59 protein-coding genes (1 of these 59 running past the window's edge) are annotated in these 54,500 nt (G+C 68.2%); 25 read left to right on the top strand and 34 right to left on the bottom strand.

Translation table 11 applies throughout. The features are described from left to right. Window positions 1–1,236: the 5' portion of an ABC transporter substrate-binding protein gene (locus AVR91_RS40240; RefSeq protein ID WP_063271892.1), read on the bottom strand. It extends 105 nt beyond the left edge of the window; 1,236 of the gene's 1,341 nt are visible here — the first part of the coding sequence; the start codon lies at window positions 1,234–1,236; the stop codon falls past the left edge of the window. After that, window positions 1,229–2,233 carry a zinc-dependent alcohol dehydrogenase family protein gene (locus AVR91_RS40235; protein ID WP_063271893.1) on the bottom strand — a complete coding sequence of 335 codons (1,005 nt, stop codon included), beginning with the start codon at window positions 2,231–2,233 and terminating at the stop codon, window positions 1,229–1,231. Before AVR91_RS40235 ends, AVR91_RS40240 begins: the two co-directional genes overlap by 8 nt. Window positions 2,234–2,362: 129 nt before the next feature. Between AVR91_RS40235 and AVR91_RS40230 the strand changes: the two genes are divergently transcribed. Next, complete coding sequence (locus AVR91_RS40230; RefSeq protein ID WP_063271894.1) at window positions 2,363–3,343, top strand: sugar-binding transcriptional regulator; 981 nt, start codon at window positions 2,363–2,365, stop codon at window positions 3,341–3,343. 82 nt (window positions 3,344–3,425) lie between these two features. On the opposite strand, the gene AVR91_RS40225 is transcribed toward AVR91_RS40230, so the two are convergent. Next, complete coding sequence (locus AVR91_RS40225; RefSeq protein WP_063271895.1) at window positions 3,426–3,785, bottom strand: winged helix-turn-helix transcriptional regulator; 360 nt, start codon at window positions 3,783–3,785, stop codon at window positions 3,426–3,428. Between the two features lie 76 nt (window positions 3,786–3,861). Here AVR91_RS40225 and AVR91_RS40220 point away from each other — a divergent pair, with 76 nt between their 5' ends. Continuing rightward, entirely contained in the window at window positions 3,862–4,452 is a 591-nt protein-coding gene (locus AVR91_RS40220; RefSeq protein ID WP_063271896.1) for an NADPH-dependent F420 reductase, read from the top strand. A gap of 54 nt (window positions 4,453–4,506) precedes the next feature. Continuing rightward, the gene (locus AVR91_RS40215; RefSeq protein WP_063271897.1) at window positions 4,507–5,142 is read left to right on the top strand and encodes a hypothetical protein; all 636 of its coding nucleotides are present in this window, start codon (window positions 4,507–4,509) and stop codon (window positions 5,140–5,142) included. On the opposite strand, the gene AVR91_RS40210 is transcribed toward AVR91_RS40215, so the two are convergent. After that, the gene (locus AVR91_RS40210) at window positions 5,115–5,501 is read right to left on the bottom strand and encodes a nuclear transport factor 2 family protein (protein ID WP_063271898.1); all 387 of its coding nucleotides are present in this window, start codon (window positions 5,499–5,501) and stop codon (window positions 5,115–5,117) included. The two genes, AVR91_RS40215 and AVR91_RS40210, sit on opposite strands and share 28 nt — an antisense overlap. Window positions 5,502–5,544: 43 nt before the next feature. Further along, window positions 5,545–8,049, bottom strand: coding sequence for a DEAD/DEAH box helicase (locus AVR91_RS40205; RefSeq protein WP_063271899.1), 2,505 nt, complete (start codon window positions 8,047–8,049; stop codon window positions 5,545–5,547). 152 nt (window positions 8,050–8,201) lie between these two features. Between AVR91_RS40205 and AVR91_RS40200 the strand changes: the two genes are divergently transcribed. Next, window positions 8,202–9,446, top strand: coding sequence for a hypothetical protein (locus AVR91_RS40200; RefSeq protein ID WP_063271900.1), 1,245 nt, complete (start codon window positions 8,202–8,204; stop codon window positions 9,444–9,446). A 20-nt stretch (window positions 9,447–9,466) separates the two neighbouring features. Here the strand turns inward: AVR91_RS40200 and AVR91_RS40195 are convergent, their stop codons facing one another. Continuing rightward, window positions 9,467–10,672: an MFS transporter gene (locus AVR91_RS40195; RefSeq protein ID WP_063271935.1), complete on the bottom strand. Its 1,206-nt coding sequence runs from the start codon at window positions 10,670–10,672 to the stop codon at window positions 9,467–9,469. Window positions 10,673–10,737: 65 nt separating this feature from the next. Continuing rightward, window positions 10,738–11,838, bottom strand: a complete 1,101-nt coding sequence (locus AVR91_RS40190; RefSeq protein ID WP_063271901.1) for an adenosine deaminase — start codon at window positions 11,836–11,838, stop codon at window positions 10,738–10,740. Window positions 11,839–12,047: 209 nt separating this feature from the next. Between AVR91_RS40190 and AVR91_RS40185 the strand changes: the two genes are divergently transcribed. Continuing rightward, window positions 12,048–13,136: a PA containing protein gene (locus AVR91_RS40185; protein WP_076153457.1), complete on the top strand. Its 1,089-nt coding sequence runs from the start codon at window positions 12,048–12,050 to the stop codon at window positions 13,134–13,136. Window positions 13,137–13,602: 466 nt separating this feature from the next. On the opposite strand, the gene AVR91_RS40180 is transcribed toward AVR91_RS40185, so the two are convergent. From AVR91_RS40180 to AVR91_RS40150, 7 genes are all read right to left on the bottom strand, one after another. Continuing rightward, window positions 13,603–14,883, bottom strand: a complete 1,281-nt coding sequence (locus AVR91_RS40180) for a thymidine phosphorylase (RefSeq protein ID WP_063271903.1) — start codon at window positions 14,881–14,883, stop codon at window positions 13,603–13,605. Beyond that, window positions 14,880–15,269, bottom strand: a complete 390-nt coding sequence (locus AVR91_RS40175) for a cytidine deaminase (protein ID WP_063271904.1) — start codon at window positions 15,267–15,269, stop codon at window positions 14,880–14,882. Before AVR91_RS40175 ends, AVR91_RS40180 begins: the two co-directional genes overlap by 4 nt. Before the next feature lies 1 nt (window position 15,270). Beyond that, window positions 15,271–16,500: an ABC transporter permease gene (locus AVR91_RS40170; protein ID WP_076857543.1), complete on the bottom strand. Its 1,230-nt coding sequence runs from the start codon at window positions 16,498–16,500 to the stop codon at window positions 15,271–15,273. Window positions 16,501–16,538: 38 nt separating this feature from the next. Continuing rightward, entirely contained in the window at window positions 16,539–17,627 is a 1,089-nt protein-coding gene (locus tag AVR91_RS40165) for an ABC transporter permease (RefSeq protein WP_063271906.1), read from the bottom strand. Beyond that, the gene (locus AVR91_RS40160; RefSeq protein WP_063271907.1) at window positions 17,624–19,198 is read right to left on the bottom strand and encodes an ABC transporter ATP-binding protein; all 1,575 of its coding nucleotides are present in this window, start codon (window positions 19,196–19,198) and stop codon (window positions 17,624–17,626) included. Before AVR91_RS40160 ends, AVR91_RS40165 begins: the two co-directional genes overlap by 4 nt. A gap of 80 nt (window positions 19,199–19,278) precedes the next feature. Then, window positions 19,279–20,421: a BMP family lipoprotein gene (locus AVR91_RS40155; protein WP_063271908.1), complete on the bottom strand. Its 1,143-nt coding sequence runs from the start codon at window positions 20,419–20,421 to the stop codon at window positions 19,279–19,281. Between the two features lie 289 nt (window positions 20,422–20,710). Continuing rightward, window positions 20,711–21,016 (bottom strand): hypothetical protein, encoded by a 306-nt coding sequence (locus AVR91_RS40150; protein WP_143254261.1) that lies wholly within the window; start codon window positions 21,014–21,016, stop codon window positions 20,711–20,713. 402 nt (window positions 21,017–21,418) lie between these two features. On the opposite strand from AVR91_RS40150, the gene sdhC reads away from it, so the two are divergent. The 5 genes from sdhC (at window position 21,419) to AVR91_RS40125 (ending at window position 25,957) form a co-directional block, all read left to right on the top strand. Next, window positions 21,419–21,862: a succinate dehydrogenase, cytochrome b556 subunit gene (gene sdhC, locus AVR91_RS40145; RefSeq protein WP_076857541.1), complete on the top strand. Its 444-nt coding sequence runs from the start codon at window positions 21,419–21,421 to the stop codon at window positions 21,860–21,862. A 2-nt stretch (window positions 21,863–21,864) separates the two neighbouring features. Next, a complete protein-coding gene (locus tag AVR91_RS40140; RefSeq protein WP_034304594.1) occupies window positions 21,865–22,284 on the top strand; it encodes a succinate dehydrogenase hydrophobic membrane anchor subunit in 420 nt (139 codons plus the stop codon). Window positions 22,285–22,315: 31 nt separating this feature from the next. After that, entirely contained in the window at window positions 22,316–24,070 is a 1,755-nt protein-coding gene (gene sdhA / locus AVR91_RS40135) for a succinate dehydrogenase flavoprotein subunit (protein WP_016331257.1), read from the top strand. Next, window positions 24,070–24,840 (top strand): succinate dehydrogenase iron-sulfur subunit, encoded by a 771-nt coding sequence (locus AVR91_RS40130; protein WP_063271911.1) that lies wholly within the window; start codon window positions 24,070–24,072, stop codon window positions 24,838–24,840. The genes sdhA and AVR91_RS40130 overlap by 1 nt, the downstream gene beginning before the upstream one ends. Window positions 24,841–24,967: 127 nt before the next feature. Beyond that, window positions 24,968–25,957 (top strand): hypothetical protein, encoded by a 990-nt coding sequence (locus AVR91_RS40125; protein ID WP_228709471.1) that lies wholly within the window; start codon window positions 24,968–24,970, stop codon window positions 25,955–25,957. A 64-nt stretch (window positions 25,958–26,021) separates the two neighbouring features. Here AVR91_RS40125 and AVR91_RS40120 read toward each other — a convergent pair whose 3' ends face one another. The 3 genes from AVR91_RS40120 to AVR91_RS40110 form a co-directional block, all read right to left on the bottom strand. After that, window positions 26,022–27,239 carry a M14 family zinc carboxypeptidase gene (locus AVR91_RS40120; protein WP_228709470.1) on the bottom strand — a complete coding sequence of 406 codons (1,218 nt, stop codon included), beginning with the start codon at window positions 27,237–27,239 and terminating at the stop codon, window positions 26,022–26,024. A gap of 117 nt (window positions 27,240–27,356) precedes the next feature. Further along, complete coding sequence (locus AVR91_RS40115) at window positions 27,357–28,769, bottom strand: S8 family peptidase (RefSeq protein WP_063271913.1); 1,413 nt, start codon at window positions 28,767–28,769, stop codon at window positions 27,357–27,359. Between the two features lie 79 nt (window positions 28,770–28,848). Beyond that, window positions 28,849–29,103: an SCO4848 family membrane protein gene (locus AVR91_RS40110; RefSeq protein WP_026467335.1), complete on the bottom strand. Its 255-nt coding sequence runs from the start codon at window positions 29,101–29,103 to the stop codon at window positions 28,849–28,851. Window positions 29,104–29,146: 43 nt separating this feature from the next. Between AVR91_RS40110 and AVR91_RS40105 the strand changes: the two genes are divergently transcribed. Next, window positions 29,147–30,385: a D-alanyl-D-alanine carboxypeptidase family protein gene (locus tag AVR91_RS40105; RefSeq protein ID WP_063271914.1), complete on the top strand. Its 1,239-nt coding sequence runs from the start codon at window positions 29,147–29,149 to the stop codon at window positions 30,383–30,385. A gap of 2 nt (window positions 30,386–30,387) precedes the next feature. On the opposite strand, the gene AVR91_RS40100 is transcribed toward AVR91_RS40105, so the two are convergent. Beyond that, window positions 30,388–31,416, bottom strand: a complete 1,029-nt coding sequence (locus tag AVR91_RS40100; RefSeq protein ID WP_143254260.1) for a YhjD/YihY/BrkB family envelope integrity protein — start codon at window positions 31,414–31,416, stop codon at window positions 30,388–30,390. Between the two features lie 35 nt (window positions 31,417–31,451). After that, complete coding sequence (trpS, locus tag AVR91_RS40095; protein WP_063271916.1) at window positions 31,452–32,471, bottom strand: tryptophan--tRNA ligase; 1,020 nt, start codon at window positions 32,469–32,471, stop codon at window positions 31,452–31,454. A 163-nt stretch (window positions 32,472–32,634) separates the two neighbouring features. Here trpS and AVR91_RS40090 point away from each other — a divergent pair, with 163 nt between their 5' ends. Beyond that, window positions 32,635–33,381 carry a S1 family peptidase gene (locus AVR91_RS40090; RefSeq protein ID WP_063271917.1) on the top strand — a complete coding sequence of 249 codons (747 nt, stop codon included), beginning with the start codon at window positions 32,635–32,637 and terminating at the stop codon, window positions 33,379–33,381. Window positions 33,382–33,888: 507 nt separating this feature from the next. Here AVR91_RS40090 and AVR91_RS40085 read toward each other — a convergent pair. Then, window positions 33,889–34,218 carry a hypothetical protein gene (locus AVR91_RS40085; protein ID WP_063271918.1) on the bottom strand — a complete coding sequence of 110 codons (330 nt, stop codon included), beginning with the start codon at window positions 34,216–34,218 and terminating at the stop codon, window positions 33,889–33,891. Between the two features lie 399 nt (window positions 34,219–34,617). Between AVR91_RS40085 and AVR91_RS40080 the strand changes: the two genes are divergently transcribed. Next, window positions 34,618–35,505, top strand: a complete 888-nt coding sequence (locus AVR91_RS40080; protein WP_063271919.1) for a glycoside hydrolase family 19 protein — start codon at window positions 34,618–34,620, stop codon at window positions 35,503–35,505. Between the two features lie 56 nt (window positions 35,506–35,561). Here AVR91_RS40080 and AVR91_RS40075 read toward each other — a convergent pair whose 3' ends face one another. Further along, window positions 35,562–36,065, bottom strand: a complete 504-nt coding sequence (locus AVR91_RS40075; RefSeq protein ID WP_063271920.1) for a MarR family winged helix-turn-helix transcriptional regulator — start codon at window positions 36,063–36,065, stop codon at window positions 35,562–35,564. Between the two features lie 65 nt (window positions 36,066–36,130). Between AVR91_RS40075 and AVR91_RS40070 the strand changes: the two genes are divergently transcribed. Beyond that, window positions 36,131–36,631, top strand: a complete 501-nt coding sequence (locus AVR91_RS40070) for a cupin domain-containing protein (RefSeq protein WP_063271921.1) — start codon at window positions 36,131–36,133, stop codon at window positions 36,629–36,631. Here AVR91_RS40070 and AVR91_RS40065 read toward each other — a convergent pair. From AVR91_RS40065 to AVR91_RS40060, 3 genes are all read right to left on the bottom strand, one after another. After that, the gene (locus AVR91_RS40065) at window positions 36,625–37,467 is read right to left on the bottom strand and encodes a hypothetical protein (RefSeq protein ID WP_063271922.1); all 843 of its coding nucleotides are present in this window, start codon (window positions 37,465–37,467) and stop codon (window positions 36,625–36,627) included. The genes AVR91_RS40070 and AVR91_RS40065 overlap by 7 nt on opposite strands. A gap of 29 nt (window positions 37,468–37,496) precedes the next feature. Then, window positions 37,497–37,646, bottom strand: a complete 150-nt coding sequence (locus AVR91_RS43240; RefSeq protein ID WP_158077425.1) for a hypothetical protein — start codon at window positions 37,644–37,646, stop codon at window positions 37,497–37,499. An 89-nt stretch (window positions 37,647–37,735) separates the two neighbouring features. Beyond that, the gene (locus AVR91_RS40060; protein ID WP_037332458.1) at window positions 37,736–38,542 is read right to left on the bottom strand and encodes an exodeoxyribonuclease III; all 807 of its coding nucleotides are present in this window, start codon (window positions 38,540–38,542) and stop codon (window positions 37,736–37,738) included. Window positions 38,543–38,587: 45 nt separating this feature from the next. Between AVR91_RS40060 and AVR91_RS40055 the strand changes: the two genes are divergently transcribed. After that, complete coding sequence (locus AVR91_RS40055) at window positions 38,588–39,331, top strand: MBL fold metallo-hydrolase (RefSeq protein ID WP_063271923.1); 744 nt, start codon at window positions 38,588–38,590, stop codon at window positions 39,329–39,331. A 60-nt stretch (window positions 39,332–39,391) separates the two neighbouring features. Here AVR91_RS40055 and AVR91_RS40050 read toward each other — a convergent pair whose 3' ends face one another. Together AVR91_RS40050 and AVR91_RS40045 are read right to left on the bottom strand one after the other, a co-directional pair. Beyond that, window positions 39,392–39,697 (bottom strand): hypothetical protein, encoded by a 306-nt coding sequence (locus AVR91_RS40050; RefSeq protein ID WP_083650038.1) that lies wholly within the window; start codon window positions 39,695–39,697, stop codon window positions 39,392–39,394. Between the two features lie 179 nt (window positions 39,698–39,876). After that, window positions 39,877–41,100, bottom strand: a complete 1,224-nt coding sequence (locus AVR91_RS40045; RefSeq protein WP_016331238.1) for an NADP-dependent isocitrate dehydrogenase — start codon at window positions 41,098–41,100, stop codon at window positions 39,877–39,879. 248 nt (window positions 41,101–41,348) lie between these two features. Here AVR91_RS40045 and AVR91_RS40040 point away from each other — a divergent pair, with 248 nt between their 5' ends. The 3 genes from AVR91_RS40040 to AVR91_RS40030 all read left to right on the top strand — a co-directional run bounded on the left by AVR91_RS40040 (window position 41,349) and on the right by AVR91_RS40030 (window position 43,530). Continuing rightward, the gene (locus tag AVR91_RS40040; RefSeq protein WP_228708025.1) at window positions 41,349–41,837 is read left to right on the top strand and encodes a hypothetical protein; all 489 of its coding nucleotides are present in this window, start codon (window positions 41,349–41,351) and stop codon (window positions 41,835–41,837) included. An 82-nt stretch (window positions 41,838–41,919) separates the two neighbouring features. Then, a complete protein-coding gene (locus AVR91_RS40035; RefSeq protein WP_063271924.1) occupies window positions 41,920–42,513 on the top strand; it encodes a hypothetical protein in 594 nt (197 codons plus the stop codon). A 21-nt stretch (window positions 42,514–42,534) separates the two neighbouring features. Beyond that, the gene (locus tag AVR91_RS40030) at window positions 42,535–43,530 is read left to right on the top strand and encodes a DUF2203 family protein (protein ID WP_063271925.1); all 996 of its coding nucleotides are present in this window, start codon (window positions 42,535–42,537) and stop codon (window positions 43,528–43,530) included. Between the two features lie 3 nt (window positions 43,531–43,533). Here AVR91_RS40030 and AVR91_RS40025 read toward each other — a convergent pair whose 3' ends face one another. Both AVR91_RS40025 and AVR91_RS40020 read right to left on the bottom strand, forming a co-directional pair. After that, complete coding sequence (locus tag AVR91_RS40025) at window positions 43,534–44,388, bottom strand: esterase/lipase family protein (protein WP_063271926.1); 855 nt, start codon at window positions 44,386–44,388, stop codon at window positions 43,534–43,536. A 108-nt stretch (window positions 44,389–44,496) separates the two neighbouring features. Further along, complete coding sequence (locus tag AVR91_RS40020) at window positions 44,497–44,931, bottom strand: Lrp/AsnC family transcriptional regulator (RefSeq protein WP_267284151.1); 435 nt, start codon at window positions 44,929–44,931, stop codon at window positions 44,497–44,499. A 115-nt stretch (window positions 44,932–45,046) separates the two neighbouring features. On the opposite strand from AVR91_RS40020, the gene AVR91_RS40015 reads away from it, so the two are divergent. Next, entirely contained in the window at window positions 45,047–45,886 is an 840-nt protein-coding gene (locus AVR91_RS40015) for a Rossmann-fold NAD(P)-binding domain-containing protein (protein WP_063271927.1), read from the top strand. A 5-nt stretch (window positions 45,887–45,891) separates the two neighbouring features. Further along, window positions 45,892–46,716 (top strand): aldo/keto reductase, encoded by an 825-nt coding sequence (locus AVR91_RS40010; RefSeq protein WP_063271928.1) that lies wholly within the window; start codon window positions 45,892–45,894, stop codon window positions 46,714–46,716. Here AVR91_RS40010 and AVR91_RS40005 read toward each other — a convergent pair whose 3' ends face one another. Then, complete coding sequence (locus tag AVR91_RS40005) at window positions 46,717–47,331, bottom strand: LysE/ArgO family amino acid transporter (RefSeq protein ID WP_063271929.1); 615 nt, start codon at window positions 47,329–47,331, stop codon at window positions 46,717–46,719. It lies immediately after the preceding gene. A gap of 66 nt (window positions 47,332–47,397) precedes the next feature. Here AVR91_RS40005 and AVR91_RS40000 point away from each other — a divergent pair, with 66 nt between their 5' ends. After that, window positions 47,398–48,276, top strand: a complete 879-nt coding sequence (locus tag AVR91_RS40000) for a LysR family transcriptional regulator ArgP (protein WP_063271930.1) — start codon at window positions 47,398–47,400, stop codon at window positions 48,274–48,276. A 38-nt stretch (window positions 48,277–48,314) separates the two neighbouring features. After that, the gene (locus AVR91_RS39995) at window positions 48,315–48,902 is read left to right on the top strand and encodes an HhH-GPD-type base excision DNA repair protein (protein WP_016331228.1); all 588 of its coding nucleotides are present in this window, start codon (window positions 48,315–48,317) and stop codon (window positions 48,900–48,902) included. Here AVR91_RS39995 and AVR91_RS39990 read toward each other — a convergent pair whose 3' ends face one another. From AVR91_RS39990 to AVR91_RS39975, 4 genes are all read right to left on the bottom strand, one after another. Continuing rightward, window positions 48,903–49,469: a GNAT family N-acetyltransferase gene (locus AVR91_RS39990; RefSeq protein ID WP_063271931.1), complete on the bottom strand. Its 567-nt coding sequence runs from the start codon at window positions 49,467–49,469 to the stop codon at window positions 48,903–48,905. A 7-nt stretch (window positions 49,470–49,476) separates the two neighbouring features. Then, a complete protein-coding gene (locus AVR91_RS39985; RefSeq protein ID WP_228709469.1) occupies window positions 49,477–49,857 on the bottom strand; it encodes a hypothetical protein in 381 nt (126 codons plus the stop codon). A 72-nt stretch (window positions 49,858–49,929) separates the two neighbouring features. Continuing rightward, the gene (locus tag AVR91_RS39980) at window positions 49,930–50,574 is read right to left on the bottom strand and encodes a spermine/spermidine synthase domain-containing protein (protein WP_063271932.1); all 645 of its coding nucleotides are present in this window, start codon (window positions 50,572–50,574) and stop codon (window positions 49,930–49,932) included. A gap of 22 nt (window positions 50,575–50,596) precedes the next feature. Next, a complete protein-coding gene (locus tag AVR91_RS39975) occupies window positions 50,597–51,028 on the bottom strand; it encodes a TrmH family RNA methyltransferase (protein ID WP_211282825.1) in 432 nt (143 codons plus the stop codon). 189 nt (window positions 51,029–51,217) lie between these two features. Between AVR91_RS39975 and AVR91_RS39970 the strand changes: the two genes are divergently transcribed. Further along, window positions 51,218–51,406, top strand: coding sequence for a DUF1918 domain-containing protein (locus tag AVR91_RS39970; protein WP_016331223.1), 189 nt, complete (start codon window positions 51,218–51,220; stop codon window positions 51,404–51,406). Between the two features lie 3 nt (window positions 51,407–51,409). On the opposite strand, the gene AVR91_RS39965 is transcribed toward AVR91_RS39970, so the two are convergent. Continuing rightward, window positions 51,410–52,579, bottom strand: a complete 1,170-nt coding sequence (locus tag AVR91_RS39965; protein ID WP_063271933.1) for an MFS transporter — start codon at window positions 52,577–52,579, stop codon at window positions 51,410–51,412. Window positions 52,580–52,756: 177 nt separating this feature from the next. On the opposite strand from AVR91_RS39965, the gene AVR91_RS39960 reads away from it, so the two are divergent. Then, window positions 52,757–53,074, top strand: coding sequence for an ArsR/SmtB family transcription factor (locus AVR91_RS39960; protein ID WP_063271934.1), 318 nt, complete (start codon window positions 52,757–52,759; stop codon window positions 53,072–53,074). A gap of 195 nt (window positions 53,075–53,269) precedes the next feature. After that, window positions 53,270–54,442 carry an MFS transporter gene (locus AVR91_RS39955; RefSeq protein WP_016331220.1) on the top strand — a complete coding sequence of 391 codons (1,173 nt, stop codon included), beginning with the start codon at window positions 53,270–53,272 and terminating at the stop codon, window positions 54,440–54,442. The last annotated feature ends 58 nt before the right edge of the window (window positions 54,443–54,500 follow it).

The raw sequence follows: 54,500 nt of genomic DNA, 5'->3' as shown, positions 1-54,500 counted from the left end.
CTGGCTCACCCGCGTGCCGAGATCCTGGAACTCGGGGATGCCGACGAACTGGATCCCGGGGTAGGGCACCGGATTCGCCATCGTCTTGCGCTGGTCGGCGTCCGCGATGCCGTCCAGCGTCGGCTGCGCGTAGGCCTTGGCGGCCTCGCGGTACTGCGGGATGTCGTAGGTCGATTTCCGCACACCCGGCGGGACACGGTTCCAGTCGCCGAACTCCTGGGCGACCCGCTGCACGTAGGCCTTGTCGGTCATCCAGGACATGAACTTGAAGGCGATGTCCTTGTGCTTCGCGACCTTCGGGATCGCCAGCGCCCAGGTGTAGAGCCAGCCGCTCGCCTGCGTCTTCTCCACCGGCGCCGGCGCGTACCCGGACTTCCCGACGACCTTGCTGGCCGACGGATCCTCGTTCGTGCCTGCCATGACCGTGGCGTCGTACCACATCGCGGCCTGGCCCTGGGTGTACCGCGTGCCGCATTCGGAGAAGCCCGCGCTCGACGCCCCGACCTCGCCGTGGTTCCGCACGAGGTTCACGTAGAACTCGGCGGCGGCCTTGAACTCGGGGCTGGTCAGCTTCGCGTTCCAGTCCTTGTCGAACCACTGCGCGCCGAAGGTGTTGGCGACCGTGGTGAACGGCGCGAGGCTCTCGCCCCAGCCGGGCTTGCCGCGCAGGCAGATCCCGGCGATGCCTTTGGCCTTGTCGTCGAGCTTCGCGGCGTACTCGGCGATCTGGGTCCACGTCGGCTTGGCGGGCATGGTGATCCCGGCCTGCTCGAACAGATCCTTCCGGTAGGCCAGGAACGACGACTCGCCGTAGAACGGCACCGCGTACATGGACCCGTTGTGCGACAAGGATTCCTTGATACTCGGGATGAAGTCGTCCGCGTCGTAGGACGGATTCGCCGCGATATGCGGGCCGAGGTCTTCGAGCCAGCCGTTCGCGGCCCACTGCGGCGCCTCGTAGTTGCTGATCATGACGACGTCGAACTCGCCGCCTTCGGTGGCCGTCGACGCGGTGATCTTCGCGCGGGCCTGGTTCTCCGGCAATGACACGAATTTGAGGCTGACGCCGGGATTCGCCTTCTCGAACTCGCCGGAAAGCTCGATGGCGTCCTTCATCTGCGGGTTCGCGACGATCGCGACGACGAGCGTCCGGTCACCGGTCCCGAGCGCGCCCGCACCGGCGCATCCGGTGAGGGTCAGCAGGAGTACCGCGAGCAGAGCGGCCGCTTTACGCACTTTCGCCTCCCGGTATGACCTGCACCTTCAAGCCGGCGCCGCTGCGCATGAGGGCGAGAGCGTCGGGGTACTGCTCCAGCGGCAGGGTGTCGGTGAGCAGCGCGGCGGTGTCGACAGCGCCGTCGGCGACCAGGTCGAGCGCGGTACCGAAGCTGTTCATGACGGCCATCGAGCCGACGACGGTGATCTCGTCGTTGTAGATCCGGAACGGCGAAAGCGCGACGCGTGCTTCGGCGGGGGCCACCCCGAAGACCAGCAGGCGGCCTCCGCGCTGAAGCGAGTCGAAAGCGGCTTCGATGGCGGGCGCGGCGCCGGTGCAGTCCGCGGCGGCGTCGAACTTCTCGTCGTCGAGGTCCTTCACGTCGCCCGCGACCGCGGCCGCGCCGAGGTCCATGGCGCGGCCGAGCCGGGAGGTGTTGCGGTCGACCACCGTGACGTGGGCGCCCGCGCGCTGCAGCAGCTGCTGCATGATCAGCCCCATCGTGCCCGCGCCGACGACGAGGAACCGCTCCCCCGCCTCGACCCCGATCCGGCGCACGCCGTGCACCGCGCAGGAGACCGGCTCGACGAGGGCGCCCTGTTCCCAGGTCATCGTGTCCGGCATGCGATAGCAGTTCGCGGAGGGAACGGCGACGTACTCGGCGAAGGCGCCGTCGACGGTGTCGCCGGTCGCGTTCCAGTTCTCGCAGAGGTTGCCGCGGCCCGACCGGCAGGGCTTGCAGTAGCCGCAGAACAGCGACGGGTCGACGGCCACCCGGTCGCCGATCTTCCAGCCACCCGGCACGTCCGCGCCGAGTTCGACGATCTCGCCCGCGAATTCGTGGCCGGGGACGATCGGATAAGGCGTCGGCGGGAAATGCCCGTCGGCGATGTGGAGGTCGGTCCCGCAGATCCCGCAGGCACCCACCTTGACGACGACCTGGCGATCCCCCGGTTTCGGGTCGGGTACCTCGCCGACCCTGATCTCGCCGGGCTTGTCCACGATCGCGGCACGCATGCCAGCTCCTCTTCTCTCCGCTCAAATGAGCGGGCTGGGCTTATGCTTCGGACTGCATGTCCAGGCATGGTGAACTTTTCCCTGGTGTTACGTCAACCTCTCAGGCTGATTTCGCGGTATAGTGCTCAAATGAGCGGGAAGATACAGCGCCCCGGCCTAGTGGAGTCGCTACGCCTGGCCGCGGTGGCCCGGCGCTTCTACGAACAGGGCGCCTCGAAACTCGAGATCGCCGAAGAGTTCGGGATCAGCCGGTTCAAGGTCGCGCGAATGCTGGACACGGCCAGGGAAAGCGGCATCGTCCGGGTCGAGTTCCGGCTGCCGGCGCCGGTCGATCTCGTGCTGTCCGAAGAGATCCGCGCGGCGTATCGGCTCGACCGGGTCCTCGTGCTCGAACGAGCGCCCGAACCGGAATCCCGCGAAGTGGCGAGGCGCAAGATCGGCACGCTCGCCGCCCGCCTCCTGACCGAAATCGTCACTCCCGGCGACGTCCTCGGCCTGTCGTGGGCACGTTCGGTGAACGCGATGACCGACGCGATCGAGTCGCTGCCGAAATGCCCGATCGTGCAACTGTGCGGCGTGCAGGCGGGGATGGACATGCGCGACCGGTCGGTGGAGACGGTCAGCCGGGTCGCCTCCGTCTCGGGCGGAGCGTCGTACCCGATCTTCGGGCCCCTCGTCCTCCCCGACCGCCGCACCACCGAAACACTGCGCAGGCAGCCGGGGATCGCGGAGACCTTCGGGCAGTTCAAGAACCTGACCAAGGCCGTCGTCAGCATCGGTGCGTGGAAACCCGAAGAGTCGACGGTGTACGACGCGCTCGACGAGGCCGAACGAAGCGCGATCGCGAAACGCGGCGCCAAGGCCGAGGTCTCCGCGCGCCTGTTCGACGCCGACGGCAACCCGATGTCCACCGGCCTGGCCCACCACGTCCTGGCCATCAGCGCCGAGGAACTCCTGGCCGTCCCCGAAGTGATCGCGCTGGGCTACACGGAACCGAAAGCCGAAGCGATAGACGCCGTCCTGCGCTCCGGCATGGTCTCGACCCTGATCACCGACGCCGCCGCGGCCGTCCCGCTGCTCCGGCTGGCCGAGGCCCGCCCGCTCCCCTGACCCCGTGTCGTCCGCCCAATCACGCGAGATCGCTCCCCAATCACGCGAGTTCCGCCTTCAATCACGCGAGATCGGCGTTCAATCACGCGAGATCGCGAAACCGGACCGCTTCGTCCTGCGCCGCCATCACCTCGTCGCCATGACGGAACGCCCACTCCCCGAAGGCCTCGATGGGCGCCAGCAACGTGGTCCCGAGATCCGTCAGCGAGTACTCGACCTTCGCCGTCCGCCCGCAGTCGCGCCGGTGGACGAGACCGTTGTACTCCAGCCGCCGGACCGTCTCCGTGAGCACCTTCGTGCTGATCCCGCCCAGCCGTCGCCGCAGTTCGGCCGGGCGCCGCGGTCCATCGCGCAGGGCCCACAGCACGACGGGGTTCCACGTGTTCGCCATCAGGTCGAAGGCCAGCCGGGCACGGCAATCGGCGAGGAAGACGTCGTTCATCGGACCTCCGGTAACCATTCGGTACCCGCGCGGCTTTCTACGGTCGGTGTGGTCACTCGATCTTAGGGAGCAGCACATGCGTATCGGTATTTTCGGGGCGGGCGGGATGGCGGAGGCGCTCGGCGGCCAGTGGGCCGAGGCCGGGCACGATGTGATGGTCGCCGCCCGTGACCGCGCGAAGGCCGCCAGGATCTCCCCGCGGGTGGGGACCTGGGCGGAGACCGCCGGCGCCAGCGACGTGATCCTGCTCGCCCTCCCCGCCGCTTCCGTACTGGAAGTCCTTGCCTCAGCGGGGAATCTCGACGGCAAGGTGCTGATCGACTGCACGAACGCCGTCGGTCCCGGCGCCGCGCTCACGGTGTCCGATCAGGCGGCGCGGATCGCCGCGGCCGCACCCGGCGCGCACGTGGTCAAGGCGTTCAACCTGTGTCACGTGGACGTCTGGCGGATGACCCCGCCGGTGTTCGGCGGGCGTCCGCTGGCGGTGCCGATCTGCGGCGACGTGGTCGGCGAAGTGAGCGAACTGGTCCGCGACCTCGGCTGCACGCCGCTGAACGCCGGCGGACTCGACCGGGCCGCGCTCATGGAGGCAACGATGGCGTTCATGGTCGGTCTCTGGTTCGACGGCCACGACGCCCAGGCCTGCTTCCCGCCCCTTCCGGCCTGATTTCAGGGTCGTCCCCGATGTGCCGGACCGGGTGGTGGCGCGACCCTGTGCGCCATGCGAACCAAGGCCTGGCGACAGCTGACCGTGTGGCTGCACATCGTCACGTCGGTGGGCTGGATGGGACAAGCCCTGGCGCTGTTCACCTTGCTGGTGATCGGCCACACCAGCGAGGACCGCGAGATTCGCGTGGCGGCGACGTCGATGGCGCACGAGATCGACACGTTCCTGCTGGCACCGCTGGCCAACGCGTCGGCCTTCACCGGCTTCATGCTCGCCGCCGCGACGGCCTGGGGGTTCACCCGGCACTGGTGGGTGCTGGCGAAGTTCGCGATCACGCTCGTCCAGCTCTACGCCGGGATCTTCCTGCTGTCGGGTGCTCTGCGGGATTCCGTGGGCGGTGATCCGCCGCCGGTGGCGCTGGTCGCCGGGACCGCGCTGATGGCGAGCGCTTTGGCGTTCCAGGCGTGGCTTTCGGTGGCGAAACCGTGGGGCAAGGTCCGCTCCGGCGTGAAACCGCCGACCGCGCCGACGTGGGTGTTCGCCGCCGCGGTCCTCGCGCCGCTCACCGACATCACGGTGGGGCTGCTCCTTGGCTATCCGCTACCCGCGCTCTCGCTGGCGGTGCTGATCATTCAGCTGGTCCGCCGCCGGCGAGTGCTGGGTCAGGCGTCCATGACGCCGGTGGCCTGAGACCAGACACAACGCCAGGTGCCGCCGTCATCGGTGTAGACGTCGGTGTGCCAGGCCTCGTGCCGCGGGATGTCCGCGCCGTCCACGGTGAGTTCGATGAAGCACCGGTAGCGGAGGACGACGACGTCGGTGCCGACGATGGCGTCCATGTCGCCGTTCAGCGCCAGCTCCCGGTAGGCGACCCGCCCGCTGGTGAGGAGATCCAGGTATTCGGCCTTCGTCCACACGGTGCCGGTCGGGTTGCACAACCGGTACCCCTCGGCGTGCAAGCGGTCGTAGGTGCCGCGATCCACGTCGAGGAGACAGCGGATCCGCTCCTGCTCTGCCTCGATCACCCGGCCGGCCACGTCGTCGGTCATACCTCGCTCCAATTCACTGTCCTCCCCAGGAATGCGCCAGGCGTCAGAGCCGGTCCACCGCCGTGATCCGGATGACCGCCGAGCCCGCCTCGTCCGAAGCCGCCAGATCGACCTCCGCGCCGATGCCCCAGTCGTGGTCGCCCGCCGGATCGTCGAAGATCTGCCGTACCCGCCAGATCTCCTTCTCCTGCTCGATGATCAGCAGCTTCGGCCCGCGCGCGTCCGGCCCGATGCCGAGTGTTTCGTGCTCGTCGTAGTAGTCCTCGATGGCGTCTTCCCACGCGTCCGCGTCCCAGCCCGACGCGGCGTCCAGCTCGCCGAGCGTGTCGTAGGCACGCCGCGAAGCCAGCTCCACCCGGCGGAACAGCTCGTTGCGCACGAGCACCCGGAACGCCCGCTCGTTCCGCGTGACCGCGGGCGGCTCGGACGGCGGCCGCGTCGAAACCGGGCCCTCCTCTTCGGGGTGCCGCAAGGCTTCCCATTCGTCCAGGAGGCTGGAGTCGACCTGGCGCACGAGTTCGCCGAGCCATTCGATGAGGTCCTGCAACCCCTCGTTCTTGGCCTCGTCGGGCACCGTGTGCCGCAGCGAGTCGTAGGTGTCGGTGAGGTACCGCAGCACCAGCCCTTCGGAGCGGGCCAGCTGGTAGAAACCGATGTACTCCACGAAGTTCATCGCGCGCTCGTACATGTCGCGCACGACGGACTTCGGCTTGAGCTCGTAGTCCTCGACCCACGGATGCCCTTGCCGGTAGCGGGAATACGCCGCCTCCAGCAGCTCTTCCAGCGGCTTCGGGTACGTGACGTTTTCGAGCAGCTCCATCCGCTCGTCGTACTCGATGCCCTCGGCCTTCATCGCCTGCACGGCCTCGCCACGCGCCTTGAACTGCTGCTGCGACAGCACCGGCCGCGGATTGTCCACAGTGGATTCCACAATGGACACGACGTCGAGCGGATACGAGGGCGACTCGACGTCGAGGAGCTCGATCGCCGCCAGCGCGAACGGCGAAAGCGGCTGGTTCAGCGCGAAATCGAACTGCAGGTCCACGGTCAGCCGGACGATGCGACCCTGCTCGTCGGGTTCGTCGAGCCGTTCCACGACGCCGGCCGCGAGCAGCGCGCGATAGATCGCGATCGCGCGTAGGATCAGTTTCCGCTGGGCGGGACGGTCGGAGTGGTTGTCCTCCAGCAGATGCCGCATCGAGTCGAACGCGTTGCCCGGCCGGGAGATCACGTTCAGCAGCATCGAGTGGCTGACGTGGAAACTCGACGTCAGCGGCTCCGGCTCGGCCGCGATCAGCCGGTCGAAGGTGCTCTCCGTCCAGTTGACGAACCCCTCGGGCGCCTTCTTGCGGACGATCTTCTTTTTCTTCTTGGGATCGTCGCCCGCCTTCTCCAGCGCCTTGGCGTTTTCGACGACGTGGTCGGGCGCCTGCACGACGACGTAGCCGTCGGTGTCGTATCCGGCGCGGCCCGCGCGGCCGGCGATCTGGTGGAACTCGCGCGCCTTGAGATGCCGTTGCCGCACACCGTCGTACTTCGTCAACGCTGAAAAGACCACTGTGCGGATCGGTACGTTGATGCCGACGCCGAGCGTGTCGGTCCCGCAGATCACCTTCAGCAGCCCGGCCTGCGCGAGCTGCTCGACCAGGCGCCGGTACTTCGGCAGCATGCCGGCGTGGTGCACGCCGATCCCGTGCCGGACCAGCCTCGACAGCGTCTTCCCGAACCCGGCCGAGAAGCGGAAGTCGCCGAGCATCTCGGCGATGGCCTCCTTCTCCGCCTTCGAAGTGACGTTGATGCTCATCAGCGTCTGCGCGCGCTCGATCGCCGCGGCCTGCGAGAAGTGCACGACGTAGACCGGCGACTGCCCGCCGTTGAGCAGCTCGGACATCGTCTCGTGCAACGGCGTCAGCGCGTAGCGGAAGGTGAGCGGCACCGGCCGCTCCGCCGAGGTGACCACGGCCGTCGGGCGGCCGGTGCGGCGGGTGAGGTCCTTCTCGAAGAACGAGACGTCGCCCAGCGTGGCCGACATGAGCACGAACTGTGCCTTCGGCAGTTCCAGCAGCGGCACCTGCCAGGCCCAGCCGCGATCCGGCTCCGAGTAGAAGTGGAACTCGTCCGCGATGACCTGGCCGACCGGCGCGTCGGCACCGAACCGCAACGCCATGTTCGCCAGGATTTCCGCCGTGCAGCAGATGATCGGCGCGTCGGCGTTGACCGCCGAGTCGCCGGTCATCATGCCGACGTTGTCCGCGCCGAAGATCTCGATGAGCTGGAAGAACTTCTCCGAGACGAGCGCCTTGATGGGGGCGGTGTAGAAGCTGCGGCGGCCGTGTGCGAGCGCGGTGAAGTGCGCCCCGACGGCGACCAGGCTCTTACCCGAGCCCGTCGGCGTCGACAGGATGAGGTTCGCGCCGGAGACCACCTCGATGATGGCCTCTTCCTGCGCGGGGTACAGCTCCAACCCGCGCTCGGCCGTCCAGGTGGAGAAGGCTTCGAACAGCGAGTCGGGGTCGGGATCCGCAGGCAGGAGGTCTGTAAGTGTCATCAGAGGACCTATCGTGCCATCCGTTGGTCGCTTCTTGCCCAGGGGTGATCGCGCCCATCGGCGGAAACCCGTAGGCTTCGCGGTACCGCGCACCTTCCGGCACCATCGACCGGCCGCGCGCACACAGGCGGTAATCCGAGAGGGCTAAAGGAATGGCACAGGACATCATCCCGATCGAACTCGGCCTGCCACAGGGTGACGTCGTCACCCTCTGGGCGCCGCGCTGGCGGGAAGACGGCGAGGAATGGGAAGCCTTCCTCGGCGACGAGGAGGACCTGTACGCCTTCCCGGACGCCGCGCATCTCGCCGCCTTCGTGCGGACCTCCGAGCAGCACGACCTGCTCGACCACCCCGCGTGGGAGGTCGTCCCGGCGCTGAACGTGCCCGAGCTCATCCCGGACGACGACCACACCTACGACCTGGTGGGCGTCCCCGAGCTGGTGGCCGAGAAGCCGGACCAGTGGACGCTCGGCGAGCTGGCCGAGATCATCGGCATCGTGCGTTCGCTCGCGGACGTGTGCGAACTCGACGAGGTCCATGAGGTCCTCGACGCGCACGAGAGCTTCTCGCTACTCGACCAGGGCACGCTGCCCTTCTCCGGCCGCGACGGCGAGCGCCTGTGGGCGGACCTGTCGCAGGCGGTCTCGGAGAAGTGGGACACCGTCCTCGACGCGATCGACGGCCTGGTGACCGTCCCGGACGTCGACGAGAAGGTGCTGGAGCAGACGGCGGAGGAGCTCGCGACCTTCCTCGCGGAGTCCGCCGAGGCCGAAGCGGCCGCCGTCGACGCGGACCTCATCGACGACTCGGACGAGGACGACGACGAAGACGACGAGCCCGTCGGCTTCTGGGGCGAGGTCGGCATCGACCCGATCAAGATCATCACCTCCGGCGCCGAGTACTACACGCTGCGCTGCTACCTCGACGACAAGCCGATCTTCCTCGGCAGCGAAGGCGAGATCGACGTCTTCACCTCCGAGAAGGCCCTCATCCGCGCGATCGCGGACGGCAAGGAGCTGGCGGGCAACGACCTCGCCGGAGTGTCCACTTGGGACGAGGTGACCACGAAGGCCACCGCGGGCGAGCTCGAGATCGAGGTCGACACCGAGAACACCTACGTGCTCAACGGGATCGCCGACGACATCGCCGAAGGCCCGGAGTCGATCGACCCGACCCAGCTGGAGCTGGCCGTCGAGCTGATCACCGACGCCGCCGAGTGGGCCGAGGACGACAGCGTCGAAACCGCGCTGGCCGCCAACGAAAGCCTCGGCTGGCTGGTGTCGTTCGTGCTGCGGCCGGACCCGTCGCGGCTGGAGCCGAGCGCTCCGTTCGACGCCGAGCAGTCCGAGTGGCGCAAGCTCGTGGAGACCTTCGAGAACCGGCTCACGGTTCTCTGATCCACCCTGGAAAGGGCCCCTCAGGTTCGTCCTGAGGGGCCCTTTTCGTCTTTGACGGGCACCAGGGCGACGGCCAGCGCCGGGAAGATCGCGGCCACACAGAATGCCAGCGCGTACCGCGAATCACCGATCACGAGGCCCAGCATCGGCGGCGTCAGCGCGGCGGCGATGTTCTGGCCGGTGTTCTGCGTGCCCATCGCCCGCCCCGCCCACGCGAGCCCGGCCATCTCCGCCGACGCGGTGAACCCGAGTCCGTTGTCCGACACGGTGATCACCGCGGCCAGGACGAGTGCGAGCAGCACCAGCCACGGCCACGTCGCGTCGCCGAGCGCGACCAGCAGCATCACCGCGCCGCTCGCGATCGCCAGCTGCCGCATCGGCCGCAGTCTGCTGCCGACGCGGTCGGACCAGTAGCCCGACACCAGCCTGCCCAGCGCGCCGAGGATCTGGACGGCGCCGACGAACCAGCCCGCGGACGCCGCCGTCCAGCCGTGCATGGTCACCAGGTACACGGGCGTGAACGCGGAGACCGTGAACTGCGGGACGACGAGCAGCGCGCTCGCGCCGTGGACCCGCCACAACGCCGGCCTCCGGTACGGCGACGGCGGCTTCTCCCCCGTCGTGCCGGATTCCGGACGCGGTGGGTCGATCAGGAGCCAGGCGACCAGGAGCGCGACACCGATCGCGGTCAGCGCGGGGAGCAGGAGCGAGATCTGGAAACCCCAGCGATCCGCGAGCGGCGGGAGTCCGAAGGCGGCGACGCCCACCCCGAGCGGCTGGGCCATCTGGCGGATGCCCATCGCGAAGCCGCGTTCGGCCGGGCCGAACCAGCCCAGGACGGCCCGGCCGCTCGCGGCGTTCACTGACGCGGTGCTCGCACCGGCGAGCAAGAACACCCCAAAGAGGATCCCGAGCGAGTGGTCACCGGCGGCCGCGTACACGAGGAGTAACCCCGATACGCCGAGCCCGATGGCCATTACCAAACGCTCTCCGTAACGGTCCGCGGCCGCGCCCCACAGGATCAAGGTGAACAACAGGCCAAGACTCGGCGCCGCGACCACGGTTCCCGCCTCGGCGAGCGTGAGCCCCTCCGCACGCTGCATCGACGGCACCAGGAACGGGAGCCCGTAAAGGAAGGAACAGCTCGCGGTCTGCGCGGCGAGGCCGAGCGCGAGGATGAGCCAGCGTCGTTTGCCGCCGATCCTCACGTCAACGACCTGCGCCATCTTCGCCACCGTTCCACTATTTGGGAAAGTACTCCTACATAGTGAACGATAGTTGTCGCTGCTAACTAACGCAAGGCCGCGTAGCCGGGCTTGATGACCGTGTTGATGATGTCGAGCCGCTGGTCGAAATCGAGGAAGGCGGATTTCATCGCATTGATGGTGAACCACTCGAGATCGGCCGGCCCGAAGCCGAACGCTGCGCTCAGCGCCGCGAATTCGCTGGTCATCGAGCAGCCGCTCATCAGCCGGTTGTCGGTGTTGACGGTGACCCGGAACCGCAGCCTGGCGAGCAGGCCGATCGGATGCTCGGCGATCGAGCGCGCCGCTCCGGTCTGGACATTGGACGTGGGGCAGATCTCGAGCGGGATCCGCCGGTCGCGCACGTAGGCGGCCAACCGTCCCAAATGGACCGTGCCGTCACTGTCGGTCTTGATGTCGTCGACGATGCGCACGCCGTGGCCCAGCCGCTCGGCCCCGCAATGCTGAATCGCCTCCCAAATGGACGCGAGGCCGAACGCCTCTCCGGCATGAATGGTGAAATGCGCATTATTCGTCCGCAGAAACTCGAATGCGTCGAGATTTCTGGTAGGCGGGAATCCGTCTTCCGGTCCGGCGATGTCGAACCCGACCACGCCGGCGTCGCGGTAGCGCACGGCCAGCCCGGCGATCTCCAGCGCCCTGGCGTGCTGGCGCATCGCGCAGAGCAACGTCCCGACGCGGATCCGGCCGCCGCCGTCCGCCACTCTCCGTTCACCTTCGGCGAACCCGGCCTGAATCGCCTCGACCACCGCATCGAGTGACAGTCCGCGTTCGACGAAGAGTTCTGGGGCGTAACGGACCTCGGCGTAGACGACGCCGTCGGCCGCGAGGTCTTCCACCGCCTCGGCTGCCACTCTGACCAGCGCTTCCTCGGTCTGCATGACGCCGCAGGTATGCGCGAACGTCTCAAGGTACGAGACGAGGGAGCCGGAATCGGCGGCGTCGCGGAACCAGCGGCCGAGTTCCACGGGATCCGTGGTCGGCAAGGCCTCGTAGCCGGTCTGTTCGGCGAGTTCGGCGACGGTGGCGGCACGCAATCCGCCGTCCAGGTGGTCGTGGAGGAGAACCTTGGGAGCCCGGGCCAGTACCGCCTCCGGGATGCGGGAACTGCTGCTTTCAGAGGACATACGTAACGGTAACCAGCCTGTCATTCCCCTACATGGCGGTAAGTCTCATGCTTGACTTAACCCTCGGCTTTGTGGATCACCGGCTGAATCGGCCATCAGGGCAGAGCTCGGCATTGTCCGATACCCGGGGGCCATACGCAGAGCAATTCCGCAATGGATAAGCTTCACGTCACGTCCCTCCCATTTCCCCGCCCACGAAGGACACCGCAGTGACCACTGACAACCACATTGCAGCCCCGTCCTTCGACCGGATGCGCAACATGCTGGTGCGCGCGGCCGAAGTGCGTGAGAGCGAACAGCAGCAGATCTTCGACGCGCTGGACGACATCTACGCACGTCTGGCCCCGGTCGACTCGCTCGGCGCGGTGCGCAAGCGGCTCTCCGAGATGCCCGACCGCACCGAGACCAGCGTGCTCGCCGAGCGGCTCGACGAGACCATGTCGCGGCTCGAAGCGCAGGACACCGCGATCGCCGCGCTGACCCGCGCCGTCGAAAGCATCGTCGACAAGCTGGCCAAGCCGTTCGCTCAGCTCGACGGCCGCCTCGACGGCATGGCCGCGCGTCTGGAAGGCGTCGGGGGCCGGATGGACGGGCTCGAGGACAAGCTCCAGAACATCCACCGCCGTCTCGACGAGCTCGGCGCGCACCTCGACAAGCAGGACGTGAAGACCGACACGCTGCCGCAGTCGGTGATCGGGCCGGTGCGCGAGCGCGTCGAGCAGGCCGAGTCCACCCTGCGGGACCGCGTCGACACCGTCGACCGCGAGCTGCGCACCCGCGTCGAGAACCTCGACAAGGCGACCAAGGAAAGCCTCACCGCGAACACCGAGGCGCTGAAGACCGCGCTGACCGAGACCGGCGAGATGGTCGACGCCTCGGAGCGGCTCGACGGCCTCGGCGACCGCCTGGAGAAGGTCACCTCGCGGCTCGACGACCTGGCGGAGCGGCTCGACAAGGTCGAGGACGGCTTCACCGGGCGCCTCGGCGACCTCGACGGCTCGATCCGCTCCGGTCTGTCGAAGGTCGAGAGCACGCTGCAGAAGCAGCCGGACACCGACTCGGTCGACTCGCTGGTGCGCAAGAGCAACGACGAGTCCGTGCGACGTATCGGCGGCCAGCTGGACGAGGCCATGGCGACCTTCGCGGAGCTGATGCTCGGTGGCGGACCGGCCGTGCAGCAGATCTCCCCGCCGCCGCCCGCCCCGCGTCAGCCGCGTCGCAGCTCGCGCAACGGCCGGGCACCGAAGGCGGCCGACGCCAAGGCGAAGGCCGACGGCGGCGACGAGTCCTCGGACTGACGCCCTCGCTTAACGCGTGAAGGCCCCCTTCCCACGGCTTCGCCTGGGACGGGGGCCTTCACGCTTTCTCGGGCCACGACCTGCGTTTAGCGGGCTAAACGCGATCCGCCCCCGGCGTTTCGTCCTCTAAATGCGGCCAGGGCCCCGAGGGCGCACGTCCCGGGGCTCGGCGGCGGTCGGGCCCGGGTCGATGCCCCCAATGTGGCGTTGGAGGCGCTCAGCGTCCCCAATGCCACATTGGGCGCCCCCTGCGCCGACCTGCGTTTAGCGGGCTAATCGCGATCCGCGTTTCGTCCTCTGGGTGCGGTAGTTGCGCGTGCAACTACCGCATCCAGAGGACGAAATGCGGGATGCAGGGGCGCGGACGTCCTGAAGGCCCCCTTTGGGACGTTCAACGTCTCAAAGGGGGCCTTCAGGGCACAGGGGGCACGGACCACCGGATCGCGTTTAGCCCGCTAAACGCAGGTCAGGGCCGCACGGTCTCCAGGACGAGCGGAGCGGAGGCCGGAGCCTCAGCGGAGACGGCGTAGGCGTCTTCGAGCGCAGCGAGAGCCGAAGGAACAGCCTCCGGCGTATCGGTGTGCAACTCCAGCAGCGGCTGCCCGGCCGACACCGTGTCGCCCGGCTTCGCCAGGCACAAGACACCCGCCGCGGCCTGCACCGGATCCTCCTTGCGCGCCCGCCCGGCCCCGAGCCGCCAAGCGGCGACACCGACCGAGTACGCGTCCAAACGCGACAAAACCCCATCGGCGGGCGCCGAGACCACGTGCACGTGCTTAGGCCGCGGCAGAGCAGCCTCCGGATCCCCGCCCTGAGCGGCGATCATCCGGCACCACGTCTCGTAAGCCCGGCCGGAAGCCAACACCGCCGCCGGGTCCACATCGGACAATCCGGCCAGCGCCAGCATCTCCCGCGCCAAGGCCACGGTCAGCTCGACGACGTCGGAAGGACCGCCGCCGCGCAGCACCTCGACCGACTCCGCGACCTCGATCGCGTTGCCGACCGCGTGGCCCAACGGCACGTTCATGTCCGTGATCAGCGCAGTCGTCGCGACACCGTGCGCGGTCCCGATATCCACCAGCGTCCGCGCGAGTTCACGGGCCTGCGGCAGCGTCTTCATGAACGCACCCGAACCCGTCTTCACGTCGAGCACCAGCCCGGCCGAGCCCTCGGCGATCTTCTTGCTCATGATCGAGCTCGCGATCAGCGGGATCGACTCCACCGTCGAGGTCACGTCCCGCAGTGCGTACAGCTTCTTGTCCGCGGGCGCCAGCCCGGAGGTCGCCGCGCAGACCACCGCGCCGACCTCGTCGAGCTGCCGGACGATCTCCGATGTCGACAAAGAGGCACGCCAGCCCGGAATCGACTCCAGTTTGTCCAACGTCCCGCCGGTGTGGCCCAGCCCGCGCCCCGACAGCTGCGGCACGGCGGCCCCACAAGCCGCGACGAGCGGAGCCAGCGGAAGCGTGATCTTGTCGCCGACGCCGCCCGTCGAATGCTTGTCGATCGTCGGACGGCTGACCTTCAGATCCAGCCGCTCCCCCGACGAGATCATCGCGCCGGTCCAGCGCGCGATCTCCCCGGAGTCCATGCCCCGCAGGAAGATGGCCATCGCGAGCGCGGCCATCTGTTCCTCGGCGATCTCGCCGCGCGTATACGCGTCGATGGTCCAGTCGATCTGCTCGTCGGTGAGCCGTCCGCCGTCCCGCTTCGCGCGGATGACGTCGACGGCGGCGAACCCGCTCACGGCAGGTCGTCCGGTCCGAACGCGTCCGGCAGCACCGCCGACATCGGCAGGATGCCGCTCGGGGTGTCCACCAGGCAGTCGGAACCGCCGTGCTCGAACAGGATCTGACGGCAGCGCCCGCACGGCATCAGCAGTGCGCCTTCACCGCTGCGGCACGCGACGGCGACGAGCTTGCCGCCACCGGTCAGCCGCAGCTGCCCCGCCATCGTGCATTCCGCGCACATACCCAAGCCGTACGAGGCGTTCTCGACGTTGCAGCCGACGACGATCCGGCCGTCGTCCACCACCGCCGCGACACCGACGTGCAGGCCCGAGTACGGCGCGTACGCCGACTTCGCCGCCTCGACGGCTTGAGCCCGCAAGGCTTCCCAGTCGTACTCCGCCATGTCAGTCCTCACCTCGCCGGTAGGTGGCGCCGATCGCCTTGGGCGGCCGCAGCCGCTGCGAAGCCACCGCCAGCACGATCAGCGTCACGAAGTGCGCGGTGTACGGGATGAGGTCGCTGGGCAGGTCGTCGTTGGTCCAGTAGATCGCGTACAGCGCGACGGCGCCGACGACACCGAGCGCGGAAGCGATCCACTGACGGCGGAACAGCTGCACCGCCACGATCACGGCGAGCAGGATCACCGCGCCGTACAGCAGCGCGAGCACCGCGGTACCGCCACCGGCGAGCTGGAGGCCGTCCGCGTAACCGAACAGCGCCGCACCACCGAGCAGGCCGCCCGGCCGCCAGTTGCCGAAGATCATCGCCGCGAGGCCGATGTATCCGCGGTTGTTGGTCTGGTTCTCCAGGTAGTCCGCACCGCCGGCGAGCAGCACGAGCGACGCGCCACCCATTCCGGCGAGCCCGCCGGAGATGATCATGGCGACGTACTTGTGCAGATAGACCTTCACGCCGAGGGACTCGGCCGCGACCGGGTTCTCGCCGCAGGACCGCAGCCGCAGGCCGAACCGCGTCCGCCACAGTACGAAGTAGCTGATCGGCACCAGCGCGATCGCGATCATCGTCAGCGGCGCGACCTCGGTGATCAGGCCGTTGAGGATGCCGGCGAGGTCGGAGATGAAGACGCGCTGCATCTTTTCCAGGTCCGACAACCAGTCCGAGAGGAACGTCGCCGAGTACGTGTCGAACTTCGGCACCGGCGGCGACTGGCGCGGGTTGCCCGAAAGCGGCGTGAACACCAGGTTCGCCAGGTACTTCGCGACCCCGAGACCGAGCAGGTTGATCGCCACACCGGAGACGATGTGATTGACGTTGAAGGTCACCGTCGCGACGGCGTGCAGCAGCCCGCCGAGCGCGCCGAACACGACCGCCGCGATCAGCCCGGCCCAGACCCCGCCGTGGTACGCGCCCCACGCGGCACCCCAGGTGCCGAGGATCATCATGCCTTCGAGGCCGATGTTGATCACGCCCGCGCGTTCGGCCCAGAGACCGCCGAGCGCGCAGAGCAGGATCGGCAGCGCCAGCCGCAGCGCGGTGTGCGCAGTGTTGGTCGAGGTCAGCGTGTTGACGCCGGTGGCGTACGACGCGATCGCGAGCACACCGACCGCCAGCAGACCCCAGATGGCGCCCTTGAGCCAGCCGGGGATACGCCGCTTCGGCGGCTTCACCGGCATGGTGGTGCCGCCCGTGTTGGACGACAGAACATCCGTGCTCACACCGCACCCCCTTCGGAAACGCTGGAACCCTTACCCGCCAGCGCGCGACCGACGCGACGCTGTTCGGCGGCCAGGTCCGCGCGGCGCACGATCTCGTACGCGATGACGACCGACAGCACGATCACGCCCTGCATGATCGTGGCGATCTCTTTGGACACGTTGATCTGCTCCAGCGAAACGGCGGACCGGTCGAGGAACGCCCACAGCAGGGCGCCCAGCGCGATCCCGGCCGGGTGGTTACGCCCGAGCAGGGCGACCGCGATACCCGTGAAGCCGTACATCTGGGTCGAGGTGATGCCGTAGCTGAAGTCGCGGCCGAGCAGTTCCGGCATCGCGATCAGACCGGCGACACCACCGGAAAGCAGCATCGCGATCAGCGTCATCTTCTTGGCGTTGACGCCACCCGCCGCGGCGGCCGTCGTCGATTCGCCGGAGGCCTTGAGCTCGAAACCGAACCGGGTCCGGTTGAGCATGAACCAGTAGGCCCCGCCGATCAGCGCCGCGATGATCACGAAGCCGAACAGCTCTCCGGACCCGATCGGGATTCCGGGGATCCGGCCGGTCTCGGCGATCTCGCGGGTGGCGATGTTGTTGCCGGTCTGCACGCCGAACTGGTCCGCGTTGACCAGGAACGCCACGATGCCGCCGACGATCGCGTTCAGCATGATCGTCGAGATGACCTCGGAAACCCCGCGGGTCACCTTCAGCACGGCGGGGATGGCCGCGTAGAGCATGCCGCTGGCCACCGCGACGATCAGGATCGCGATCACGTGGATCACCGGCGGCAGCTGCAGCGCCCCGCCGATGATGGCGGTGACGATGGCGGCGAACCGGTACTGGCCCTCGACACCGATGTTGAACAGGTTCATCTGGAAGCCGATGGCCACCGCGAGCCCGGACAGGTAGTAGACCGTCGCGAGGTTCACCGTGTCGACGGCCGTCGAGCCCTTGAAGAGCTGGCCGATCATCGTGCCGTAGGCCTGGAGCGGATCCGCCCCCGAGATGATCAGCGCGATGGCCGTCAGGATGACCGCGAAAACGATCGCGAGCAGAGGCGGCAGCAGCCTCGTACGCCAACTACTCACGCTGCACCTTCTTCGTCTCCGGAAGCACCCGTCATGGCGGAGCCCAGTTCCTGTGGGGTCACGGTCGCGGGGTCGGCCTCGCCGACCAGCCGTCCGCGAAGCATGACCTGGATGGTGTCGGACAGCCCGATCAGCTCGTCGAGGTCGGCAGAAACCAGCAGGACGGCCAGCCCGGCGGCGCGCGCCTGGCGGATCTGCTCCCAGATCAACGCCTGCGCGCCGACGTCGACACCCCGCGTCGGATGCGACGCGATCAGCAGGACGGGATCGCCGGAAAGTTCGCGCCCGACGATCAGCTTCTGCTGATTACCACCCGAAAGCGCGGCGGCGGGGACGTCGATACCCGGCGTGCGGACGTCGTAGTCCTCGACGATGCGGCGGGTGTCCTCCCGCGCGCCGTCGATGTCGAGCAACTGTCCTTTCGCGACCGGCTTGCGCGTCTGGTAACCGAGGATCCGGTTGACCCACAAGGGTTGCGTGAGCAGGAGGCTGTGCCGCGTGCGGTCTTCGGCGATGTAGCCGATCCCGGCCTCGCGGCGGGCGAGCGTCCCCAGCTTGTGGAGTTCGACGACCCTGCCGTCGGTCTCGGTCAGTTCGATCCGGCCGCCGCCCTTGCGCATGCCCATGATCGTCTCGACGAGTTCGGTCTGGCCGTTGCCCTCGACACCGGCGATCCCGAGCACCTCACCCGCGTGGACGGTGAAGGAGATGTGGTCGAGCACGTTCCGCTCGGAACCCTCGACGCTCAGGCAGACGTCGTCCAGGCGGAGGACGTTCCGGTCGGTCACCGTGGATTCGCGGGTCTCCGGGCTGGGCAGCTCCGTGCCGACCATCATTTCGGCCAGCTGGCGCGAGGTGATCGTCTTCGGATCCGCTGTGCCGACGGTGGTGCCGCGCCGGATCACGGTGACCGTGTCGGCGATCGCGCGCACCTCGTCGAGCTTGTGCGAGATGAAGATGAAGGTGAAACCGTCCTTCTGCATGGCGCGGACGGTCTCGAACAGCGCGTCGACCTCCTGCGGGACGAGCACCGCGGTCGGCTCGTCGAGGATGATGATCCGCGCGCCGCGGTAGAGCACCTTGACGATCTCCACGCGCTGGCGGTCGGCGACGCCGAGCTCTTCCAGCAGCGCGTCCGGGCGGGCGCGCAGGCCGACGCGTTCGGCGAGTTCCGCCAGCTTCGCCCTCGCCGCGCGGCCGATGCCGTGCAGGTTCTCCGCGCCGAGGAAGACGTTCTCCCCGACGGTCAGGTTGTCGGCCAGCATGAAGTGCTGGTGGACCATCCCGATCCCGGTTTTGATGGCGTCCTGCGGGTTGCGCAGTTTCACCGGCTGACCGTTGATCGCGATGTCGCCCTCGTCCGGCTGCTGCATGCCGTAGAGGATCTTCATCAGGGTCGATTTGCCCGCGCCGTTCTCGCCGCAGACGGCGTGCACCTCACCCTTGGTGACGGTGAGGTTGACGTCGGAGTTGGCCACGACACCGGGGAACCGCTTCGTGATCCCGGTCAGCTGCACGGCCGGTTCACCCCGGTCGGGGGCGTCGGTGACCTCGGCCTGGGGAGCGCTCATGGAAAAGCCATCCAGTTCTGGGGTAAACAGGTTGGGGCTCGGAAGGGGTTACCCTCCCGAGCCCCGCTGCCTGGTCGAGCTTACTTCTGCGGCTTGTCCGAGACGGTGATCGCCCCGGAGACGATCTGCGCCTTGTAGCCGTCGAGGACGTCCTTGATGTCGTCGACCTTGCCACCGGAGGTGGCGTAGCCGACGCCGTCGACCTTGAGGTCGAACCGCTTCGGCAGCGACGTCAGGTCACCCTTCGCCAGCGCGCGCAGGTAGTCGAACACCGCCACGTCGACGCGCTTGAGCATCGAGGTGATGATGACGTCCTTCGACGCCTCGACCGTCTTCTGGTTGTACTGGTCGGAGTCGACGCCGATGGCCATGGCGTTGTTGGACTTGGCGGCCTCGAAGACACCCTTACCGGAGGCACCGGCGGCGTGGTAGATCACGTCCGCGCCCTTGGCGATCTGGGCGGCGGCCTTCACGTTGCCCTTCGCCGGGTCCTGGAACCCGGAGATGTCACCGGCCGGGGTGAGGTACTCGTCCTCGATCTTGGCCTTGGACGAAGCGGCCTTCACACCCTGGAGGAAGCCGGCCTCGAACTTCTGGATCAGCGGCGTGTTCACGCCACCGACGAAGCCGACGTGGCACTTCTTCGACTTGTAGGCGGCGGCGACACCGGCCAGGAACGAACCCTGCTCCTCGGCGAACACGAGCGAGGTGACGTTCGGGGCCTTGACGGAGTCGTCGTCGACGATCGCGAACTGGGTGTTCGGGTACTTCGGCGCCACTTGGCCGACGGCCTTGGCGTAGGCGAACCCGACCGCGACGATCGCGGTGAAGCCCTGGGCGGCCAGCTGCTCGAGGCGCTGCGACTTGGCGGCCTCGTCCTCGCTGGAGCTCGCCGTGCTTTCGCTCACGGTGGTGAGGCCCATTTCCGACTTCGCCTTGTCGACGCCGGCCGCGGCCGAGTCGTTGAAGGACGCGTCGCCCCGGCCGCCCACGTCGAACGCGAGCGCCACCTTCAGCTTGCTGGCGTCCACCTTCTCACCGGACTGCGCGCTGCTGGTCGAGGCGGCGGCCGCGGCGGGCGGCTTCGGCGCGGTCACGCAGCTGGAGGACTGATCCCCCGAGGCATTGTTGTTGCTGTTGTTCCCCGCACCCGAATCCTTGGCGCATCCGGCCAATACCAGAGCACCGGCCATGGCGGCAGCGGCCAGCGCGGTTCCACGCATGCGACGCAACGTGTGTCTCCCTCCCCGCTGATCCAGCGGATGGTCCGAAGAAACGACCCGGCCACGTTGCCGGGTTGACCGAGAGACGGTACCCAACGGCCCCTTGGCGGCCATAGGAAAGGCACGCTACGTGACACAAACGTTTACATCCGGCTCACTTCGGCGACCACGCGATCACACAACGTCACGACGAGCGGGCAGGGTTCAGGCGCGCGCCGGACATCCCATGCCCGGCGCGCGCCATTTCATTGAATTCATTTATTCACGAGAACATTTCCAGTGAAACCGATCAGCGAACGGCGATAATGGTGAACGTGCCGGAAATGTATCCGCTGCTGCGAAGAACGGACTGCTGACCGACGGGCACGGTATTGGATCCTTGCCGCGTGCAGCCACCGGCGCTGCAAACGGTCATCACGAAGTAGTACTTGGGCGCACCGTTCACATAGTTGCAGGTCGTCCAGGCCGAGTGACCATCGCCGGCGATACCCGTGTTGTAACAGACCGCGTCCGCGTGTGCCACGGAGGACCCGAACAAGACCATTCCCAGAGATACGAAGACGGCCCCCAGGAAGGATATAATCCTTTTCGTCATGAAAATGACCCTAGCGGGAGCCGGAAGCACCGAACATACGACATTCGGGTGACGAGACGCCCGCCACAAGGCGAATTCTCCGGTCCACGCGAGCCCGGATTCGCAAGCGTATCCAAGCCGTCGGGCCAATACCACCCGGAGTGGGAAATCAGCTTGGCCGTGACCCCGCGCCGCCACCTTCCGTGAGCACCGATCGTGCGGGCCGGAGATGTCTGGTCCATCACACAGAGGAACCCGGAGGTGAGCCCACCGTGAGGTGCGGGTCTAGCATCCTGTTCATCCACGCTCGATGACCATGATCTCGGCACCGTCGCCGGAGCCGTCCCAGGTGGACGTCCCGGCGGCAGGCGCGGAAACCAGCGGTCAGCGGGCCCAAGCCATGACGTTGGAGGCCGTTCACCGATGTCCACCACGGCTAGCACCGCCACCGAGGCGGCCGCGAGCGATCGGGCGGGTGCCTCACGCCGGCAAGGGACGTTCTACCGGGGAGACCCCGGTATGTGGTCCTGGGTGCTGCACCGCATCACCGGCGTGCTGACATTCTTCTTCCTTTTCGTGCACGTGCTCGACACCGCGCTCGTGCGCGTGTCGCCCGACTCGTACAACGAGGTCATCGAGACCTACAAGACCCCGCTGGTCAACCTCCTCGAGGTCGGCCTGGTCGGCGCGGTGCTGTTCCACGCGCTCAACGGCATCCGGGTCATGCTGGTCGACTTCTGGGAGAAGGGACCGAAGTTCCAGAAGCCGATGCTCTGGACCATCCTGGCCATCTGGGTCGTGGTGATGATTCCCGGTGCCTACTTCATGATGAAGCGCACCGTCGAAGTTATGTTCGGGGGGCACTGACCATGGCGACCGAAGTTCTCGCACTCGACAAGCCGCGCTCGCCGAAGCGCCCCGCTGCCCGCCGCAGCAACTTCGAGCTCTACAGCTGGCTGTTCATGCGCATCTCGGGCCTCGCCCTGATCGTGCTGGTGCTCGGCCACCTGTTCATCATGAACATCCTCGACGGCGGCGTGCACCGCATCAACTGGGGCTTCGTCGCCGGCCGCTGGGCCTCGCCGTTCTGGCAGTTCTGGGACCTGTCGATGCTGTGGCTCGCCGAGATCCACGGCGGCAACGGCCTGCGGACGATCATCGACGACTACGCCCGCAAGGACAGCACCCGGTTCTGGCTGAAGATCGTGCTCTACGTCTCGATGGTGCTGATCCTCGCCGTCGGCACGATGGTGATCTTCACCTTCGATCCCGGCATCTCGGCCAACTGACGCCCCACCACACGTTCAAAGCGGAGTCCTCATGCAGTTCCACAAGTACGACGTGGTGATCGTCGGCGCCGGTGGCGCCGGCATGCGCGCGGCCATCGAATCCGGCCAGCGTGCCCGCACCGCGGTCCTCACCAAGCTCTACCCGACGCGTTCGCACACCGGCGCCGCCCAGGGCGGCATGTGCGCCGCGCTGGCGAACGTCGAAGAGGACAACTGGGAGTGGCACACCTTCGACACGATCAAGGGCGGCGACTACCTGGTCGACCAGGACGCCGCCGAGATCATGGCGAAGGAAGCCATCGACGCGGTCCTCGACCTCGAGAAGATGGGCCTGCCGTTCAACCGGACGCCCGAAGGCAAGATCGACCAGCGCCGCTTCGGCGGGCACACCCGTGACCACGGCAAGGCCGCGGTGCGCCGCGCCTGCTACGCCGCGGACCGCACCGGGCACATGATCCTGCAGACGCTGTATCAGAACTGCGTCAAGCACGGCACCGAGTTCTTCAACGAGTTCTACGTGCTCGACCTGGTGCTGACCCCGGACGAGAACGGCAACCCGGCCGCCTCCGGCGTCGTCGCCTACGAGCTGGCGACCGGCGAGCTGCACGTCTTCCAGGCGAAGTCGATCGTGTTCGCCACCGGCGGCGCGGGCAAGATCTTCAAGACGACGTCGAACGCGCACACCCTCACCGGTGACGGCCTCGGCATCATCTTCCGCAAGGGCCTGCCGCTGGAGGACATGGAGTTCTTCCAGTTCCACCCGACAGGTCTGGCCGGGCTCGGCATCCTCATCTCCGAGGCCGTGCGCGGTGAGGGCGGCATCCTCCGCAACGCCGACGGCGAGCGGTTCATGGAGCGCTACGCCCCCACCATCAAGGACCTCGCGCCGCGCGACATCGTCGCCCGGTCGATGGTGCAGGAAGTGCTGCAGGGCCGCGGTTGCGGGCCGAACAAGGACTACGTCGTCCTCGACGTCACGCACATCCCGGAAGAGACGCTGAACGCGAAACTCCCGGACATCATGGAGTTCTCGCGGACGTACCTGGGCGTCGACCCGGTCACCGAGCCGGTGCCCGTGTTCCCGACCTGCCACTACGTGATGGGCGGAATCCCGACCAACATCCACGGCGAAGCGTTGCGGGACAACGAAAACGTCATCCCCGGGCTGTACGCCGCGGGCGAGGTGGCGTGCGTGTCCGTGCACGGCTCGAACCGGCTCGGCACGAACTCGCTGCTCGACATCAACGTGTTCGGCCGTCGCGCCGGCATCGCGGCCGCCGAGTACGCGCTGGCGCACGAGCACATCGAGCTGCCGGAGAACCCGACCAAGCTCGTCGAGGACCAGCTGGCGCTGCTGCTCTCGGAGCACGGTGACGAGCGCGTCGCCGACATCCGCACCGAGCTGCAGCGGACGATGGACTCGCACGCTTCGGTGTACCGCACGGAGGACACGCTCAAGCAGGCGCTGACCGACGTGCAGGCGCTGAAGGAGCGGTACAGCCGGATCACCGTGTCGGACAAGGGGAAGCGGTACAACACCGACGTCCTCGAGGCCGTCGAGCTGGGCTTCCTGCTCGAACTCGCCGAGGTCCTGGTCGTCGGCGCCCTGGCGCGCAAGGAATCCCGCGGCGGGCACGCGCGCGAGGACTACCCGAACCGCGACGACACGAACTTCATGCGGCACACCATGGCCTACAAGGAGGGCGAAGGTCTCACCGCCGACGTCCGCCTGGACTACAAGCCGGTGACCTTCACCCGCTACGAACCGATGGAGCGGAAGTACTGATGACCACGGCCACCCCCGAGAAGTCGGAGGCCGTGTCCTCCGACCACACGCCGATCACCGTCACGCTGAAGATCCTCCGGTTCAACCCCGAGATCGACAACGAGCCGCACTGGGAGTCCTACGACGTCCCGGCGCAGCGCACCGACCGGCTGCTGAACCTGCTCTTCTACGTGAAGGACTACATCGACGGGACGTTCTCGTTCCGGCGCTCGTGCGCGCACGGTGTGTGTGGTTCCGACGCGATGCAGATCAACGGCATCAACCGGCTGGCGTGCAAGGTCCTGATGAAGGACCTGCTGTCGCAGGACGGCAAGAAGACGACGATCACCATCGCGCCGATCAAGGGCCTTCGTACTTTGAAGGACCTGTACGTCGACATGGACCCGTTCTTCGAGGCGTACAAGGCCGTGAAGCCGTACCTGATCGCCTACGGGAACGAGCCCACGCGCGAGCGGATCCAGTCGCAGGCCGACCGCGACCGGTTCGACGACACGACCAAGTGCATCCTGTGCGCCTGCTGCACGTCCTCGTGCCCGGTGTACTGGAACGACGGCTCGTACTTCGGCCCGGCCGCGATCGTCAACGCGCACCGGTTCATCTTCGACTCGCGTGACGAAGGTGCCGAAGAGCGTCTCGACATCCTGAACGACTCCGAGGGTGTCTGGCGCTGCCGGACGACGTTCAACTGCACCGATGCCTGCCCGCGCGGTATCCAGGTCACGAAGGCGATCCAGGAGGTTAAGCGCGCTTTGCTCTTCAAGCGCGTCTGACGGAGCGGTCCGTGAAGGCCTCCTTCCCTACCCTCAAGGTAGGGAAGGAGGCCTTCACGGCGTTCGAGGAGTTATCCACAAGCACCCGGTTATCCACAGGTTCGCCAAGTGAGGCTGCCGGAGGCGGGTGCGGGCGGACAAGCTGGGCCACGTGGTCAAAAGAGGAAGATGGGCCCAGCATCCCGAACTGCTGCTGGCGCGGAGCCACAATGGCGTCGTCCGGGTCGCCGACCTGGAATCACTGGAAATGCCCAGCAAGACGATCTACCAGCGTTGCTTGCCCGGGGGCCCATGGCAGCGTCTCCTGCCTGGAATCGTCCTCCTGCACGATCAGAAGCCGACCTCGTCGGAAACGGTGACCGCAGCTCTTCTCTACGCTGGCGCGAAGTCGATGCTCACCGGCGTCGAAGCCTGCCGACTCCATGGACTGCGCACGTCCGCCCTGCCGGACGACCCGGGGTTGCATCTTTTGATACCGCACGAGCGGAAGATCCGAAGCGTCGGGTTCGTGACCACGGAGAGGACGCGGCGCCTACCCACACCGGCGATCCGAAACGGGGTACCGCTCGCACCGCTCATCCGCGCGACGACCGACACCGTCCGGCGGTTCGTTGATCCGCTGGTGTCGGAAGAACTGCTCATCGAGGCGATCCAGCAGGGCAGGTGTCATCCCAAGGCACTGCTGTCGGAGCTGAATCACGGCACTCAACGAGGGACCGCTGTGCCCAGGCGGCTCTTGAACGACTGGGTGGACATCCGCTCGATGGCCGAATCACGGGCGAAGGCGCTCAGCCGACGGCTGAAAACACCTCCGAGTCATTGGAATGCCGAGCTCTTCGACGTTTCCGGCAAGTACCTGGGACGGCCGGACGCGTGGTGGGATGATGTCGGCCTGGTATGGGAAATCGACTCGTTCGACTTCCATTTCCACCGAGCTGGATATCAGCGGACTGTGGACCGGAACACCAGATACGCCACTTCTGGGATCGTCGTCGTGCAGACGCTGCCTTCGCAACTGCTGAACGATCCTGCCGCCGTGGTCTCGGATCTGGAGACGGCATGGGAGGTCGCGGCCTCCCGCCCACGTCCCCAAGTCCGCCTCGCTACGGCTGCCTGATGGTCCGTGAGGGCCACCTTCCCTACCCTCAAAGTAGGGAAGGAGGCCCTCACGACCCGACGGCCTACTCGAGCACCTGGGCCAGAGCGGCGGAGTCGGCGGTACCCGGCAGCAGGTCGAAAGCCTCCGGATCGATGTACCCGACAGCGCCCGTGCTCACGTCCCTCAGCATGTTGTACAGCCCCGTCATCACCGCGCGCGTGAAACGCTCCCGGTGCTGCTGCCCGAGCGTCTGCGTCTGCCCGCGCACCTCGAACAGCACCGTCCCGGTCCCGTTCAACGCGAACGAACACCGCGCCTGCCCCGGCAGATCCCGGTCCGGCGCATGCGGATACCGCGCCCCGACGAACCCGCGCGACGTCATCCCGTTGAACGCACTGATCGCCAGCTGCCGCGATTCGTCCTTTGTGTACACGTCGCGGTACTTCGCGTACTTCTGGCCGGGCTCGAAGAACTTGTCCGGCAGCGGCGGGTAGTCGATGCCGACGTCGAGGAGCCGGTTGCTGCCTTCCTGGCGGACGCACGCGCCTTGGTGGTGCAGATCGACGTACACGTCGGGCACCTTCCCGCGCCGCGCGGTCAGCTCCAGGTACACCGAACGCAGCGCCCGCGCCTCGGGCGTGAGGAACCAGCCCGGCTGATCCGGAGCACCCGGGACGTCCTCCGCGCGCGGGACGTAGTTCAGGTCCGGATTGAAGTCGCGGTTGACGTCGAACCCGGGCCGCTTGCGGTAGTCGTCGCCCTGGAGGACGTCGCTGAGGTAGTTCCAGGTGGGCGGCCGGTCCTTCAGCTGGGGGAACTTCCGCTGCACCTCGGCCCACGACAGGTCGTTGCCGCGCCGGTCGAGTTCGGCGCCGTCCGGGTTCAGTTTCGGCACCGCGACGAAGGTGACGGTCTTCCGCAGGCGCTCGGCGTCCCGCGATTCCGACGTGCCGAGGTAGTCCAGGATCCGAAGCAGGGCGTCGGTGCCGGTCTTCTCGTTCCCATGGATCTCGCTGGAGACCACGAAGACCTTCGGCCCGGTCCCGACGGTCGCCTGATGGATCACCCGGCCGCGGTTGGACCGCCCGACCTCCTTGACCGCCACTCGCCCATGGCTCACCCGTTCGAGTCGCCCCAGCTCCCGCACCATCTCGCGATAGTCGGTGAACTCGTCGATGGGCAGCTCCCGTGGCTCCTCGCTGCAGGGCGCCACCGGCGCCGCCACCGCCGTGGGCGCGCTGACGAGCGGGAGCATCGCCAGCCCCACCACCACGGGAACCAACCGACCGGACAACGACATCGTGAACTCCCCACTGTCGAAGGTGCTCACAACGTAGCGAGGACACCATCGGAAGAGCCAGGAAAGAAAACCGGGGCCGGCCCACGAAGGTGGACCGGCCCCGGTGAACGCGAGGAACTACTTCACCGCGTCCAGAGCGTTGACGCGGCCGTGCCCGTAGTACGAGTTGTCCTTCGCCGGGCCTTCACAGACCGGCGCCGCGGTTCCACAGGGAACCTCGTCCGCCTGGTGCTCCAGCAGCCAGGTCAGCACCCGCGGCGGAGCGTGGCGGTAGCGCGACGCCAGCAGCGCGGCGACACCGGCGGCGTGCGGGGACGCCATCGACGTGCCGCACTTGGCGCCGTAGCCGCCGTTGAAGATCGTCGACAGCGGGCAGCCGACACCCTGGCCGGCGGGCGGCAGCTGGGCGCGGTCGCCACCGGGAGCGGTGACCGAGACGTCGTCACCGTAGTTGCTGTACGACGACTTCGTGCCCGCGTAGCCGATGGCCGAGACGTTGACGACGCCGTCGATGGCCTTGGGCAGGATGCCGCAGCTCTCGTCGACCGGGTGCGGGCGGTTCGGGTCGGTGGTCTGCTTGTCCGGGTCGAAACCGCTGTTGCCGGCGGCGGCGACGTTCAGCACGCCACGTCCGGTCGAGTAGGTCACCGCGCGGCGGACGGCCTCGAACGCGGCCGCGTCGCCCGGCTCCTTCGAGCAGTAGAACATGCCCGGGTCGATGTAGTAGCTGTTGTTCGTGACCGGGAAGCGGTGCTTCGCCGCCCACATGAACCCGCACACCGCGGCCTCGGGGAGGATCAGGCCGTCGTCGTTCACGACCTTCACCGACGCCAGCTTGACTCCGGGCGCGACACCCGTGAAGCCGCGCGCGGCGTCCTTGCCCGCGATCGTGCCGGCGACGTGCGTGCCGTGGTCGGAGTTCGTGGGTGCCCAGGCGGCGGGCGTGGTGTCGGGCGCGCCGCTGTTGCAGCCCGCCGACACCGCCGGGTCGAGGGCCGCCTTCAGCGCGGGGTGGGTGGGCTCGATACCCGAGTCCAGCACGCCGACGGTCACCGAGCGGCTGCCACCGGAGATCTTGTTCGCCTCGGGAGCCTGGATCGCCCGCATGTCCCACTGCTGGGCCGACAGGTCCTCTTCGACCGCGACGCTGGTGGTCTCTTCGTTCTCCTTGGTGTCGACCACGGCGGAGCGGGTCGAGCGAGTGGTGGCCGCCGGCGGGAACGCGACGTCACGGCCGCCCGAGTAGGCGCGGAAGACGCCGATCTTCGCCTGGAAGTCGGCGTTGCGCGAGGTCGCCACCGCGACCCCGATCTCCGGGTAGTAAGCGACCTTCTCGCCGCACTTCGCGCGCAGCTCGGCGTCGACCTTGCGCTCCGGGGTACGCGGGTTGTAGAGCACCACGTAGTTGAACGGCGCGCTCGCGGTGTCGCACTGCGGCGCGGGCGCGGCGCTCGCCGACGGGGCCACGAACACGCTTCCCGCCGCCGCCGCGACGAGCGCGGGGACGAGCAGGCGTCTGATCCGGGACATTCCACCTCCATGATTCGGTGGAGTGAACCTAAGCGAGCCGGACCGTGCCCAACACCGTCAAAAGGACGACAAAACCCGATCAGGCGTCAGCCTTTTCCGCGTCCCGTGACTTGGCGCCACGAAGCGTGCGCAGACCGATGAGTCCGATGATGGTGCCGAGCACGAACGAGACCACCGTCAGCACCGCGTGCACGATGAAGTAAGCGGTGGGCGAGCCGTCCGCGGCCCAGGCGCGGTCACTGTCCCAGAGGTTCTTGGCGAACGTGATCCAGATGATCCACGACCACACGCCGAAACCCAGCAGGAACATCGAAGTACCTCGCGAAATGCGCATGCCCCTGAGTATGCAGCGAGCCCGGCGACGCTACATTGCTCGGGTGCACAGCGCTATCTCCCGGTCGCTCCTGGTCCTCGTTTCCGGTGTGCTCGCCCTCGCGGTGACGCCGGTGGCCACAGCCGCCCCGAAGCCACCAGCCCAGGCGCAGCCGTGCGCGAACAAGGTCACGCCTCCCCCGCCCGTCGACACCTCCGAGAAGCCGCGCCCCGGCGAAACCGCTCCGGCTCCGCTGCCGGTGCCGCCGGTACCGGTCGGCGGCGACCGGATGGCCGAATGCGGGCTCGTGCTCCCGAAGCGCGCGCTGAACCCGCCCGAGGGGAACACCTCGGCGGCGTGGGTGCTGCAGGATCTCGAAACCGGTGACGTCATCGCGGCGAAGGATCCGCACGCCCGTCAGCGCCCGGCGTCGCTGATCAAGGTCCTGCTCGGGCTGGTCGTGGTCACCGAACTCCCGCCGGGCAAGATCGTCGTGGCCACCAAGGAGGACGCCGAGCAGGAGTGCACCTGCATGGGCATCGGCGCCGGCGGTCAGTACACAGTGGACCAGCTGCTGCACGGACTGCTGATGCACTCGGGCAACGACGCGGCGCACGCGCTCTCCACCGTGCTCGGCGGCCTGGACGCGACCCTGGCGAAGATGAACGCGCTGGCCACCCGCGTCGGCGCCACGGACACCCGGGCCGCGACACCGTCCGGGCTCGACGGCCCCGGCATGTCGACCTCCGCCTACGACATGAGCCTGATCTTCCACTACGCGATGAAGAACCCCGAGTTCGCCAAGGTGGTCAAGACCAAGAGCTTCGAAGTGCCGGCCACCGGCGGAAAACCGGTCGTCACGATCTACAACGACAACAAGCTCCTCGGCAGCTACCCCGGGTTCACCGGCGGGAAGACCGGCTTCACCGACGACGCGCGCCACACCTACGCCGGCAGCGCGGTCCGGAACGGCCACCGGGTCGGGGTCGTGATGCTCCGCGCCGAGCAGCGCCCGACCCGGGTCACGGAACAGGCCGCGAAGCTGCTCGATTACGGCATCGCGCTGCGCGAGGCCAAGGCCGAATCGGTGGGGCGCATCGAATACCGGTCGCCGGAAACCGTGAACGCGGACCCGGCCAACGCCGCACCCAACGCCGACGGCGCGTCGAACAGCGGCGCCGCGGCCCCGGCCGAAGACCCGTTCGGCGTGACGGGGTGGATCATCACGCTGGTCGTCTTCCTGATCATCGTCGCGTCGTTCGTCATCGGCCACCAGCGCAAGAAGGCCATGGCCGGCGAATAACGTCAGGACTTGCGGCGGCCGAGCCAGCCCAGCAGGGCGCCGGTCGCGAAAGCCCCGCCGACGGCACCCAGACCCGGCCCCTGCTGCACGGTCACCCTCGGATGGATCAGCACCGGGGCGGGTGGCTCGACGACCGTCTGTTGGTTCTCTTTCGCCGTCGCCGTCCAAGCGGTGACGAACAACAGGAAGCGCGACACGAGGTTCGCGAACACGAGCAGACCGATCACCGGGCCGAACAACGTGAACGCCGGTGACTTCGTGACGCTGCCGAGGTAAACGGTCGCGGCCTGCTGAAGCACGATGAACCCGACCGCGGCGAAGATCGCGCCCTTGACCGCGCTGCGCAGCGCGACGTGTTCTCGGGGCAGCCTCGCGATGACCCACAGGAACACCAGCGTGTTCGCGAGGAGGCCGAGCAGGATCGTCGCGACCTTCAACAGGAACACGGCCCAGCCCTGGTTCTCCAGGCCGACCAGTTCGAGCAGGAACCGCCCGACCCCGCTGCCCGCCGCGGTGAGGCCGAACGAGATCACCAGCGCGAGCCCGAGCCCCACGAGGGACAGCAGGTCCTTGATCGTCGTCGACACCAACGGCAACTGCTGCTTTTCCTGGCCCCACTGGGCGGTCAGCGCGTCACGCAGGTTGGTCATCCAGCCGACGCCCGAATACAGGGCCAGCAGCAGGCCGAACACCCCGATGCCGCCGCCGGAGTCGAGCGCCGCCTTGATGATGCTGCCGACGAGATCGCTCAGCCCCTCCGGAACCGACTTCTTGATGCCGTCGACGAGCTGGTTCGTCACCACCTGGTCGCCGGCGAGCACGATCTTGAGGATCGCGAAGGCGACCATCAAGATCGGGATCACCGAAAGCACGCTGAAGTAGGTGATGGCGGCGGCGTAATGGTTGCCGTAGCGCTCGGTGAAGGCGTCGTTGGCCCGGATGAGGTGATCGAGCCAGCCGTACTTCCGCCTCAGGCGCGGTAACAGCTTGTCCTGTTCCGGCTTCGCGCCGTCATCATTCGCCACCGTCAAACGCTAACCACACGGCGACGACATCGCAGCGCGAATCAGCCCGCCGGGGGAAGGAAGCCGATGTTCTCGTAGACGTTCCGCAACGTCACCGAAGCGACTTCCCTGGCCCGTTGCGCACCGAGTGCCAGGGCCTTGTCGAGCTCGGCGACGTCGTCCAGGTACGACCGGACGCGCTCCTGCACCGGCGTGACCCACTCGACGAACGCCTCCCCGACGCCCTTCTTCAGGTCTCCGTAACCCTTGCCCTCGTAGGAGTTCTGGAGTTCGGCGACCGGCTGGTCGGTCAGCGCGGAGAGGATCGTCAGCAGGTTCGAGACGCCCGGCTTGTTCTCGGCGTCGAAGACGATCTCGCGGCCGGTGTCCGTGACCGCCGAGCGCACCTTCTTCGCCGACTTCTTCGGGTCTTCGAGCAGCTCGATGAGGCCGTTGCCGGTCGACGAGGACTTGCTCATCTTCGCGGTCGGGTCCTGCAGGTCGTAGATCTTCGCCGTGTCCTTGACGATATGCGGCTCCGGCACGGTGAACGTCTTGCCGTAGCGGTTGTTGAACCGCTGCGCGAGGTTGCGCGTCAGCTCCAGGTGCTGGCGCTGGTCCTCACCGACGGGGACCTCGTTCGCCTGGTACAGCAGGATGTCCGCGGCCTGCAGGACCGGATACGTGAACAGGCCGACACTGGCGCGATCCGTGCCCTGCTTCGCGGCCTTGTCCTTGAACTGCGTCATCCGGCTCGCTTCGCCGAACCCCGTCTGGCACTCCAGCACCCAGCCGAGCTGGGCGTGCTCGGGCACGTGGCTCTGGACGAACAGCGCGCTGCGGGCCGGGTCGACACCGAGCGCGAGCAGCTGCGCGGCCGAACGGCGGGTGCGGTCCAGGAGCACCTTCGGATCCTGCTCGACGGTGATCGCGTGCAGGTCGACGACCATGTAGAAGGTGTCGTGGGTGTCCTGCAGCCGCACCCACTGCCGCAGCGCACCCAGGTAGTTGCCCAGGTGGAACGAGTCGGCGGTCGGCTGGATCCCGGAGAGCACGCGCGGGCGCTTCTGTTCGTCGGACACGTCCGGATTCTGTCAGGCCACGCCGGGGCGGGTCATCCGAGGTCGGCCCGGCCGAACGGGCTAAACGGTTAAACGCCACATACTTCCGACGGTTCTGGGCACGGTGCCCGATTCCTAGCGTTCATGGCACCGGATCTTCCGGCCACACCGAAGGAGAACCCAGATGAAGGCACGATCCCTACTGATGGGCTTGGCCATGGCGGCTGCGGCCGTCTTCTCGCTTTCCGGCGTCGCGGCCGCGGCAGAGCCCACCGGGGGCGTCCAGCCGAACATCGTCGGCGGCGGCAACGCGACCCAGGTCTATTCGTTCATGGTGTCCCAGCAGTCGAGCTCCGGCGGTCACCAGTGTGGTGGCTCACTGATCAGCTCGACCTGGGTCGTCACCGCGGCGCACTGTGGCACGCCGTACCAGGTGCGCGTCGGCACCACGAACCGCACCAGCGGCGGCACCGTCGCCCGCGTGGCGCAGCGCATCGCCCACCCGAGCGCCGACCTGGCGCTGCTGCGTCTCTCGACGGCGGTGTCGCAGGCGCCGGTCACGATCGCCGCTTCGTCCGGGGCCGTCGGCACCGCGACGCGGATCATCGGCTGGGGCCAGACCTGCCCCACCCGCGGTGGTTGTGGCGCCCCGATCAACCTCCAGGAGCTGAACACCTCGATCGTCGCCGACACCCGGTGCAGCGGCATCCGCGGCGCGAGCGAGATCTGCACCAACAACCCCAACGGTAACTCGGGTGCCTGCTACGGCGACTCGGGCGGCCCGCAGGTCAAGCAGGTCAGCGGTGTCTGGCAGCTCGTCGGCGCGACCAGCCGCGCGGGGAACAACAGCAGCACCTGCGCGACCGGGCCGTCGATCTACGTGGACGTCCCCTACTTCCGCAGCTGGATCCGCACCAACTCCGGCGTCTGATCCCGGTCCCGCGTCGCCCCACCGTCCCCGGGGGCGACGCGGGCCCAGCCGGTTCAACAAGGAACCGTGCGGCAGTTCGAAGAGCCGCTCCAGCAGCGCGACCGCCTTCAGCGAGTCGCACCGCTCGGGGCGGCTTCTTCCTGTCCGCCAGTAGCTCAAGGTCGCGACACTGATCCGGACGCCCTGCTGGGCGAGCCGGTGCCGGATCCGGTCGAGCCCGAGGCCGCTTTCCGTGATCGCCCGGTCCAGGGCGCGGGGGAAGGGGTCGCCGGGCCGGCTGCGACGCCGCGTCACCGTCATGGACCCGAGAGTGGCGATCAGCGAGCGGCGAAACAATCCGGGCCGGACTAGGTGTACCTACCCAAGAAATCCGCCGCGTCGCCTTTAGCGGGCTAAACGCGATCTGCCGGGCCCAGGGCACCGACCTGCGTTTAGCCCCCTAATCGCGATCCGGGGGGCGCGTCGCCTTTAGCGGGCTAAACGCGATCCGAGCCGGGAAGGCGCAGGTCAGGGACGCTGCTGGCGAGTGAGGGCGTCGTCGGCGAGCACGGCCTCGGCCATCGCGGCGACGTGCGGCGCGGCGGGCTGGGCCGGGGCGACGGGAGCGGGGGCGACGGCGGCCGCGCGGGCCTTCCGGCGCTGACGGAACACACCGAAGGCCATGCCGACGATGCCGAGCGCGACGGCGATCAGGCCGACCGGGCCCAGCAGACCGAACGCCATCTCCGAACGTGACGCCGACTCCGCGGCCGACGCCGGGACCGCGCCCGCGACGAGCAACGCGACCGGGATCGCGGCGACCGTCGCGGCCCGGGCCGCGGGCACGGACGATCGCATCAGGAGATGAACTGGGTTCCGCACCGGAGTGCCTCCCGTGACGTGACTTTGCCGAACCGGAACGCTAACCCGAACGAGTGAGCATTTCCAGGTTGCTGGTCAAAAAACTACCGAGCGTGTCAAGACCTGTGGGTTCTGATCAACTCGGGGCCCGAGAGTAGCCCCTCACAGGGGGGATGTTTCGAGCACCCCTCGCCTCAGAGTTGTCGCGCGAGCAATCGGTTTCCGACAAAACCGGACAAGGGTTAGGCCATTCGACTGTCGCACGCGGCCGAACAGGCACGATCCGGCTTTCCGCAGTTGGTTTCTTGTGCGCAATGGTCTATACCTGTTGACCATACCCCTTAAAAGGTATAGACCAATCTCCCTGCATGGTCCCCTCGTACGAAGGAGCCACCGATGTCTCTTCGACGTATTCTCGCGGCGGTCGCCGCCACCTTCGCCGCCACCACGGTCGCCGCGGTCGTCCCGGCGCAGTCCGCCTCCGCCGCGGACTGCGTGGCGCCGTGGAACGCGAGTTCGGTCTACTGGGGCGGCAACACCGCCTCCTACAACGGGCACAACTGGTCCGCGAAGTGGTGGACGCAGAACGAAACCCCGGGTACGGCGCAGGTCTGGGCCGATCAGGGCGCCTGCGGCGGCGGGACGACCAACCCGCCGAACCCGTCCGGCTTCGTGGTCAGCGAGGCGCAGTTCAACCAGATGTTCCCGAGCCGGAACCCCTTCTACACCTACAACGGCCTGGTCACCGCGCTCAGCGCGTACCCCGCCTTCGCGGGCACGGGCAGCGACACCGTGAAGAAGCAGGAAGCGGCGGCCTTCCTGGCGAACGTCAGCCACGAGACCGGCGGACTGGTCCACATCGTCGAGCAGAACGAGGCGAACTACCCGCACTACTGCGACACGAGCCAGTCCTACGGCTGCCCCGCCGGCAACGCCGCGTACTACGGCCGCGGCCCGATCCAGCTCAGCTGGAACTTCAACTACAAGGCCGCCGGCGACGCGCTGGGCCTGCCGCTGCTGACCAACCCGTGGCTGGTGCAGAACGACGCGGCGGTCGCCTGGAAGACCGGCATCTGGTACTGGATGACCCAGAACGGTCCCGGCACGATGACCTCGCACAACGCGATGGTCAACAGCCGCGGCTTCGGCGAGACGATCCGCAGCATCAACGGGAGCATCGAGTGCAACGGCGGCAATCCCGCCCAGGTGCAGAGCCGCGTGAACAAGTACCAGCAGTTCACCGGCATCCTCGGCGTCACCCCCGGCGGCAACCTGTACTGCTGATCCATCCAGGGAACTGAAGGGGCCCTTCGCCGCATGTGACGCGGCGGAGGGCCCCTTCAGTTTGCGTCGAGGGACGCCAGCAGCCGACGCAGCGACGCATCGAGGACGCCTAGGTCCTCCCCCAGTGGCGAGAGCAGCTTCGCGACGTTCGCCGTGTGCTCGGTCATCGCGGCGTCGACGACCTCGAACCCGCGCTCGGTCAACGTGACACGGAAGCTGCGCCGGTCTTCGGGATCGAGCGCCCGCTCGACCAGTCCGGCCGACTCGAGCCGGTCGATCCGGCTGGTCATCCCGGCCCTGGACATCATCAGGGTCGCGGAGAGTTCGGACGGGATCAGCGTGTACGGCTTCCCGGACCGCCTGAGCGCGGCGAGCACGTCGAACTCCCCTTGCTTCAAGCCGTGCTTCGCGAAGACTGCCTCGATCATCGGCGTGCTCAGCATCGTCACGCGGCCGAGGCGGCCGGCGACCCCGATCGCGGTCAAGTCCAGTTCCGGCCGCTCGCGGTGCCAGGCGTCGACGACGGCGTCGATCGCGTCCGCGCTTCGTTGTTCACTCACGGACGCAGTCTATTCGACGGGAGATAGTTTGACAGCGAACTATCAGCGATGGAACTATCGTCGTCATGACCCAGCGCATCGAAACCCGCGAACCCGTCCTCGTCCGCGCCGCCGAAGCCGAGACCGTCGGCGCGGCCCCCACGCTCGTCACACTGCTCGCCGACGTCTCGACCACAGGCGGAGTCATGAGCAGCGCGAGAACACGGTTGGGCGTCGGCGCCGACGGCGCCGCGCCGCACTACCACACCAGCTCGTCCGAGATGTTCTTCATGCTCGGCGGAAAGCTGGAAGTCCTTGTGGGAGAAGAGATCGTGACCGTTGCCGAAGGCGACATGCTCGTTGTGCCGCCACTGACCACACACGCTTTCCGGGCGGCCGTGGACTCGCCGGCGGACGTCCTGATCGTGTTCGTCCCCGGCGTGGAACGGTTCGGCTACTTCCGGCTACTGGAGAAGGTCGGGCACGGCGAGGCGGCCGTCCAGGATCTCTTGGACAGTCAGGAAAAGTTCGACAACCACTTCGTCGAGAGTCCAGTGTGGACGGAGAGTGCGAAGTCGCGTCAGTAACCGCGCGGCGGGTATCCCGGCGGCGGATACTGCTGCGGGGGATAGTGCTGCTGCGGCGGGTACGGCTGCGGCGGGTATCCCGGATATTGCGGCGGATACGGCGGCTGGCCGTAGTGCGGCGGGGGCGGATACTGCGGTGGGTACTGCTGTTGCGGATAGTGGGGCTGCGGCGGCGGAGGTGGCGCGGCGGGCTGCCCGCCGGCGAGATGGAACGGCAGCAGCGACACCAGTTGCGTGAGCCTGCCGAGCGTGGAGAGCACTTCGTCCGGCTTGGTCCGGCCGAAGGTCGGATTCTCGACATAGACCAGTTCCGCGCCCACCAGCGACCAGGTGTGCAGCTTCGACGACCGCATGGTGGCGGCGACCTGCGGTGTCAGCACGGCGACCGCGACGTTCGGGTCGGTGTCGATCAGCTTGTACCAGCGGTTGAACTTCCGGTCCGCGGTGGCGGGCTCCGGGTACTGATCGACGTCCCAGGCGGACTCGATGCTCGACACGATCTGGAAGTTCGGCATCGGCGCGGGCAGGGTGACGACCCAGACCGTGTCGATCGAGATCGTGTCGAGCTCGTTGACCTTCTTGTTGGTCCACCGCGTGTGCACGCTCGTGACCGTGGGGCGGCGGTGGTAGTCGAGGACGCTGAACCGAAGCCCGTTGTACGCACCGCTCAGCGCGCCGAACGCCATCCGCTTGTCGCCGCGCTGGTTGAACGGCAGGACCGTCCAGCGCTCCAGCAGGTTCGGCGCGTCCGGGCTGAACTCCCACCCGTACTGGCCGGACATCGCGTAGCGCTCGGCGTTGGTCGCCTCGATACGCCTGGCTTCGTTCGTCTCCATCGCAAACCCCCGGTTCTCCTGCGCGCAGGTTATCCGGAGTCCGGCGCGTTGTCGGAGCTAGGCATCCGCACGTCGAATCCGTCACCCACGGCCGAGCCGAACAGATCGAGGCGGCGTACCGAGTGTGATCGGCAAAGCTCCTCGATCTCACGCTTCTTGAGTTCGATCGACTCGTGCATGACCGCCACCTCCTGGCACGATTGTGCCTGACCGGATCCCGAAGGTCACGGCAGAGGCCACGACCTCCGGGATCATCGGGGCCGAGCGCTCAGATCCCGTACGTCGCCGTGACCGGCGCGTGGTCGGACCAGCGCTGGTCGTAGGTCTCGGCGCGCTCGACCACGACGGAGGTGCACCGCTCGGCCAGGCCGGGGGTGGCGATCTGGCAGTCGATGCGCCAGCCGGTGTCGTTGTCGAACGCCTTGCCGCGGTACGACCACCACGTGTACGGGCCGGGGCCTTCCGGATCGAGCTTGCGCTGCACGTCGACGTAGCCTGCCTCGCTGAACACGCGGCCGAGCCACTCCCGCTCCTCCGGCAGGAAGCCCGAGCTCTTCTGGTTCCCGCGCCAGTTCTTCAGGTCGATCTTGTCGTACGCGATGTTCCAGTCACCCACGACGACGACCTCGCGGCCACCGGCCTCGGCCTTGGCGCGCAGGTCGACGAGGTAAGGCAGGAACGCCGCCATGAAGCGCTCCTTCTCGTCCTGGCGCGGTGTCCCGACGTCGCCGCTGGGCAGGTACAGGCTCGCGACCACGACGTTCGGCAGGTGGATCTCGGCGTAGCGGCCGCTGTCCTCGAATTCGGGCTCGCCGAAACCGATGCGGACCTCTTCCGGCTCCGCCCGGCTGAACAGCATGACGCCGTTGCGCCCCTTCTGCACGGACGGCGCGTGCACCACGTGCCAGCCTTCGGGCGCGGCGGCACCGGCCGGGAGCTCCTTGAGCTCGGCCCTTACCTCCTGACAGGCGACGACGTCCGCCTTCGTCGAGCCCAGCCACTCGACGAAGCCCTTTTTCGCGGCGGCACGGAGGCCGTTGACATTCACAGTGGAGACGGTCAGCACCCGTCGCACGCTACCCGGGGGGTCCGACAGAATCGGCACTGGGAGACTGCGCGCATGAGCGAGCTGACCGTGCTGGGCAGCTGCGGCGCCTGGCCCGAACCCGGCCTGGCCTGCGCCGGCTTCCTCCTGGTCCACGAAGGCTTCAAGGTGGTGCTCGACCTCGGCTACGGGGCCGCGTCACGGCTGTTCGGGCACTGCCCCGGAGGCCGGGTCGACGCGGTGGTGGTGACGCACGAGCATCCCGATCACTGCGCCGACGTGAGCGCGCTGGGCCGGGCCCGCGCCTACGGGCTGCCGGACGAGCCGAGGATCCCGCTGCACTGCACGCCGGGCACGGTGCGACGGCTCGAAGCCATGGAGCCGCGCCCGCATCCGACGACGATCTTCGACGTGCACGAACTCGGCCCGCCGCGCGAGGTCGGGCCCTTCCGGATGGCGACGTTCCTGCTGCCGCACCACGTGCCGAACTACGGGATCCGGCTGACCGCGCCCGGGCTCACCGTCGCCTACACCGGAGACAGCGGGCCCAGCCCGATCATCGCGGAGCTGGCACGCGACGCCGACCTGCTCATCGCCGACGCCACGCTCCAAGGCCCCTCCCCCGACGAGACGCCACGCCTGGTGTCGACGGCGGGCGAGGCCGGGTACTGGGCCGAGCGCGGCGGCGCCCGGCGGCTGCTGCTCACCCACTTCTGGCCCGGGTCCGACCGCGGGATCTCGGTGGCCGAAGCGCGGAAAGAGTTCAGCGGCGAGGTCCTGGCGGCGGCGGAAGGCACCCACCTGCGTTTAGCGGGCTAAACGCGATCCCGCAGGTCAGAGCGCACGTCGCAGTTAGCGGGCTAAACGCGAAATCGCAGGTCACGGGCCACATTTCGACCCTTCGACCGGGGGCGCGAACTCGGCCGAAACCCATTTGCCCTCGGCGATCTTGCGGAAGCCGTTCTCGACCACCGGCTGCGCGTCGATCTTCGCGTCCTTGACGTACTTGCCGACGATCTTCTGCCCACCGGGGGCGTCGCGCGCGTTGAGCACGTCCGCGGTCACCACGACCTGGCAACCGGTCGGGCTCGACGCGCTCGACTCCCTGTCCTGTCCCGAGATGGCGACGACGACGATCAGCGCCAGTCCACCACCGATGAACAGGACCGGTTTCGAGATGGCCATGATGGTCACTCCTCGAACAAGGGAATCGTTTTCCGTCCGGTCCAGAGTGGCAGAAGCCGGGGCGGTCGCCCAGATCCCGGATCGCCTACCACCCGGAGGCGCCAACCCCGCTACCCACCGTCACAGCGCGAAAAGGCCCCCTTCCGCGAGGGAAGGGGGCCTTCAAACGCTTACGCGACTCAGCCCTGGGCGATCTTCTTGGCCAGGTTGGCGTCCAGCGTCGCGAGGAACTCCTCGGTGGTCTGGAACGCCTGGTCCTTGCTGATGAGCAGCGCGAGGTCCTTGGTCATCTTGCCGCTCTCGACGGTCTCGATGACGACCTGCTCCAGCTTGTTCGCGAAGCCGATCAGCTCCGGGTTCGAGTCCAGCTTGCCGCGGTGCTCGAGGCCACGGGTCCACGCGAAGATGGACGCGATCGGGTTCGTCGAGGTCGGCTTGCCCTGCTGGTGCTGGCGGTAGTGCCGGGTCACCGTGCCGTGCGCGGCCTCGGCCTCGACGGTCTTGCCGTCCGGGGTGCGCAGCACCGAGGTCATCAGGCCCAGCGAGCCGAAGCCCTGCGCGACCGTGTCGGACTGCACGTCACCGTCGTAGTTCTTGCAGGCCCAGACGTAGCCGCCCTCCCACTTCATCGCCGCGGCGACCATGTCGTCGATCAGGCGGTGCTCGTAGGTGATGCCCTTGGCGTCGAAGTCGGCCTTGAACTCGGCCTGGTAGATCTCCTCGAACACGTCCTTGAACATGCCGTCGTAGGCCTTCAGGATGGTGTTCTTGGTCGACATGTAGACCGGGTACTCGCGGTCGAGGCCGTACTGCAGCGAGGCACGCGCGAAGTCCTCGATGGACTTGCGGAAGTTGAACATCCCCATGGCGACGCCGCCGCCCTCGGGGTACTGCGCGACCTGGAACTCCATCGGCTCGGAACCGTCGGCCGGGGTGTAGGTCATGGTCAGCGTGCCCGGGCCGGGGACCTTGAAGTTGGTCGCCTTGTACTGGTCACCGTGCGCGTGACGGCCGATGATGATCGGCTTGGTCCAGCCCGGTACCAGGCGCGGGATGTTCTGGATGACGATCGGCTCGCGGAAGATCACGCCGCCGAGGATGTTGCGGATCGTCCCGTTGGGCGACAGCCACATCTTCTTCAGGCCGAATTCTTCGACGCGCGCCTCGTCCGGCGTGATCGTGGCGCACTTGACGCCGACGCCGTGCTTCTTGATCGCGTTGGCGGAGTCGACGGTGATCTGGTCGTCGGTGCGGTCCCGCTCCTCGATGCCCAGGTCGTAGTACTCCAGGTTCACGTCCAGGTACGGGTGGATCAGCCTGTCCTTGATGAACTGCCAAATGATGCGGGTCATCTCATCACCGTCGAGCTCGACGACGGTGCCCTGGACCTTGATCTTGGCCATGAGCAGCGGTGCTCCTTCCGCGGATTTTCGCGTTTCTTCTTCAGTCTCTCCGGTAGCGGTACAAGCGTACTGCTTAACGGTCCTGGATGGTTCCAGTAGTGGTCGGTATCAAGTCTCCACGAGGCGGATGTGTCCGACGTCACCCGGTCGCGCGACGGCCATCCGGCCGTCACGGGAACGGTGGCGACCGCGTCATCATCGAACCGAACCCGACAATCGGCACGTCGGCCACCGGAAAGGCGGACTTCATGACCACCGACCCCTACGCCGTGCAGCCGGCGCCGTACGTCCAGCCTAGGCAAAGCAGCCGCGCGGTGCCCCGGGTGATCAGCGGGCTCGGCGGTTTCCTGCTCACGCCGGTCGCGCTCGGCGTGACCATCTACGGCGGCACGCTGCTCCAGCGGGGTTTCTCGCGCTCCCTGTCCGTCATCGAGGACCCGCTCGGCATCGTCCTCCTGTTCCTGGGCGGCCTGCTCCTGCTCGGTGTCGCGTTCCTCGGGGCGTTGTCCGGGCTCGGGCCGGTGCTGGGCGGGCTGGTGTGGGGTGTGCTGCCGGGCGTGGGGTTCCTCCTGAGCCCGCGCGACGTCATGAGCGTCATCTACGACATCGGCGGCAGCGGCCTCGGTGTCGGCCTGGTGACCTGGCTGGTGATGGGCGCGCTGGTCGGGAGCGGTTTCCTGTTGATCGGGGCAGGTCTGGTGGGCACCCTCTCGCGGCGTCGCTCAAATCGCGTTTAGCGGGCTAAACGCGCTCCGCGGAGATCAAAGTGAACCGGAGGGGGGCGGAATCCGTAGTCCGGGTCAGGGAGGTGACCCGCCCATGTCATCGCACCGGTACGTCGCGGAGTACGACGACGAGGACTACCAGGAGTACGGCGAGTACGAACAGCCCGAACACCCGCGAGACCCCCGGAGGCCGTACGAGGACGTCGAGTCCTACGAACCGTACGAGCCGTTCGACGACGACCTGGGCGCCGAAGACCCGCGCGCCGGCCGAGGCGTGCGGCGTGTCCTCAGCGGCGCGGGTGGCCTGATCCTGACGCCGGTCGCCCTCGGCCTGCTGTCGTGGGGCGGGCTGCGGCAGCAGATGCTCGTCCAGGCGACGCTCAGCACCCAGCGTGACGTCTTCAGCATCGGCCTGCTCGTGGGCGGCGGGATCCTCCTGCTGGCCGTCGGGCTGCTCGGCGCGCTCTCGGCGACCGGCCCGATCCTCGGCGGCCTCGTCTGGGGCGTCGCCCCCGGCGTGGCCACCATCGCCGTGCCGGAGTGGGGCTTCCGGCTGGTGAAACTGTTGCCGCAGAACGACGTCACCTACGGCGTCACGAGCTGGCTGTTCATCGGCGGCCTGCTCGCGACCGGCTTCCTCCTGATCGGTGCGGGTCTCGCGTCGAGACTCGCCCGGAGGCGCCGCTGAGCGGGCTGGGACCATCGGCGTATGGGTCTGTTCACCGTTCCCGAAGCCCGCGCCGAGCTCGCCCGGCTACGCCCGGTGCTCGACGAGCTCGTCCGGCTCCGCGCCGACGCGGCCGAGCTCGCCGCTTCCCTGCGCCCCGGCGGCCGGGAGACCACGCTCGGCGGGATGCCGGAATGGAAGGCCGCGCAGGCCCGGCTGGACGACCTGATGACCACCGTCCAGCGGACGGGTGCGGAGCTGAAGGGGTTCGCCCCGCTCCTGATCGACTTCCCCGCCGAGCTCGACGGCGTCGACGTCCTGCTGTGCTGGCTCGAAGGCGACCCGGAGCTGTCCTGGTATCACCGCGCCGACCTGGGTTTCGCCGGGCGCCGCCGCCTCCCGGATAAGGTCGGGGTGGTGAGCGAGGAGATCGCGGCCGGGCTGTTCGACGGCATCGCCGCGCACTACGACGAAGACACCTTCCACGGCTTGGTCGCCGACGCGCTCGTCGACGGTCTCGGCCGCACGGCCCCCGAACGGGTTCTCGACGTCGCGACCGGGACCGGGGTGGCCGCGTTCGCCGCGCTGCGCCTGGAGCCGGGCGAAGTGCTGGCGATCGACATCTCGCCGGGCATGATCGCCCGGGCCGAGGCGAAGGCGGCGACCCACGATCCCGGCAAGCGCATCACCTGGCAGGTCGCTTCCGCGGTCCCGTCGCCGGTGGAGGACGAGGGCGCGGACGCCGTGCTGTGCGCGTCTTCGCTGCATTTCCTCGGCGCGGCCGCCCTGCGCGACTGGCTGCGCGCGCTGCGCCCCGGTGGACGGGTCGGGTTCAGCCTGCCGATCGCGTCGGCGTTCCGGCCGTCGGAGGCGTTCGCCGCGATCGTCCCCGCCGACCTGAAGCTGCCGGAAACCGAGGACGACGCGGCGGAACTGGCCGCCGAGGCCGGCTTCACCGAGGTGACGGTGAAGCGGCTCGACGTCGAGTCCGAGGATCGGGTCCGGTCGGTGTTCGTGGTGCACGCGACCAGGCCCTGAGGTCTACAGGGGCGCGAAGAACGGCACGCACTTCGGCGCCGGGGCGTTCTCCGGGTCGAGCGCCTTGAGGATCAGGCTCGTCACGTTCGGGTCGATCGCCTGGCTGAGGTGCCCGGAAACGTCCACGCCACAACGGTCCTGCAACACGATGTCGGTCGTGCCCGGCTCGCCGAGCACGCCGCTGGTGTACGGCGTGACCACTCGATCGTGCCGGCTCACGATGCTCGTGTACGTCGGCCCGGGCACGCTCACCCCGCCGCGGGCGAGGTCGTCGAGGAACGCGGATGGCGCCAGGTATTCGCGGCACGCCCCGCACACGCCGTCGGCGAGCAGGTCGATCCCGGGCAGCGAAAGCACGGCCTTCGCCAGCTCGGAGAAGCCGTTGAGCGACGTGCCCTTGAAGTTCGAGCCGAAGCCGACGAAATGCTTCACCTTCTCCGCGCCTCCCTCGAATTTGAGGTAGTACGCGGGCATCGTCGTCCCCTCGGAATGCCCGACGATGTCGACCTTGTCCGCGCCGGTGCTCGTGCGCACGCGGTCGACGAACGCGCCGAGTTCGGCCGCGCTCTTCCGCATCGAGGCGAGCCCGCCGAACAACTGTCCACCCAGGACGGTGGAGCCGTAGGTCAGCGAATAGACGCAGTAGCCGGCGTCCTTGAGCTTCGGCGCGTGGTAGAACCAGTTCGTCGTCGCGTTGCCGCCGAGGCCGTGCACCAGCACGACGGGCTCGGGATGGCTCGCGCTCGGTTCGCACGACCAGTCGTTCCAACCGCTCGACGGCGCCGCGCTCGCCACCGCCGGGACGGCGATCGTGAACGTCAAGGCCGCGACAAGCGTGGTGAGGATCCGAGCCCGCATCCCTGCCTCCGGTTACTCGTCAGTATGTGATGCGAGTCATCATGCGTCACAAATCGACGACCGGAACCGGGAGAACGACCAGACTTACGCGCCAACTCTTGTGATGGATCACAAGGGCAGCAGCACTCGCCTTTCGATCGGGCTCGACATGACGATCGACGTCGTCGTGGAGCCGAGCGCGGACAGGTCCTCCAGCAGTTCTTCCAGGTGGCCCGTGTCGCGCACGGCGATCTTCAGGATCCAGCAGTCCTCGCCCACCACATGGTGCAGCTCGAGGATTTCGGGGCGGTCCATGATCTTCCGGGTGCGCGGATGCCGGACGGTGAACCCGCCGTGCGGTGCCATCCGCACGAACGCCCGCAGCCCGAGACCGATCCCGGACGGCGAAACGAGTGCCGCGTAGCCGGTGATCGTGCCGTCGGCTTCGAGGCGTTTGACGCGTTCGCCGACGGCGGCGGGGCTCAGCGAGACACGGCGCCCGAGTTCACTCAGGGTGATGCGGCCTTCCTCCTGGAGGAGTTCGAGAAGTCGCCGATCGATCACGTCCAGTGAGCTTTCAGTGGATCCTCGATTCGGCCGAGAATCTTTCAGCGATCCCGCCATTTCACCCATGTTTTCCCCTTCAAACACCTGGATCACCACCGTAACACTGGTGTCCATGAAGAAAGTGCTCGTTCTCGGCGGAAGCCGGTACTTCGGCCGCGGGGTGGTCGAGCGGCTGTGCGATGCCGGGATGGACATCACCGTCCTCAACCGCGGCTCCACGCCCGCGCCGTCCGGCGTCGCCCACCTGATCGCCGACCGCGACGACGAAGCCGGACTCAAAGCCGCTCTGGGTTCTCGTTCGTTCGACGTCGTCCTCGACCAGGTCTGCTACACGCCGGTCCAGGCGGAGATCGCGCGTCGCGTCCTGCGTACGGACCGCTACGTGATGACGTCCACGATCGAGGTCTACGACCAGGTCCGGACGGAGACCCCGATGACCGAATCGCTGGTCGCCCCGGCGAACGTCGACCTCGAACTTCCCGAGTACGAGTACGGCGAAGGCAAGCGACAGGCCGAAGCGGTCTTCTCGGCGGGAGACACGCCGTTCGTCTCGGTACGCGTCGCGCACGTGCTCGGCGGCGAAGACTTCACCGGACGGCTGCGGCATTACGTCGAACGGCTGGACGCCGGCGACGCGGTCGACATCCACGCGGATCCACGCCCCTCGACGTTCATCCACGCGCGTGAAATCGCGGACTTCCTGACCTGGGCCACGCTCGCGGGCTTCACCGGTCCGGTCAACGCCGGCTCGCACGGGGAACTGTCGGCGCTCGATCTCGCCGCCGCCATCAGCACGGAGCCACGGTTTCGAGTCGTCGAGCAGGAGGCCTCACCGTTCTCCTTCGACCGCTACGCCGTCTTGGACACCTCGCGCGCGACCGGCCTCGGCTTCTCCTTCTCCACCACCACCGACTGGCTCGGCGAAGCCGTCGAAGAACTCAGAAAGGCTTGACCCCCATGCGTTACCGCAGCATCGGAGACGTCGAAGTGAGCGCGATCGGCCTTGGCGCGATGCCGCTGTCGATCGAGGGCCGTCCGGATCGGGATCGCGCGATCGCCACGATCCACGCCGCGCTCGACGCCGGGGTCACGCTGATCGACACGGCCGACTCCTACCACTGGCACGCGGACGAGATCGGCCACAACGAGGAGCTGATCGCCGCCGCACTGTCCGTCCACAGTGGAGCGGGCGAGGTGCTCGTGGCGACGAAGGGCGGGCGCGGCCGTCCCGGTGACGGCTCGTGGACCGTCACCGGGACTCCCGCGCACCTAAAGGCGGCCTGCGAGGGCTCGCTGAAGCGGCTCGGCGTCGACGCCATCGGGCTGTACCAGCTGCACAAACCCGACGAGAACGTGCCGTGGGCGGAGTCCGTCGGCGCGATCAAGGAGCTGGCCGACGAAGGCAAGATCCGGCTCGCCGGGATTTCCAACGTGTCACGGGCACAGATCCTCGAAGCACGGGAGATCCTCGGCGAGACACTGGTTTCGGTGCAGAACGAGCACGCGCCCGCGCATCTGGTGCACGAACCGGAGCTGGCGCTGTGCACCGAACTGGGGCTCGCGTATCTGCCGTGGGGCCCGCTCCGCGGGATCGGCGCGGAATTCCGTGCCGTGGCGGAGGAACGCGGCGTCAGCCCCCAGCGGGTGTGCCTGGCCTGGCTGCTCGCGAAATCGCCGTCGATGATCGCGATCCCCGGCTCGACGAGACCCGCCACGATCCGCGATTCGGCGGCCGCGGCCGATCTCGTGCTCACCGACGGCGAGCTGGCCCGCCTGCCGTGATCAGGCGCCGGCCACCAGCGCCACGCCGAGGCCGATCATCGTCGCGGCGACCAGCCCGTCCAGCACCCGCCACGACGACGGCTTGCGGAAGAACCCGCTGAGCAGCCGCGCGCCGAAACCGAGCGCGAGGAACCACAGCACGCTGGCCGATACGGCACCGACGCCGAACGCCCATCGGTCGCTGCCGTGCCCGGCCGCGATCGCGCCGAGCAGGAGGAGGGTGTCGAGGTAGACGTGCGGGTTCAGCCACGTGATCGCCAGGGTGGTCAGCACGATGCGGCGCAGCGATCCGCCGGTCTCCGGGCCGGTGGTCTCCAGCGTGGACGGCTTGAACGCGCGGCGGGCCGCGAGAGCTCCGTAGCAAAGCAGGAAGGCGCCGCCGATCAGGGCGACGACGGTCAGCGCTTCGGGTGACGTCCCCACCAGCGCGCCGACCCCGCCGACGCCGAGGCTGACCAGGATGGCGTCCGAGAAGATGCAGATCAGCACCACCACGAGGACCGCCTCACGACGGATGCCCTGGCGTAGTACGAACGCGTTCTGCGCGCCGATCGCGACGATGAGGGCCATGGTGGCGCCGAATCCGGCGCCCGCGCTGAGCAGAACGTCTCCCATAGGGACCAGGCTAGGAAGCCGCTCGTCAACAGTACAGCTAAAGATTCTTACGTAAGATTAGCGTTCGTGATGACAGATCTGCCGCTCGACCTGGTCCGCACGCTGCTGGTGGTCGCCGACGAAGGCACGTTCGACGCGGCGGCCTCGGCACTGCACGTGACCCCGTCGGCGATCAGCCAGCGCGTCAAGGCGCTCGAACAGCGCACCGGCCTCGTCCTGCTCATCCGCACGAAACCGGTGCGGCTGACTGAATCCGGGCAGGCGGTGGTGCGGTTCGGCCGTCAGATGGCCCTGCTGGAGGCCGACACCCGGGCCGAACTCGGCCTGACCGCCGGCGACGAACCGGTCCGGCTGCCGATCGCGGTCAACGCGGATTCGCTGGCGACCTGGTTCCTGCCCGCCCTCACGCGGGTGCCGCCCGAGCAGAAGATCTGCTTCGAGCTGCATCGCGAGGATCAGGACCACACCACGACCCTGCTGCGGGAGGGTCTGGTGATGGCCGCCGTGACGTCGTCACCCGATCCGGTCGCGGGATGTTCGGTGCACCGGCTCGGGCACATGCGCTACCTGGCCGTCGTGAGCCCGGAGCTCGGCACGGACCTCGACCTCGCCGAAGCACCCGTCGTCGTCTTCGACCGCCGTGACGACCTTCAGGACCGCTTCGCACGCGAGCGTGGCACGATCGCGAGCTCGCTGCGGCACTACGTCCCGTCGTCCGAAGGGTTCTTCGACGCCGTCGCGGCCGGGATGGGCTGGGGCATGGTGCCGCTCGCGCAGATCGGCGACCGCCTGCGTGACGGCACCTTCGTGTGCCTCGACCCGGATCACCCGATCGACGTACCGCTGTTCTGGCAGCAGTGGAAACTCGACTCCCCCGCACTGGCCGCGGTGTCGGGCGCCGTCACCACCGCCGCCGCGGACCTGCTGGTCGACCCACACGGATGAGGACGCGCGCACCGGGCCGGTCGTGAGATCCTGGGCGTATGACGCGCGCATTGCACCTGGTCGGGGACGAGGAAGCGGATCGGCTGCTCACCGAAGACCCGTTCGCGCTGCTCGTCGGGATGCTCCTCGACCAGCAGTTCCCGATGGAACACGCGTTCCGCGGCCCGCAGAAGATCGCGGACCGGATGGACGGTTTCGACATCAAGAAGATCCACGCGATGGACACCGAGACCTTCGTCGAACTGTGCGTGGTGCCGCCCGCGATCCACCGCTACGGCGGCTCGATGGCCCGCCGGGTGAAGGATCTCGCCCAGCACGTCGTCGAGGTCTACGACGGCGACGCGGCCGGGATCTGGACCGCCGGGCGGCCCAAACCGGACGGCCCCGAAGTCCTCAAGCGGCTCAAGGCACTGCCCGGCTACGGCGACCAGAAGGCCGCGATCTTCCTCGCGTTGCTCGGCAAGCAGCTCGGCGTGCAGCCCAAGGGCTGGCGTGCCGCCGCCGGCGCGTACGGCGACCGCGGCTCCCGGCGTTCGATCGCCGACGTCGTCGACGCGAAGACCCTCGGTGAGGTGCGCGCGTTCAAGAAGGCGGCGAAGGCGGCCGCCAAGGCTCCGGCGAAGTAGCTACTTCTTCCCGGCTCCCGGCCACGGTCCCGGTGTCTCGGCGGGCAGTTCGGCCTGCTCGACCTCGGTGCGGAACAGCCGGAAGCCGCGTGCCTGGTAGTTCTTGAGCGCGGCCGGGCCATCGGTGGTGCAGGTGTGGACCGTGACGCGGCGCGTCGGCGTCTTGCCCGGCCAGCGCTCCGCGAGCGCCCACGCCTCCCGGAGCGCGACGGTCAGCAGATGCCCTCCGAGGCCCTTGCCGACGAAGGACGACATCAGGCCGAAGTACGCGAGTTCCACTTCGCCCTCGACAGTGCCGTCGAGTTCGAAGTACCCGCACGGCGTCCCCTGCGCGTACGCCACCCAGGTCTCGACGCCCGGCCTGTCCAGCCACTCGATCCACCGCGGCCACGACCAGCCGAGCCGGTCGATCCAGAACCAGTCGCCGCCGACCGCGGTGTAGAGGTAGCGATTCAGCTCCGGGCTGACCAGCTCGGCGCGGGTGACCGTCACCGGGACGGCCGGCGGCTTCGCCGCGCTCAGGTCGTCCGGCGAGGTCTGTTCGAGGTGCCAGGTCGTGATCTCCATGCCGCGATCATTTCAGCCAGACCCGCAGCGGCCCCAGCGCCGTGTAGCCGTTGCGGAGGGCGGCGTCGAGGTCTTCGCCGTGTTCGTAGCCCGTGATCGGCAGGCCGGGGAAGCTCGCCGTGACGGCCGAGGTCGCGCCGCGCCAGGCCGCGTCCAGGTCGCCCTGAGTGTACAAATTGGACAGTCCGGCGAAGCCGCCGTCACGATTGGCCGTCACCCCGGCGACGCCGTTCGACCAAACGGCGACGGACGGATCGTCGAACGGGCCGCCGACCCGGGCCCAGCCCGGTTCGAGCGGCACGTCGGCCATCCGCGTGATCCACGTGGCCTCGAAGAGCACCTCGAAACCTTCGCTTGCGAGATCCAGGCAGCCGAAGCTGTCCTTCACCGCGCAGCTCCGCGAGGTGTCGATCCCGTCACACCACCTCACACCAGCCGGCGTTGACGCGCGCGGCGTCGGCTACACCCGGGCGAACCACAGCACGTCCGGTTCCCCTTGCGGCACCGGGATCTTCAGCTCCCGCACCTCGCCGAACCGCGCCCGAAGCCGTTTCGCGAACGACGGCACAGACTCGGCGCTCCACACCGCGAGCACCCCGCCCGGCCGCAGCCGCGCGGTGAGCAGGTCGAGCCCGGCCTCGGAGTACAACTTCGCGTTGCCGTCGGTGACCGTCCACTCAGGACCGTTGTCGATGTCGAGGCACAGCGCGTCGAACCGCTCTTCCGTCCGGCGCAACCACTTCACCAGGTCGGCCTCGACCACGGTGACCCGTTCGTCGGACAGGGCGTCGTCGTGGACGTCCTTGAGCGGGCCCTCGCGGTTCCAGCCGATCACGGCGGGCTCACGCTCGACGACCACGACCTCGCCGACGCCGGGATGATCCAGCGCGGCGCGCAGCGAATAGCCGACGCCGAGGCCGCCGATCAGCATCCGCGACTTGCCCGGCACCAGATCGGCCGCCACCGAGACGAGCAACCGTTCGGATTCACCGTTACGGGTGTCCATCAGGAAGACGCCGTTGGCGATGACCTCGAAATCGTCACCCGCCTTGCGGAGCACCAATTCGCCGCTCTTCCCGGCCACCTTGTCGAGTACGTCGGTCATCCGGGCAGCCTATCGACGACGGTCAGAGCAAGCCCGCCAATTTGTACAACACCAGGCTGCCCGCGACGGCGACGTTGAGACTCGCCCCGGTGCCCACCATCGGGATTTCGACGACGGTGTCGAGAAGGTCGAGCGCTTCCGGCGGAATCCCCTGCTGCTCATGGCCGAGCACGGCGATCGTCCGCCCCCGCGCGGGCGGGAGATCGGCGAGGCGCACGGCTTCGTCGGCGAGTTCGACGCCGACGATCGCCGAGCCCGCCGCCTTCTCCCGCGTCAGCCAGCCGGGTGGATCGTGCACCCAGTGCACACAAGCCGGACGCCGCAACGTGTTCCCCCGGCGCAGCGCCTCCGGCACCCAGGGAAACCTCGGCACGGCAAGGCAAGCACCCACGGCGTCGCAGGTCCGCAGCAGGGTGCCGAGGTTCGCGCCGTGCAGTGGCCACAGCGGTGCCACGACGAGATGACCCCAGCAGGAATGGGATTTCCTTCTTCTGGCCGCACGCAACTCCGAGGGCGTGCGGACCCGGATCGACGGGCTCACCGGACGTGAGGCGTCGCGCCTCCAAGGATTTCGAGGATCATGCCGACACTGTAGCGGGATCACCCCGACGCTCCTAACCTTGAAACGTCGGAGGTGATTCTCATGCAGGCGACCGTCGGAGACGAGATCCACGTGCACGGACGCACGGTGGGCTCGGCCGAACAACGCGGCGAGATCCTCGAGGTACGCGGCGAACACGGTGCCCCGCCGTATCTCGTCCGGTTCGCGGACGGACACGAAGGGCTGGTCTTCCCCGGCCCCGACTGCGAAGTCCAGGCGCGCGCCGAGTAGCCGTCACTCGGCCATGGCGGGCTGCTTCACGCGGCTTCGCCAGCCCGCCACGACCACGGCCGCGCCGAGCGCGGTCAGCACCGCCGCGATCTCGGGCAGCAGGAGCGGCCCGCCGCCGCTGAGCACCGCTCCCCCGACCAGGCCGGAGAGGCCGACGCCGAGGTAGATCGCGGACGCGTTGAGCGAGAGCACGAGCCCGGCGTTCTGCTTGGACAGCTCGATCAGCCGGTGCTGGATCGGCGGGTTGACCGACCAGGTGGCCAGGCCCCAGAGGAAGAGGACGACGGCCGCGCCCGCGACGGTGGTCGCCACCAGCGGCAGCATCGCGAGCACCACGGTGATCCCGCCGAACACGATCAGCAGCGGTCCCCTGGCGCCCCAGCGGTCGGTCGCGCGGCCGCCGAGGACGTTGCCGAGCGCGCCGCCCGCGCCGTAGACGAACAGCAGCAGGCTGACCGTCGTGCCGTGGATCCCCGCGGTGGCCGACAGGACCGGCGAGATGAAGGTGTAGACGGAGAACGCGGCGAGGCAGCCGAGCACGGTCGCGCCGAGCATGGCGAGCACGCGCGGATCCTTGGCGACGGTGAAGCGTTCGGCCAGCCGGACCGGAGGCGGCGCCGGGACGGCGGGCAAGACCAGCCGGACGGCGAAGGCGCCGAGAAGCGAGAAGGCCGCGACGAGCGCGAAGACGGCCTGGTAGCCGACGCTCTGCGAAAGGACGCTGCCGAGCGGGACGCCCAAGATCGTCGCGACGGTGAGCCCACCGAAGACGAGCGCGACCGCGCGGCCGCGGCGTTCGGGCGAGGTGAGTTCGGCGGCGACGGCGCTCGCGGCCGGGGTGAAGACCGCCGCGCCGATCGCGGTGACGACCCGCGCGAGCAGCAGGGTCACGTAGCCGGGCGCGAGGGCGGCGAGCGCGTTGCCGATGGCGGTGACGACGAGCGCGGCGACCAGGAGCGTGCGGCGTTCCCAGCGGCCGGTGACCGCGGCGAACAGTGGCGAGCCGACCGCGTACGCGATGGCGAAGGCGGTGACCAGCTGGGCGGCGGCGGTCTCGGAGACCGCGAGCTCGCCGGTCAGCGCCGGCAGCAGCCCGGCGACGACGTAACCGCTGGTGCCGACCGCGAAGGTGCCGAGCGCCAGCACCGCGGTCCTGGGTGGTGCGAAAGTCATGAGTCCCCAGCTCCAGACCCCGCGGATCGCGTTTAGCCCGCTAAACGCAGGTCGGCGCCGGATCGCGGTTAGCCCGCGAAAGGCGATCCGGGGGTCGTTGTTCGATGGTGGTCGTAGTTCGATGGTGACCGTACTACGAACTCGCGTCAAGTTCGAGGGGCGTCGTACTATGGACGGATGGCCGCGACGACCCCGCAGTACGTCTATCCCGATCAGGACGAGATCCGGATCGAGGCGGTCCTCGCCGCGCTCGCGGACCCGGTCCGCCTCGACATGGTCCGCCAGCTGGCCGCCTCCGAGACCGAGATCTCGTGCAGCGGTTTCGACGTCGCCGTGACCAAGTCCACACTGACCCATCACCTGCGCACACTGCGCGAAGCGGGCATCATCATGGGCCGCCAGCAGGGCACCACCCGATACAACTCGTTGCGCCGCAACGATCTCGACGAGCTGTTCCCCGGCCTGCTCCAGGGCGTGCTCGCCGCCCGCCGCTGAGGGTGGTCAGCCTCACCCGAAACCGGGATGACAAACGGCCCCTCGATCCGTTGAACTGGACGCAGGACAGCTCGTCGACGCTGGGGCCGCACGCGCTGTCTTCTTTTGTGCCCGAGACCTAAATCGATTCAGCTCCCCATCCGCGACGCTGGGCGAGTAATCGTTTACTCACGTACGACCCTCGAAGGGAGAGCCGTGCCCGTCGCGCTGCTCGCGCTCGCCATCGGTGCCTTCGGCATCGGGACCACCGAATTCGTCATGATGGGCGTACTGCCCGAAGCCGCCGCGGACTTCGGCGTGTCGATCCCGTCCGCCGGTTACCTCATCTCCGGCTACGCCCTCGGCGTCGTGGTCGGTGCCCCGCTGCTCACCGCCGCCGCCGTCCGGCTGCCACGCAAGACGATGCTGCTGGCGATGATGGGGCTGTTCACGCTCGGCAACACCCTCTTCGCGCTCTCGCCGAACCAGGAGTTCGGTGTCGCCTTCCGCTTCCTCGCCGGCCTGCCGCACGGCGCGTTCTTCGGCGCCGGCGCGGTCGTCGCGTCCAGCCTGGCCAAGCCGGGCGAACGCGCGAAGGCCGTCTCGATGATGTTCATGGGCCTGACCCTGGCCAACGTCGTCGGCGTGCCGCTGGGCACGCTGCTCGGCCAGAAGGTCGGCTGGCGCGCGACCTTCGGCGTCGTCGCCGTGATCGGCCTGCTCGCCATGGCCGCGATCGCGAAACTGGTCCCCCACCAGGGCAAACCGGTCGAGCCGTCGCTGCGTGGCGAACTCGGCGCCTTCCGCCGTCCGCAGGTGTGGCTCGCCCTCGCGATCGTCACCTTCGGCCTCGGCGGCGTGTTCGCCTGCCTGTCCTACATCGCGCCGATGCTGACCGACGTCACCGGCTACTCGCCCTCGAACGTCACCCTGCTGCTCTCGCTGGCCGGGGTCGGCATGACGATCGGCAACATCCTCGGCGGCAGGCTCGCCGACAAGGCGCTGATGCCGAGCCTCTACGTCTCGCTGATCGGCCTGGCCGCGGTGCTGGCCATCTTCACCTTCACCGCGAACGGCAAGGTCGGCGCGGCGGTGACGATCTTCTTCGTCGGCCTCGCCGGATTCATGATCGGCCCGATGATGCAGGCCCGGATCATGGAGAAGGCGGGCGGGACGCCGTCGCTGGTCTCCGCGGCCGTGCAGTCGGCGTTCAACATCGCGAACTCGATCGGCGCCTACCTGGGCGGCCTGGTGATCGCGGGCGGCTTCGGCCTGGTCGCGCCGAACTGGGTCGGCGCGTCGCTGGCCGTCCTGGGGCTCTCGCTGGCCGTGGTGTCCGGCGGCATGGACCGCCGCGAAGCACGCCTGGCGCCCGCGATGGCTTCCTGACCACTCACTGCGCGTGAAGGCCCCCTTCCCTCGGCTCAGCCGAGGGAAGGGGGCCTTC

It is taken from the genome of Amycolatopsis keratiniphila subsp. keratiniphila, assembly GCF_001620365.2.
Classification (GTDB): Bacteria; Actinomycetota; Actinomycetes; order Mycobacteriales; family Pseudonocardiaceae; genus Amycolatopsis; species Amycolatopsis keratiniphila.
The sequence above is the reverse complement of the archived record's forward strand: the minus strand, read 5'-3'. Positions and strand labels throughout refer to the sequence as shown.

What these genes read in the sequence shown, in the direction of transcription:
- AVR91_RS40045 (WP_016331238.1), bottom strand. Translation starts at nt 41,100, where the DNA reads ATGGCCAAGATCAAGGTCCAGGGCACCGTCGTCGAGCTCGACGGTGAT.
- AVR91_RS40010 (WP_063271928.1), top strand. Translation starts at nt 45,892, where the DNA reads ATGCGTTACCGCAGCATCGGAGACGTCGAAGTGAGCGCGATCGGCCTT.
- AVR91_RS40200 (WP_063271900.1), top strand. Translation starts at nt 8,202, where the DNA reads ATGGCACAGGACATCATCCCGATCGAACTCGGCCTGCCACAGGGTGAC.
- AVR91_RS40050 (WP_083650038.1), bottom strand. Translation starts at nt 39,697, where the DNA reads ATGGCCATCTCGAAACCGGTCCTGTTCATCGGTGGTGGACTGGCGCTG.
- AVR91_RS40175 (WP_063271904.1), bottom strand. Translation starts at nt 15,269, where the DNA reads ATGGCGGAGTACGACTGGGAAGCCTTGCGGGCTCAAGCCGTCGAGGCG.
- sdhA (WP_016331257.1), top strand. Translation starts at nt 22,316, where the DNA reads ATGCAGTTCCACAAGTACGACGTGGTGATCGTCGGCGCCGGTGGCGCC.
- sdhC (WP_076857541.1), top strand. Translation starts at nt 21,419, where the DNA reads ATGTCCACCACGGCTAGCACCGCCACCGAGGCGGCCGCGAGCGATCGG.
- AVR91_RS39995 (WP_016331228.1), top strand. Translation starts at nt 48,315, where the DNA reads ATGACGCGCGCATTGCACCTGGTCGGGGACGAGGAAGCGGATCGGCTG.
- AVR91_RS40090 (WP_063271917.1), top strand. Translation starts at nt 32,635, where the DNA reads ATGAAGGCACGATCCCTACTGATGGGCTTGGCCATGGCGGCTGCGGCC.
- AVR91_RS39970 (WP_016331223.1), top strand. Translation starts at nt 51,218, where the DNA reads ATGCAGGCGACCGTCGGAGACGAGATCCACGTGCACGGACGCACGGTG.
- AVR91_RS40140 (WP_034304594.1), top strand. Translation starts at nt 21,865, where the DNA reads ATGGCGACCGAAGTTCTCGCACTCGACAAGCCGCGCTCGCCGAAGCGC.
- AVR91_RS39980 (WP_063271932.1), bottom strand. Translation starts at nt 50,574, where the DNA reads ATGACCGACGTACTCGACAAGGTGGCCGGGAAGAGCGGCGAATTGGTG.
- AVR91_RS40065 (WP_063271922.1), bottom strand. Translation starts at nt 37,467, where the DNA reads ATGGAGACGAACGAAGCCAGGCGTATCGAGGCGACCAACGCCGAGCGC.
- AVR91_RS40150 (WP_143254261.1), bottom strand. Translation starts at nt 21,016, where the DNA reads ATGACGAAAAGGATTATATCCTTCCTGGGGGCCGTCTTCGTATCTCTG.
- AVR91_RS40205 (WP_063271899.1), bottom strand. Translation starts at nt 8,049, where the DNA reads ATGACACTTACAGACCTCCTGCCTGCGGATCCCGACCCCGACTCGCTG.
- AVR91_RS40005 (WP_063271929.1), bottom strand. Translation starts at nt 47,331, where the DNA reads ATGGGAGACGTTCTGCTCAGCGCGGGCGCCGGATTCGGCGCCACCATG.
- AVR91_RS40110 (WP_026467335.1), bottom strand. Translation starts at nt 29,103, where the DNA reads ATGCGCATTTCGCGAGGTACTTCGATGTTCCTGCTGGGTTTCGGCGTG.
- AVR91_RS40190 (WP_063271901.1), bottom strand. Translation starts at nt 11,838, where the DNA reads ATGTCCTCTGAAAGCAGCAGTTCCCGCATCCCGGAGGCGGTACTGGCC.
- AVR91_RS40220 (WP_063271896.1), top strand. Translation starts at nt 3,862, where the DNA reads ATGCGTATCGGTATTTTCGGGGCGGGCGGGATGGCGGAGGCGCTCGGC.
- AVR91_RS40120 (WP_228709470.1), bottom strand. Translation starts at nt 27,239, where the DNA reads ATGTCGTTGTCCGGTCGGTTGGTTCCCGTGGTGGTGGGGCTGGCGATG.
- AVR91_RS40055 (WP_063271923.1), top strand. Translation starts at nt 38,588, where the DNA reads ATGAGCGAGCTGACCGTGCTGGGCAGCTGCGGCGCCTGGCCCGAACCC.
- AVR91_RS40040 (WP_228708025.1), top strand. Translation starts at nt 41,349, where the DNA reads ATGACCACCGACCCCTACGCCGTGCAGCCGGCGCCGTACGTCCAGCCT.
- AVR91_RS39990 (WP_063271931.1), bottom strand. Translation starts at nt 49,469, where the DNA reads ATGGAGATCACGACCTGGCACCTCGAACAGACCTCGCCGGACGACCTG.
- AVR91_RS40085 (WP_063271918.1), bottom strand. Translation starts at nt 34,218, where the DNA reads ATGCGATCGTCCGTGCCCGCGGCCCGGGCCGCGACGGTCGCCGCGATC.
- AVR91_RS40230 (WP_063271894.1), top strand. Translation starts at nt 2,363, where the DNA reads ATGAGCGGGAAGATACAGCGCCCCGGCCTAGTGGAGTCGCTACGCCTG.
- AVR91_RS40130 (WP_063271911.1), top strand. Translation starts at nt 24,070, where the DNA reads ATGACCACGGCCACCCCCGAGAAGTCGGAGGCCGTGTCCTCCGACCAC.
- AVR91_RS40155 (WP_063271908.1), bottom strand. Translation starts at nt 20,421, where the DNA reads ATGCGTGGAACCGCGCTGGCCGCTGCCGCCATGGCCGGTGCTCTGGTA.
- AVR91_RS40210 (WP_063271898.1), bottom strand. Translation starts at nt 5,501, where the DNA reads ATGACCGACGACGTGGCCGGCCGGGTGATCGAGGCAGAGCAGGAGCGG.
- AVR91_RS40160 (WP_063271907.1), bottom strand. Translation starts at nt 19,198, where the DNA reads ATGAGCGCTCCCCAGGCCGAGGTCACCGACGCCCCCGACCGGGGTGAA.
- AVR91_RS40070 (WP_063271921.1), top strand. Translation starts at nt 36,131, where the DNA reads ATGACCCAGCGCATCGAAACCCGCGAACCCGTCCTCGTCCGCGCCGCC.
- AVR91_RS40115 (WP_063271913.1), bottom strand. Translation starts at nt 28,769, where the DNA reads ATGTCCCGGATCAGACGCCTGCTCGTCCCCGCGCTCGTCGCGGCGGCG.
- AVR91_RS40080 (WP_063271919.1), top strand. Translation starts at nt 34,618, where the DNA reads ATGTCTCTTCGACGTATTCTCGCGGCGGTCGCCGCCACCTTCGCCGCC.
- AVR91_RS39965 (WP_063271933.1), bottom strand. Translation starts at nt 52,579, where the DNA reads ATGACTTTCGCACCACCCAGGACCGCGGTGCTGGCGCTCGGCACCTTC.
- AVR91_RS40170 (WP_076857543.1), bottom strand. Translation starts at nt 16,500, where the DNA reads ATGCCGGTGAAGCCGCCGAAGCGGCGTATCCCCGGCTGGCTCAAGGGC.
- AVR91_RS43240 (WP_158077425.1), bottom strand. Translation starts at nt 37,646, where the DNA reads ATGCACGAGTCGATCGAACTCAAGAAGCGTGAGATCGAGGAGCTTTGC.
- AVR91_RS40225 (WP_063271895.1), bottom strand. Translation starts at nt 3,785, where the DNA reads ATGAACGACGTCTTCCTCGCCGATTGCCGTGCCCGGCTGGCCTTCGAC.
- AVR91_RS40215 (WP_063271897.1), top strand. Translation starts at nt 4,507, where the DNA reads ATGCGAACCAAGGCCTGGCGACAGCTGACCGTGTGGCTGCACATCGTC.
- AVR91_RS40235 (WP_063271893.1), bottom strand. Translation starts at nt 2,233, where the DNA reads ATGCGTGCCGCGATCGTGGACAAGCCCGGCGAGATCAGGGTCGGCGAG.
- AVR91_RS40030 (WP_063271925.1), top strand. Translation starts at nt 42,535, where the DNA reads ATGGGTCTGTTCACCGTTCCCGAAGCCCGCGCCGAGCTCGCCCGGCTA.
- AVR91_RS40035 (WP_063271924.1), top strand. Translation starts at nt 41,920, where the DNA reads ATGTCATCGCACCGGTACGTCGCGGAGTACGACGACGAGGACTACCAG.
- AVR91_RS39960 (WP_063271934.1), top strand. Translation starts at nt 52,757, where the DNA reads ATGGCCGCGACGACCCCGCAGTACGTCTATCCCGATCAGGACGAGATC.
- AVR91_RS40025 (WP_063271926.1), bottom strand. Translation starts at nt 44,388, where the DNA reads ATGCGGGCTCGGATCCTCACCACGCTTGTCGCGGCCTTGACGTTCACG.
- AVR91_RS40195 (WP_063271935.1), bottom strand. Translation starts at nt 10,672, where the DNA reads ATGGCGCAGGTCGTTGACGTGAGGATCGGCGGCAAACGACGCTGGCTC.
- AVR91_RS40015 (WP_063271927.1), top strand. Translation starts at nt 45,047, where the DNA reads ATGAAGAAAGTGCTCGTTCTCGGCGGAAGCCGGTACTTCGGCCGCGGG.